General features: G+C 67.1%; 58 protein-coding genes (2 of these 58 only partly in view). 37 read left to right on the plus strand and 21 right to left on the minus strand.

What is annotated here, in order from left to right; genetic code table 11:
• Nucleotides 1–589, minus strand: the beginning of a protein-coding gene (locus EGY25_RS06885) for an NAD-glutamate dehydrogenase (protein ID WP_135194286.1). Its footprint begins 4,271 nt before the window's first position; only the first 589 of its 4,860 coding nucleotides appear in the window; the start codon lies at nucleotides 587–589; its stop codon lies beyond the left edge, outside the window.
• 438 nt (nucleotides 590–1,027) lie between these two features.
• Between EGY25_RS06885 and EGY25_RS06890 the strand changes: the two genes are divergently transcribed.
• Nucleotides 1,028–1,948, plus strand: a complete 921-nt coding sequence (locus tag EGY25_RS06890; RefSeq protein ID WP_135194287.1) for a hypothetical protein — start codon at nucleotides 1,028–1,030, stop codon at nucleotides 1,946–1,948.
• Here EGY25_RS06890 and EGY25_RS06895 read toward each other — a convergent pair whose 3' ends face one another.
• Both EGY25_RS06895 and secA read right to left on the minus strand, forming a co-directional pair.
• Nucleotides 1,949–3,109 (minus strand): aminotransferase class V-fold PLP-dependent enzyme, encoded by a 1,161-nt coding sequence (locus EGY25_RS06895; RefSeq protein WP_135194288.1) that lies wholly within the window; start codon nucleotides 3,107–3,109, stop codon nucleotides 1,949–1,951.
• 92 nt (nucleotides 3,110–3,201) lie between these two features.
• The gene (gene secA, locus EGY25_RS06900; RefSeq protein ID WP_135194289.1) at nucleotides 3,202–6,051 is read right to left on the minus strand and encodes a preprotein translocase subunit SecA; all 2,850 of its coding nucleotides are present in this window, start codon (nucleotides 6,049–6,051) and stop codon (nucleotides 3,202–3,204) included.
• A 286-nt stretch (nucleotides 6,052–6,337) separates the two neighbouring features.
• On the opposite strand from secA, the gene EGY25_RS06905 reads away from it, so the two are divergent.
• Genes EGY25_RS06905 through EGY25_RS06920 form a run of 4 tightly spaced genes read left to right on the plus strand, consistent with a single transcriptional unit; the run spans nucleotide 6,338 to nucleotide 9,236 of the window.
• A complete protein-coding gene (locus EGY25_RS06905) occupies nucleotides 6,338–7,219 on the plus strand; it encodes a peptidylprolyl isomerase (protein WP_245159383.1) in 882 nt (293 codons plus the stop codon).
• A 1-nt stretch (nucleotide 7,220) separates the two neighbouring features.
• On the plus strand, nucleotides 7,221–8,609 hold the full coding sequence (gene argJ / locus EGY25_RS06910; RefSeq protein WP_135194290.1) for a bifunctional glutamate N-acetyltransferase/amino-acid acetyltransferase ArgJ: 1,389 nt from the start codon (nucleotides 7,221–7,223) through the stop codon (nucleotides 8,607–8,609).
• Complete coding sequence (locus EGY25_RS06915; RefSeq protein WP_135194291.1) at nucleotides 8,606–9,019, plus strand: (deoxy)nucleoside triphosphate pyrophosphohydrolase; 414 nt, start codon at nucleotides 8,606–8,608, stop codon at nucleotides 9,017–9,019. Before argJ ends, EGY25_RS06915 begins: the two co-directional genes overlap by 4 nt.
• A 25-nt stretch (nucleotides 9,020–9,044) precedes the next feature.
• Entirely contained in the window at nucleotides 9,045–9,236 is a 192-nt protein-coding gene (locus EGY25_RS06920; RefSeq protein WP_135194292.1) for a Flp family type IVb pilin, read from the plus strand.
• On the opposite strand, the gene EGY25_RS06925 is transcribed toward EGY25_RS06920, so the two are convergent.
• On the minus strand, nucleotides 9,233–10,135 hold the full coding sequence (locus tag EGY25_RS06925) for a methyltransferase domain-containing protein (RefSeq protein WP_135194293.1): 903 nt from the start codon (nucleotides 10,133–10,135) through the stop codon (nucleotides 9,233–9,235). The two genes, EGY25_RS06920 and EGY25_RS06925, sit on opposite strands and share 4 nt — an antisense overlap.
• On the opposite strand from EGY25_RS06925, the gene EGY25_RS06930 reads away from it, so the two are divergent.
• The 7 genes from EGY25_RS06930 to EGY25_RS06960 all read left to right on the plus strand — a co-directional run bounded on the left by EGY25_RS06930 (nucleotide 10,134) and on the right by EGY25_RS06960 (nucleotide 14,355).
• Entirely contained in the window at nucleotides 10,134–10,928 is a 795-nt protein-coding gene (locus EGY25_RS06930; protein ID WP_135194294.1) for a ComF family protein, read from the plus strand. The genes EGY25_RS06925 and EGY25_RS06930 overlap by 2 nt on opposite strands.
• 62 nt (nucleotides 10,929–10,990) lie before the next feature.
• Nucleotides 10,991–11,248 (plus strand): glutaredoxin 3, encoded by a 258-nt coding sequence (gene grxC / locus EGY25_RS06935; RefSeq protein WP_135194295.1) that lies wholly within the window; start codon nucleotides 10,991–10,993, stop codon nucleotides 11,246–11,248.
• A 4-nt stretch (nucleotides 11,249–11,252) separates the two neighbouring features.
• Nucleotides 11,253–12,092: a carbon-nitrogen hydrolase family protein gene (locus tag EGY25_RS06940; protein WP_135194296.1), complete on the plus strand. Its 840-nt coding sequence runs from the start codon at nucleotides 11,253–11,255 to the stop codon at nucleotides 12,090–12,092.
• 7 nt (nucleotides 12,093–12,099) lie between these two features.
• Nucleotides 12,100–12,534, plus strand: a complete 435-nt coding sequence (locus tag EGY25_RS06945) for a DUF1178 family protein (RefSeq protein ID WP_135194297.1) — start codon at nucleotides 12,100–12,102, stop codon at nucleotides 12,532–12,534.
• A 1-nt stretch (nucleotide 12,535) separates the two neighbouring features.
• The gene (locus EGY25_RS06950) at nucleotides 12,536–13,357 is read left to right on the plus strand and encodes a helix-turn-helix domain-containing protein (RefSeq protein WP_135194298.1); all 822 of its coding nucleotides are present in this window, start codon (nucleotides 12,536–12,538) and stop codon (nucleotides 13,355–13,357) included.
• A gap of 33 nt (nucleotides 13,358–13,390) precedes the next feature.
• On the plus strand, nucleotides 13,391–13,867 hold the full coding sequence (locus EGY25_RS06955) for a DUF6265 family protein (protein WP_135195556.1): 477 nt from the start codon (nucleotides 13,391–13,393) through the stop codon (nucleotides 13,865–13,867).
• Nucleotides 13,822–14,355, plus strand: coding sequence for a GNAT family N-acetyltransferase (locus EGY25_RS06960; protein ID WP_135194299.1), 534 nt, complete (start codon nucleotides 13,822–13,824; stop codon nucleotides 14,353–14,355). Before EGY25_RS06955 ends, EGY25_RS06960 begins: the two co-directional genes overlap by 46 nt.
• On the opposite strand, the gene EGY25_RS06965 is transcribed toward EGY25_RS06960, so the two are convergent.
• Nucleotides 14,352–14,648, minus strand: a complete 297-nt coding sequence (locus EGY25_RS06965; RefSeq protein WP_135194300.1) for a hypothetical protein — start codon at nucleotides 14,646–14,648, stop codon at nucleotides 14,352–14,354. The two genes, EGY25_RS06960 and EGY25_RS06965, sit on opposite strands and share 4 nt — an antisense overlap.
• Nucleotides 14,649–14,882: 234 nt before the next feature.
• Between EGY25_RS06965 and typA the strand changes: the two genes are divergently transcribed.
• The 5 genes from typA (at nucleotide 14,883) to EGY25_RS06990 (ending at nucleotide 22,730) form a co-directional block, all read left to right on the plus strand.
• Entirely contained in the window at nucleotides 14,883–16,715 is a 1,833-nt protein-coding gene (typA, locus tag EGY25_RS06970; protein ID WP_135194301.1) for a translational GTPase TypA, read from the plus strand.
• 46 nt (nucleotides 16,716–16,761) lie between these two features.
• Nucleotides 16,762–19,464: a [protein-PII] uridylyltransferase gene (gene glnD, locus EGY25_RS06975; RefSeq protein ID WP_135194302.1), complete on the plus strand. Its 2,703-nt coding sequence runs from the start codon at nucleotides 16,762–16,764 to the stop codon at nucleotides 19,462–19,464.
• Nucleotides 19,465–19,501: 37 nt separating this feature from the next.
• Nucleotides 19,502–21,097 carry a murein biosynthesis integral membrane protein MurJ gene (murJ, locus tag EGY25_RS06980; RefSeq protein WP_135194303.1) on the plus strand — a complete coding sequence of 532 codons (1,596 nt, stop codon included), beginning with the start codon at nucleotides 19,502–19,504 and terminating at the stop codon, nucleotides 21,095–21,097.
• Nucleotides 21,098–21,222: 125 nt separating this feature from the next.
• Nucleotides 21,223–22,266, plus strand: coding sequence for a tryptophan--tRNA ligase (trpS, locus tag EGY25_RS06985; protein ID WP_135194304.1), 1,044 nt, complete (start codon nucleotides 21,223–21,225; stop codon nucleotides 22,264–22,266).
• Nucleotides 22,266–22,730, plus strand: a complete 465-nt coding sequence (locus tag EGY25_RS06990; protein WP_135194305.1) for an OsmC family protein — start codon at nucleotides 22,266–22,268, stop codon at nucleotides 22,728–22,730. The genes trpS and EGY25_RS06990 overlap by 1 nt, the downstream gene beginning before the upstream one ends.
• On the opposite strand, the gene EGY25_RS06995 is transcribed toward EGY25_RS06990, so the two are convergent.
• The 3 genes from EGY25_RS06995 to EGY25_RS07005 are packed head-to-tail and all read right to left on the minus strand — an operon-like array spanning nucleotide 22,727 to nucleotide 24,890.
• A complete protein-coding gene (locus EGY25_RS06995; protein WP_245159384.1) occupies nucleotides 22,727–23,668 on the minus strand; it encodes an NAD(P)/FAD-dependent oxidoreductase in 942 nt (313 codons plus the stop codon). The two genes, EGY25_RS06990 and EGY25_RS06995, sit on opposite strands and share 4 nt — an antisense overlap.
• Complete coding sequence (locus EGY25_RS07000) at nucleotides 23,646–24,125, minus strand: Rrf2 family transcriptional regulator (protein ID WP_135194306.1); 480 nt, start codon at nucleotides 24,123–24,125, stop codon at nucleotides 23,646–23,648. Before EGY25_RS07000 ends, EGY25_RS06995 begins: the two co-directional genes overlap by 23 nt.
• A 57-nt stretch (nucleotides 24,126–24,182) precedes the next feature.
• Complete coding sequence (locus EGY25_RS07005; RefSeq protein ID WP_245159385.1) at nucleotides 24,183–24,890, minus strand: dienelactone hydrolase family protein; 708 nt, start codon at nucleotides 24,888–24,890, stop codon at nucleotides 24,183–24,185.
• 151 nt (nucleotides 24,891–25,041) lie between these two features.
• Between EGY25_RS07005 and EGY25_RS07010 the strand changes: the two genes are divergently transcribed.
• Nucleotides 25,042–25,677: a PadR family transcriptional regulator gene (locus EGY25_RS07010; RefSeq protein WP_135194308.1), complete on the plus strand. Its 636-nt coding sequence runs from the start codon at nucleotides 25,042–25,044 to the stop codon at nucleotides 25,675–25,677.
• Entirely contained in the window at nucleotides 25,674–26,474 is an 801-nt protein-coding gene (locus tag EGY25_RS07015) for a siderophore-interacting protein (RefSeq protein WP_135194309.1), read from the plus strand. The genes EGY25_RS07010 and EGY25_RS07015 overlap by 4 nt, the downstream gene beginning before the upstream one ends.
• Nucleotides 26,475–26,477: 3 nt before the next feature.
• Here EGY25_RS07015 and EGY25_RS07020 read toward each other — a convergent pair whose 3' ends face one another.
• Both EGY25_RS07020 and EGY25_RS07025 read right to left on the minus strand, forming a co-directional pair.
• Nucleotides 26,478–27,119, minus strand: coding sequence for an alpha-ketoglutarate-dependent dioxygenase AlkB (locus EGY25_RS07020; RefSeq protein WP_135194310.1), 642 nt, complete (start codon nucleotides 27,117–27,119; stop codon nucleotides 26,478–26,480).
• Nucleotides 27,082–27,453 (minus strand): hypothetical protein, encoded by a 372-nt coding sequence (locus tag EGY25_RS07025; RefSeq protein WP_135194311.1) that lies wholly within the window; start codon nucleotides 27,451–27,453, stop codon nucleotides 27,082–27,084. The genes EGY25_RS07020 and EGY25_RS07025 overlap by 38 nt, the downstream gene beginning before the upstream one ends.
• A gap of 291 nt (nucleotides 27,454–27,744) precedes the next feature.
• Between EGY25_RS07025 and dnaK the strand changes: the two genes are divergently transcribed.
• The 3 genes from dnaK to dapB all read left to right on the plus strand — a co-directional run bounded on the left by dnaK (nucleotide 27,745) and on the right by dapB (nucleotide 31,774).
• The gene (gene dnaK / locus EGY25_RS07030; RefSeq protein ID WP_135194312.1) at nucleotides 27,745–29,652 is read left to right on the plus strand and encodes a molecular chaperone DnaK; all 1,908 of its coding nucleotides are present in this window, start codon (nucleotides 27,745–27,747) and stop codon (nucleotides 29,650–29,652) included.
• 173 nt (nucleotides 29,653–29,825) lie between these two features.
• A complete protein-coding gene (gene dnaJ / locus EGY25_RS07035; protein WP_135194313.1) occupies nucleotides 29,826–31,028 on the plus strand; it encodes a molecular chaperone DnaJ in 1,203 nt (400 codons plus the stop codon).
• Nucleotides 31,025–31,774, plus strand: a complete 750-nt coding sequence (gene dapB / locus EGY25_RS07040) for a 4-hydroxy-tetrahydrodipicolinate reductase (RefSeq protein ID WP_135194314.1) — start codon at nucleotides 31,025–31,027, stop codon at nucleotides 31,772–31,774. The genes dnaJ and dapB overlap by 4 nt, the downstream gene beginning before the upstream one ends.
• Before the next feature lie 117 nt (nucleotides 31,775–31,891).
• Here dapB and dnaQ read toward each other — a convergent pair whose 3' ends face one another.
• From dnaQ to EGY25_RS07065, 5 genes are read right to left on the minus strand one after another with little or no spacing between them, the layout of a single operon-like run.
• Nucleotides 31,892–32,614 carry a DNA polymerase III subunit epsilon gene (gene dnaQ / locus EGY25_RS07045; RefSeq protein ID WP_135194315.1) on the minus strand — a complete coding sequence of 241 codons (723 nt, stop codon included), beginning with the start codon at nucleotides 32,612–32,614 and terminating at the stop codon, nucleotides 31,892–31,894.
• Nucleotides 32,615–32,638: 24 nt separating this feature from the next.
• A complete protein-coding gene (coaE, locus tag EGY25_RS07050; RefSeq protein ID WP_135194316.1) occupies nucleotides 32,639–33,271 on the minus strand; it encodes a dephospho-CoA kinase in 633 nt (210 codons plus the stop codon).
• Nucleotides 33,268–34,098 carry a shikimate dehydrogenase family protein gene (locus tag EGY25_RS07055; protein WP_135194317.1) on the minus strand — a complete coding sequence of 277 codons (831 nt, stop codon included), beginning with the start codon at nucleotides 34,096–34,098 and terminating at the stop codon, nucleotides 33,268–33,270. Before EGY25_RS07055 ends, coaE begins: the two co-directional genes overlap by 4 nt.
• A complete protein-coding gene (locus EGY25_RS07060; protein WP_280643927.1) occupies nucleotides 34,095–34,691 on the minus strand; it encodes a Maf family protein in 597 nt (198 codons plus the stop codon). The genes EGY25_RS07055 and EGY25_RS07060 overlap by 4 nt, the downstream gene beginning before the upstream one ends.
• On the minus strand, nucleotides 34,688–35,557 hold the full coding sequence (locus EGY25_RS07065; RefSeq protein ID WP_135195559.1) for a pyruvate, water dikinase regulatory protein: 870 nt from the start codon (nucleotides 35,555–35,557) through the stop codon (nucleotides 34,688–34,690). Before EGY25_RS07065 ends, EGY25_RS07060 begins: the two co-directional genes overlap by 4 nt.
• 450 nt (nucleotides 35,558–36,007) lie before the next feature.
• On the opposite strand from EGY25_RS07065, the gene hemE reads away from it, so the two are divergent.
• The 11 genes from hemE (at nucleotide 36,008) to EGY25_RS07120 (ending at nucleotide 46,366) form a co-directional block, all read left to right on the plus strand.
• Entirely contained in the window at nucleotides 36,008–37,066 is a 1,059-nt protein-coding gene (gene hemE, locus EGY25_RS07070) for a uroporphyrinogen decarboxylase (protein WP_135194318.1), read from the plus strand.
• Nucleotides 37,063–38,124, plus strand: a complete 1,062-nt coding sequence (gene hemH / locus EGY25_RS07075; protein WP_135194319.1) for a ferrochelatase — start codon at nucleotides 37,063–37,065, stop codon at nucleotides 38,122–38,124. Before hemE ends, hemH begins: the two co-directional genes overlap by 4 nt.
• Nucleotides 38,121–38,588, plus strand: coding sequence for a CopD family protein (locus EGY25_RS07080; protein ID WP_135194320.1), 468 nt, complete (start codon nucleotides 38,121–38,123; stop codon nucleotides 38,586–38,588). Before hemH ends, EGY25_RS07080 begins: the two co-directional genes overlap by 4 nt.
• Nucleotides 38,589–38,791: 203 nt before the next feature.
• Nucleotides 38,792–40,225 (plus strand): transcription termination factor Rho, encoded by a 1,434-nt coding sequence (gene rho, locus EGY25_RS07085; RefSeq protein WP_135194321.1) that lies wholly within the window; start codon nucleotides 38,792–38,794, stop codon nucleotides 40,223–40,225.
• 40 nt (nucleotides 40,226–40,265) lie between these two features.
• Nucleotides 40,266–40,493 carry a DUF6489 family protein gene (locus tag EGY25_RS07090; protein WP_135194322.1) on the plus strand — a complete coding sequence of 76 codons (228 nt, stop codon included), beginning with the start codon at nucleotides 40,266–40,268 and terminating at the stop codon, nucleotides 40,491–40,493.
• A gap of 43 nt (nucleotides 40,494–40,536) precedes the next feature.
• Entirely contained in the window at nucleotides 40,537–41,844 is a 1,308-nt protein-coding gene (mnmE, locus tag EGY25_RS07095; protein WP_135194323.1) for a tRNA uridine-5-carboxymethylaminomethyl(34) synthesis GTPase MnmE, read from the plus strand.
• Nucleotides 41,845–41,926: 82 nt separating this feature from the next.
• Nucleotides 41,927–43,807: a tRNA uridine-5-carboxymethylaminomethyl(34) synthesis enzyme MnmG gene (gene mnmG, locus EGY25_RS07100; protein WP_135194324.1), complete on the plus strand. Its 1,881-nt coding sequence runs from the start codon at nucleotides 41,927–41,929 to the stop codon at nucleotides 43,805–43,807.
• On the plus strand, nucleotides 43,807–44,439 hold the full coding sequence (gene rsmG, locus EGY25_RS07105; RefSeq protein WP_167762508.1) for a 16S rRNA (guanine(527)-N(7))-methyltransferase RsmG: 633 nt from the start codon (nucleotides 43,807–43,809) through the stop codon (nucleotides 44,437–44,439). Before mnmG ends, rsmG begins: the two co-directional genes overlap by 1 nt.
• Nucleotides 44,420–45,241, plus strand: coding sequence for a ParA family protein (locus EGY25_RS07110; RefSeq protein WP_135194325.1), 822 nt, complete (start codon nucleotides 44,420–44,422; stop codon nucleotides 45,239–45,241). The genes rsmG and EGY25_RS07110 overlap by 20 nt, the downstream gene beginning before the upstream one ends.
• A gap of 25 nt (nucleotides 45,242–45,266) precedes the next feature.
• On the plus strand, nucleotides 45,267–46,157 hold the full coding sequence (locus tag EGY25_RS07115; protein ID WP_135194326.1) for a ParB/RepB/Spo0J family partition protein: 891 nt from the start codon (nucleotides 45,267–45,269) through the stop codon (nucleotides 46,155–46,157).
• A 26-nt stretch (nucleotides 46,158–46,183) separates the two neighbouring features.
• Nucleotides 46,184–46,366 (plus strand): hypothetical protein, encoded by a 183-nt coding sequence (locus tag EGY25_RS07120; RefSeq protein ID WP_135194327.1) that lies wholly within the window; start codon nucleotides 46,184–46,186, stop codon nucleotides 46,364–46,366.
• 39 nt (nucleotides 46,367–46,405) lie between these two features.
• On the opposite strand, the gene holA is transcribed toward EGY25_RS07120, so the two are convergent.
• The 4 genes from holA to EGY25_RS07140 form a co-directional block, all read right to left on the minus strand.
• Nucleotides 46,406–47,458: a DNA polymerase III subunit delta gene (holA, locus tag EGY25_RS07125; protein ID WP_135194328.1), complete on the minus strand. Its 1,053-nt coding sequence runs from the start codon at nucleotides 47,456–47,458 to the stop codon at nucleotides 46,406–46,408.
• The gene (lptE, locus tag EGY25_RS07130; protein WP_135194329.1) at nucleotides 47,455–47,934 is read right to left on the minus strand and encodes an LPS assembly lipoprotein LptE; all 480 of its coding nucleotides are present in this window, start codon (nucleotides 47,932–47,934) and stop codon (nucleotides 47,455–47,457) included. The genes holA and lptE overlap by 4 nt, the downstream gene beginning before the upstream one ends.
• A complete protein-coding gene (leuS, locus tag EGY25_RS07135) occupies nucleotides 47,934–50,483 on the minus strand; it encodes a leucine--tRNA ligase (protein WP_135194330.1) in 2,550 nt (849 codons plus the stop codon). Before leuS ends, lptE begins: the two co-directional genes overlap by 1 nt.
• Nucleotides 50,484–50,642: 159 nt before the next feature.
• Entirely contained in the window at nucleotides 50,643–51,107 is a 465-nt protein-coding gene (locus EGY25_RS07140; RefSeq protein WP_135194331.1) for a DUF3576 domain-containing protein, read from the minus strand.
• A 340-nt stretch (nucleotides 51,108–51,447) separates the two neighbouring features.
• Between EGY25_RS07140 and EGY25_RS07145 the strand changes: the two genes are divergently transcribed.
• Nucleotides 51,448–51,852, plus strand: a complete 405-nt coding sequence (locus tag EGY25_RS07145; protein ID WP_245159386.1) for an NtrZ family periplasmic regulatory protein — start codon at nucleotides 51,448–51,450, stop codon at nucleotides 51,850–51,852.
• Between the two features lie 15 nt (nucleotides 51,853–51,867).
• Here the strand turns inward: EGY25_RS07145 and EGY25_RS07150 are convergent, their stop codons facing one another.
• Nucleotides 51,868–52,512 (minus strand): thiamine phosphate synthase, encoded by a 645-nt coding sequence (locus EGY25_RS07150; protein ID WP_135194332.1) that lies wholly within the window; start codon nucleotides 52,510–52,512, stop codon nucleotides 51,868–51,870.
• Between EGY25_RS07150 and EGY25_RS07155 the strand changes: the two genes are divergently transcribed.
• Together EGY25_RS07155 and EGY25_RS07160 are read left to right on the plus strand one after the other, a co-directional pair.
• Nucleotides 52,511–53,209, plus strand: a complete 699-nt coding sequence (locus EGY25_RS07155; RefSeq protein WP_135194333.1) for a YggS family pyridoxal phosphate-dependent enzyme — start codon at nucleotides 52,511–52,513, stop codon at nucleotides 53,207–53,209. The two genes, EGY25_RS07150 and EGY25_RS07155, sit on opposite strands and share 2 nt — an antisense overlap.
• A gap of 80 nt (nucleotides 53,210–53,289) precedes the next feature.
• Nucleotides 53,290–53,976 carry a response regulator transcription factor gene (locus tag EGY25_RS07160; RefSeq protein WP_135194334.1) on the plus strand — a complete coding sequence of 229 codons (687 nt, stop codon included), beginning with the start codon at nucleotides 53,290–53,292 and terminating at the stop codon, nucleotides 53,974–53,976.
• Between the two features lie 3 nt (nucleotides 53,977–53,979).
• Here EGY25_RS07160 and EGY25_RS07165 read toward each other — a convergent pair whose 3' ends face one another.
• Complete coding sequence (locus tag EGY25_RS07165) at nucleotides 53,980–54,579, minus strand: YczE/YyaS/YitT family protein (protein ID WP_135194335.1); 600 nt, start codon at nucleotides 54,577–54,579, stop codon at nucleotides 53,980–53,982.
• 62 nt (nucleotides 54,580–54,641) lie between these two features.
• Between EGY25_RS07165 and EGY25_RS07170 the strand changes: the two genes are divergently transcribed.
• On the plus strand, nucleotides 54,642–54,678 hold the 5' portion of the coding sequence (locus tag EGY25_RS07170; RefSeq protein ID WP_135194336.1) for a PLP-dependent aminotransferase family protein. The gene runs 1,418 nt beyond the window's last position; the window shows 37 of its 1,455 coding nt (coding positions 1–37); its start codon is at nucleotides 54,642–54,644; its stop codon lies off the right edge, out of view.

A 54,678-nucleotide genomic window follows, 5' to 3' on the forward strand; every position in this document is an offset into this window, starting at 1 on the left:
CCGACGGAGGGGTCGCCTCCAGCCGCTCCACGGCCTGGCGCATCAGGGCCGTCATGGCCTCGTGGTCGGCGACGGCGGCGTGAACGTCCGACAAGCTCTGGGCCAGACCCTCGCCCAGCACGTCGCGACGCTCCTGCGGCACGCTGTCGATGACCAGCATGATGATCGACAGGCGACGGCCGTCCAGCTCGACCACCGGGTGGAACAGGGCGCGCACCGAAACACCGGCCTCAGCCAGGGCGCCCATGACGCTGTCGACCAGGAAAGGGGCGTCCTTCTGGACGATGCGAACCAGGTCGTAATCCAGCGCCTTGCCGTCCGCGCCCTGCATCGGGCCGACGGTGATGGCGGGCGCGGCGGCGTCCGCGGGGTAGGTCTTGGCGGCGGTCCAGGAGGCGGCGAGCAGGGCGGCCAAATCCTCGCCGCCCAGCTCGGGCGTCTCGTCCGCGGCATAGTCCTCGTGCGCCTGGGACAGATAGGCCTGCTCCGCTGCGCCCGGTCCGGTTCCCACGATCCGGGCGAAGGCCGCCTCCAGCGCGGCCTTGGTGATCGGCTGAACGGAGGATTGGCGCAGATCGGGGACGGTCATGGACGAGCAGTCTCGAACGACGCGGCAGGGCCGCAAGGAATGCGGCGCGACGCGGCGCCACCTCCGCTGACTAGGCCAGGTCCGGTCGCTCGGGAAGCCCCTGGCGACCGATCGTTGTGATGATCAGTGATAAGGTTGGAATTATTGTGCAGCGCCACAAAGCAGAAAGCCGCCGGACTGGGGGAGTCCGGCGGCCTGCGCGAGCGGCGCCTGGAGGGGAGGGGAGGGCGCCGGTCTCGCTTCGCTGCGGTTCGGAGGGGGGAGTGTCCCGCAGCGTCGAAAACAGAAATGGGAAGCGGCTTTCTGCGTTCAAGAGCGCGCGCCGGGGATTCTTCGCGACATTTTGGTCGCTGTCCGGCGCCGACCGCTGGCGCGGTCAACGGATTTCGATGCTATGCGTTGTGTGGGGTCAAAGGTGAAGCTGGAGCACCCGATCATATGCGTCGCTTTCTACTAGGATCGATCGTGGCGGCCGTGGTCGGCCTGTTGCTCGCGGGTGCGGGATACTGGGCCTATTGGAACTTCTATTCGCGGTTCCAGCCGGTCACGATCAGCCGCAATCAGGCCGAGGTCCAACAACTGCTGGACGAGGCGTCGTGGGTGTCGGACGGCAGCGGCGGGCAGGCCCTCTATATCGTCACCTATCGCGACAGCGCTTCGGCCCATCGCTACCAACGCGACGAGGTGGCCAAGCTGAAGGCCGCAGGGATCGAGACCCGGTTCATCCTGTTCGCCCGCCCCGATCTGGAAGGCGCGCCGCAATCGACGGCGGCGGAACGCGCCACGGTCGCCGAACTGTGGCTGACGCGGGACTGGCCACTTTACGAACGCTGGATGGCCACCCCGGCGAACAGCTGGACCGCCGCCGGCGTCCCCCAGGCGGACGGCAATCTGGCGCGGACGGCCGTGGTCGAGGCCGGGCGCCGGTTCGACGAACGGCTGAGCCAACTGCTGAAGGAGTCCGGGGTCGAGATCAGCTATCCGCTGATCCTATGGCGCGACCAGAACGGCTTCCTGAAAGCCTGCGGCTGCGCCGACCGTCGCGCCTGGGCCTTCATCCGCGACGATGTCGGCGCGCCGGATCGGCTGGGAGCGTCCGAGGATGCGCCGATTGCGCCCGATGCCGAGGCGCCGGTGCAGAACGGTCAACCCTCAGCCATGCCCTATCCGGCCTTGCCGACGATCCCGCCGGTCGATGCGCCGAACACAGGCATGACGCCAACGCCGGGCGCGCCCCAGACTGGGGCCCAGACCGGGGGCCAGACCAGACCCACGACACCGCCCGCGTCGAACCGGCCGACCACCCCGCCCCGCGCGGCGCCGGCCCCGACCAAGCAGGACGACACGACCTTCTATTGATCAGAGGGAGCGGCAGGCGGCGATGAGGCGATCGACGTCCTCGGCGTCCTGATACAGGCCGAAGCCGAAGCGGATCACGTCGTCGCGCACATCGGTGACCACGTCCGCCTGACGAAGACCCGTGCACCAGGCCTGGGCGTCAGGATGGCGCAGGGCCAGGAAACGGGCGCGCGGCGCGTCGCCGATCACCGGGTTGAGGAATTCCGCCTGGTCCAGCACGCCGGCGCGACCGTCCTGAACCGCCGCCTGGAAGCGGCCTGCCAGAACACGACAGTGGGCGGCGACGGCGGCGGTGCTTAGCCCATGATCGTCCAGCATCCGGCGCGCCGCGTTGAAACGATACAGCGCCGAGCAATCGAAGGTCGCCCCCCAGAACCGGCCGCCGTCGCTGCGGTACTGAACCCCGCCGGGCGGGCCGGACAGGTCGCCGAACTCCGCGAACCAACCGGTGATCACCGGGCGGGGACAGAAGCCGGGCGGGGCGTGCAGGAAACAGGCGCCCTCGCCCGCCATGGCGTATTTGTAGCCGCCGGAGACATAGAAGATCCGATCCGCCACCGCCGACAGGTCCGTCGGCGTCGCCATGAAGCCGTGATAGCCGTCGATCAGCACCCAAGGGCCTTCGGGCCGGGCCAGGGCGGCGAGGTCCTCGATCCGATCGAACAGACCGCCGGTGCGGAAGAAGACCTGGCTGACCACGATCCAGTCGTAGCCGCCCTTCTCGGCCTCGGCGACGAAGCGATCAGCGAAGGTGTCGAAGGGGGCGAGGGGAATGCGGGTGACCACCGCAGCCCCGATTTCCTCCCACCGCTCGGCCTGACGGCGGAAGGAGTGGAACTCGCCGTCCGTCGCCAGGATGCGGACCGGCGTCCGCTCCACGCCCGAGAACAGGCGCAGCAGGAAGTCATGGGTGTTGGACGAGAAGACGACGCTGTCGGGCGAAGGCAGACCAAGCTCGGCCGCGACATGGGCCTGAGCCTCGGGGATCACCTGGCCGAAGACGAGGTCCCACTTGTGATCGGCATGAAGATTGGCGTCCAGCCAGGTCTGCTGCTGCGCTTCGAAACTGGCGTCGGGCCACAGGTGGTGGCTGTGCGCCGCGAAATGCAGCCGCTCGGGGGCCGCAGACAGGGCGCGGGAGAAGAGGGACTTGTAAGTCATCCCTTTTCTTACCGGCCTAACCGCCGTCGCGCCAAGCGCTCAAGCAGCGAGCCGCCGCGCGGCGAGCGATAGCGCCGCGCGTAGCGCGCCTCTTAAACGAGCGCCCCGTGGCAGTGTTTGAACTTGCGGCCCGAGCCGCAGGGGCAGGGGGAGTTGCGGCCGGTCATTTCCCAGCCGGGGGGCAGCATCTCGATCGGCAGTTTGGAGCGATCGTCGCCGATCAGCGTGCCTTCCGGGTTCTGGGCCGACGGATTGGCCATCTCGTTCTCGCCGGTGCCGGGGTTCAGGTGGATTTCCTGGAACTCGGGCAGTTCGGGCGGGGCCTGGAAGCGGAACTCGACCGTCATCAGCCAGCGGGTGACGTTGTGGCGCAGGTCGTAGAGCAGGCTTTCGAACAGAGAGAAGGCCTCGGTCTTGTATTCATTCAGCGGGTCGCGCTGGCCGTAGCCGCGCAGGCCGATGACGCCGCGCAGGTGGTCCAGGTGGACCAGGTGCTCGCGCCACTGCATGTCGATCATCTGCAGCATGAACTGCTTTTCCAGACCGCGCGTCTGGTCGGCGCCGATCTGTTCCAGGCGCTCGGCGGCGCGGGCGTCGGCGGCGGCCAGAAGCCGGTCCTCGATCTCCTCGTTCGACACGCCTTCTTCGGCGGCCCAGTCGTGCAGCGGCAGCTCCAGACCCAAGGTCGAGCGGACCTTTTCGTCCAGGCCGTCGATGTCCCACTGTTCGGCGTAGGCCTTGGGCGGCATATAGCGTTCGACCAGGTCGGACACCACGTCGCGGCGGAAGTCGCCGACCAGTTCGGACAGGTCCTCGGAGTCCATGAACTCCTGGCGCTGCTCGAACACGGCCTTGCGCTGGTCGTTCACGACGTCGTCGTATTTCAGCAGGTTCTTGCGGATGTCGTAGTTGCGGGTCTCGACGCGCTTCTGGGCGGTCTCGATGGCGCGGTTCAGCCAGGGGTGGGTGATGGCCTCGCCCTCGGCCACGCCGAAGGTCTTCATGATCGAGTCCAGACGGTCGCCGGCGAAGATGCGCAGCAGGTCGTCCTCGCACGACAGGTAGAATTTCGAGGTGCCGGGGTCGCCCTGACGACCTGTGCGGCCGCGCAGCTGGTTGTCGATCCGGCGGCTCTCGTGGCGTTCGGTGCCCAGGACGAACAGGCCGCCGGCGTCCAGGGCGATCTTCTTCTGGACGGCGATGTCGGCTTTGAACTGGGCCTCCTGGGCCACTTCCATCTCGTGGGTGACCTCGACAGCCATGTTGCGCTGTTCCAGCATCCACTTCTGCATCTTCATTTCGAGGTTGCCCCCGAGCTGAATATCGGTGCCGCGGCCGGCCATGTTGGTGGCGATGGTCACCACGCCCGGCAGACCGGCGTCGGCGACGATATAGGCCTCCTGCTCGTGCTGGCGCGCGTTCAGGACGCTGTGCGGGATGCCGCGCAGCTTGGTCTCGTAGGTAATGTCATAGGCGGCGTCGCCGATCTTCTCGGCTTCCTTGGCCTTGCCCGCATATTCTGGCTTCAGCGCGCGCGAGACCTCGACCTTGTATTCGAACTTGCTCAGCAGGTCCGACAGCTGTTCCGAACGCTCGATCGACACGGTGCCGACCAGGATGGGCTGACCCGCCAGGTGGCATTCGGCGATCTGTTTGGCGATGGCCTGGTTCTTCTCGGCGTGGGTCCGATAGACCTCGTCGTCATAGTCCTTGCGCTGGATCGGCCGGTTGGTCGGCACCTCCAGCACGTCCATCTTGTAGATGTCGCCGAACTCTTGCGCTTCCGTCGCCGCCGTTCCGGTCATGCCCGACAGCTTCTCGTACAGGCGGAAATAGTTCTGGATCGTGACCGAGGCCAGGGTCTGGTTCTCGGGCTGGATCTTGACGTCCTCCTTGGCCTCGATGGCCTGGTGCAGACCTTCGGACAGGCGGCGGCCGGTCATCATGCGGCCGGTGAATTCGTCGATCAGGACGATCTCGCCGCCCTTGATGATATAGTCCTTGTCGCGCTGATACAGGGTGTTGGCGCGCAGGGCCTGGTTGGCGTGGTGTACCAGGCTGATGTTGGCGGCGTCGTAAAGGCCGGTGGTGTCGGCGGCGAAGTGACCGCCCGCCTCCAGCGCCTCTTCGATCCGTTCCGAACCCAGCTCGGTCAGCAGGACCTGCTTCTGCTTCTCGTCGAGCTCGTAGGCGTCCTTGTCCTTGATCAGTTCCTTGATCAGGCCGTCGAGGATTTTATAGAGGTCCGAACGGTCCTCGGTCGGGCCGGAGATGATCAGAGGCGTGCGCGCCTCATCGATTAGGATGGAGTCGACCTCGTCGACGATGGCGAAGTTGTGCGGGCGCTGCACCATCTCGCGCCGGTCATAGACCAGGTTGTCGCGCAGATAGTCGAAGCCGAACTCGTTGTTGGTGCCGTAGGTGACGTCGGCGTTGTAGGCCGCCTGGCGCTGGCCCTGAGACAGGCCGTTGACGATGACGCCGACCTCAAGACCCAGGAAGCGATAGACCTTGCCCATCGTCTCGGCGTCACGGCGGGCCAGGTAGTCGTTCACGGTGATGACGTGCACGCCCTTGCCGGGCAGGGCGTTCAGATAGACGGGCGCCACGGCGACCAGGGTCTTGCCCTCGCCGGTCCGCATCTCGGCGATGCCGCCTTCGTGCAGGATCATGCCGCCGGCCAGCTGGACGTCATACTGACGTTGGCCCAGCACCCGCTTGGACGCCTCGCGCACCACGGCGAAGGCCTCGGGCAGGATCTTGTCCAGGGTCTCGCCATTGGCCACCCGGTCGCGGAAGGTGTCGGTCATCATCCGCAGTTCGTCGTCGGACAGGGCCGCGAACTTGGGCTCCAGCGCATTGATGCGCTGGGCGTGGTCCTGGAAGGCCTTGACCTTGCGGTCGTTGGAAGAGCCGAAAAGTTTCTTGGCGAAGCCGAGCATGTCAGATCCGGTAAAGGTCGAGCGTCAATAAGGAGCGGCTCTGAAATCCCGTGAGGGGCGGCGATACGGACGCCGCGAGAGAGGCCCTGAACGATCACGGCCCCGGAGCGCCGCATCAGGCGCGCGCGAAGGGCCGCGCAGACGATCAAAACCCCTCGACTTGGGCGCAGGCGGGACTTAAGCACCGGCCTAACCCCTGTCAACGCGAGGGGCTTTCGGCCGCCTTCGACGGAGCGCCCCCTTGACCCCCTTCCGCCGACCTTCGAACCTCCTGACAACGGCGCTTTTGGCCGCTGTCCTTTCGACGGCCGCCTGTTCGCGATCCGGCGACGACCGGCCGCCTGAGCAGGGCGACCAGGCCGTGGCGACGGTGCAGGACGAGACCATCTGGGCGTCGGACGTGAAGCGCGAGGCGGTGGCGCAGGGGTTGATCGGCGAGGGCGAGGCGCTGGATGCGACATCGGATCTTTTCCGCCGCGTGCTGGACGAGGTGATCGATCAGAAGCTGCTGGCGGGCGAGGCCGAAAGGCGACGACTGGATTCTTCGCCTCTGGCACAGCGGCGGCTGGAGGCGACCCGCGAGCGTATTCTGGGCGACATGCTGGTCGAGAGCGTGGTCAACAAGGCCGTATCCGACCAGGCCGTGCAGACCCTTTATAATGAGCAGCTTCGGCTGGCGAAGACGTCGGAAGAGATCCGGGTGCGCCTGATCCTGTCGCGCACCAAGCCCGAGGCCGACGCCGTGATCGGCATCCTGGGCCAGGGCGCCGGGTTCGAGGCGGTGGCGGCGGAGCGGTCCGTGGACGAGGCGACGCGATTCTCGGGCGGCGACCTGGGCTATTCGACGCTGGACGTCATGCCGCAAGCCTATGCCGACGCCCTGCGCGACAAGCCGGCCGGATCGACCGTCGGCCCCTTCCAGACCGAGGGCGGCTGGGCCGTGCTGCGGGTCGAGGATCGGCGCAAGGAGAACCCGCCGACGCTGGAGCAGGCGCGTCCCCAGATCGTGCGCTATCTGACCTATGAGGGCGTGCGCCAGTTGCTGGAACAGTTGCGCGGCAAGGCAAAGGTCGATGTGCGCCTGCCGGCACAGTCGCCGCCCGCCGCATCCGCGCCGGCCCCGTCGTCCACCACGTCGTCCACCCCGTCTCCCGCACCGGCCGCCTGACATGACCAAGCCCCCCTCCACGACCGGCCAGAAGATCGAGCATGCGTTCGAAAAGGCGCTGGACCCGTTCGCCACGGCCCTGAAGCGCGCGACGCGCACGCCGGGATCGGACCCGGCGGCCACGACGCCCGCGCCCGCCGCCGGCAAACCAGGCCTGAAGATTTCGCCCCTGGCCGTGCCCTTCCCGACCATTCCGCCCATCGGCGGGGTCGAAATCGCCACCGCCCGCGCCGGTTTCTACAAGCACGAGCGCGATGATCTGGTGGTGTTCCGCTTCGCGCGCGGCACCAGCTGCGCCGGGGTCTTCACACGCCACAAGATCGGCTCGGCGCCCGTGGACTGGTGCAAGAAACATCTGACGGGAACGGACGGCGGCAAGGACGTGCGCGCCCTGGTGGTCAACGCCGGTTGCGCCAACGCCTTCACCGGCAAGGCCGGCGCCGACGCCGCGCGCCGCACCGCATCCGAAGTCGCCAAACGGTTCGGCTGTCGCCAGCGCGACGTCATGCTGGCCTCGACCGGGGTGATCGGCGTGGTGCTGGACGAAAAGAAGATCGTCGCCAAACTGCCCGAGATCGAAAACGGGCTGGACGCCGACGCCTGGGCCAGGGCCGGTCGCGGCATCATGACCACCGACACCTTCCCCAAGGGGTCCTACGCCGAGGCCGAGATCGAGGGCTACAAGGTCCGTATCTCCGGCATCGCCAAGGGGTCTGGCATGATCGCGCCGGACATGGCGACCATGCTGGCGTTCATCGTCACCGACGCCGACATCCACCCCAATGTGCTGCAGGCTCTGCTGGGTCTGCACGTCCGCACCACCTTCAACAGCGTGACGGTGGACGGCGACACCTCGACCAATGACACGGCCCTGCTGTTCGCCACGGGAACCAGCGGCGCGCCGCGCATCGGCCGCGTCGGCGACCGCCGCCTCAAGAGCTTCTCGGCCGCCCTGGACAAGGTGATGCTGGACCTGGCGCACCAGCTGGTGCGCGATGGCGAAGGGGCGACCAAGTTCGTCAAGGTGACGGTGGACGGCGCCGCCTCGCCCGCCTCGGCCCGCAAGCTCGCCAAATCCATCGCCGACAGCCCCCTGGTCAAGACCGCCATCGCCGGCGAGGACGCCAACTGGGGCCGGGTCGTCATGGCCGTGGGCAAGACCGAGGAGCCGGTGGATCGCGACCGGCTGGGCATCCGGTTCGGTCCGAACGTCGCGGCCGTCGAGGGCGCCCCGTCCGCCACCTACGACGAGGCGAAGATGAGCGCCTATATGAAGAACCCCGAGATCGACATTACGGTGGACGTGGGCGCCGGCCGGGCCTCGGCGACCGTCTGGACCTGCGACCTGACCAAGGGCTACATCGAGATCAACGGCGATTATCGTTCGTGACTGACGCTCCGCTTCCCACCGTCCTGGTCGTTGCTGTCGCCCTGATCGACGTGGACGGGCGGGTGCTGATCGCCAAGCGGCCGCAGGGCAAGAAGCTGGCCGGGCTGTGGGAGTTTCCGGGCGGCAAGGTCGAGGCGGGCGAACGGCCGGAACAGGCCCTGATCCGCGAGCTGAAGGAAGAACTGGGCATCGACGTCAGCGAAAACTGTCTGTCGCCGTTCGTTTTCGCCAGCCACGCTTACGATTCGTTTCACCTGTTGATGCCATTGTACCTGTGCCGACGGTGGGACGGCGTGGTCACGGCGCGTGAGCACGACGGCCTGGCCTGGGTGAAACCGATCAAGCTTTCGGACTATCCCATGCCCCCGGCGGACGAACCCCTGGTCGCCTGGTTGCGCGACCTGCTCTGATCACCGCCGACCAGGGAGGCCGGCCATGAAACGTCTTATCGGCCGGTTCCTGCGTGACGACGGCGGGGCCACCGCCATCGAATACGGCCTGATCTGCGCCCTGATCTTTCTGGCGATCGTCAGCGCGATCAGCGCGCTGGGCAACAGCAACACGGGCGGCTTCGCCGTGACGGTGAACAAGCTGAGCGCTGCGATGCAGGCCGCGATCGGCGGCTAGTCCGGCTCTTCGCCGGTCATTTCCTTGACGCCCAGCACATCGGCCAGCCGCGTCTTGGCCGATCCGCGCGGCAGGGGCTTCTGCTGGCTCTCGTGCGGTTTCCAGCCGGCCAAGTGAATGATCTCGAATGTCGCAGGGATACGACCGTCCGGCTGGGCATGACGTTCGGCATAGAGGGCGGCCGCGCGGGCGACGATGCGGCGGCTTAGCGGCCGGACGGAACCATGCAGCACATTGGTCTCGCCCATGGCGCGCAGGTCTCGGATTAGGGCGAACAGATCGGCATAGCGGACGGTGAACCGGTCCACGTCGGAGACGGGCAGGGCGAACCCTGCCCGCTGCAACAAGGCCGCGCCGTCATAGCCGTCGGCGAAGGGCGAGACGCGCGCCTGGGCGCCCCCGCGTTCCTCCAGTTCGACCTCGGTCAGGATCGCCCGTAGTTCCTTCAGCGTGCCCGCGCCGAACAAGGTGCCGATGAACAGGCCGTCGGGCTTCAGGGCGCGCCGGATCTGGGCCAGGGCGCCGGGCAGGTCGTTGGCCCAGTGCAGGGTCAGCAGCGAGACGATCAGATCGGTCGATCCATCCGTCAGCGGCAGGGGCCCGGCCCCCGGCGCCGCGCGCTGGGCCAGGGAGGCGGGCGTCAGTATGGGGCCGACGCGGCCGGCGGCGTCGCTGGACCTGACCGCACGCTCAAACACCCCTGGATGGGCGGACAGATCGACCGCAACGGGAAAATCGCGCAGTATGGCTTCCAGGCTCTCGGCGGCGTTGGCGGCGGCGCGGACGTGCAGGAAGTCGGCCTGGTCGAAACGGGCGGCGGACCGCGCCAGCCGCGCCAGACGCCGGGCGGCGTCGAAGATGCGCGGAGGGCCTTCGGAAGGGGATTGGGGGGCAGTCATGGACGAACAGGATGGGGGCTGGCGACGCGCCTGGGAAGGGGCGGGGCGACAGTTGCGTGGGGCGGGACGCGGGTTGGCGGATCTGATCCTGCCGCCGATGGCGCACGACAGTCGTGAGGCGACGGCCGCCGCAGGCCTGACGCCCGACGCCTGGAGCCGGATCGTGTTTTTGGAGGCTCCGGTCTGCGACGGGTGCGGGGCGGCGTTCGAGTATGACGGCGGCGCCTTCGCCGAGGACCGCTGCACCGCCTGCATCGCCCAGCCCTATGTTTTTCAGCGGGCGCGGGCGGCCTGTCTGTATGACGAGGCGTCGCGAGGGCTGATCCTGAGATTCAAACACGGGGATCAGCAGCAGTTCGCGCCCCTGTTCGCTCGCTGGATCGGCCGGTCAGCCGCCGATCTGGTCGAAGAGGCAGATGCGGTCGTGCCCGTACCGCTGCATCCCTTTCGCCTGCTGTCGCGCCGCTTCAATCAGGCAGCCGAGATCGCCCGACCGCTGGCCCGCGACGCAGGCCGCGACTATCTGCCTGACGCCCTGGTTCGCACGACCCATACGACCAGCCAGGGCGGCAAGAGCCAGCGCGGGCGGCGTCTGAACGTCAGGAAGGCCTTCGCCGTGACCGAAGTCGTGAGGCGTCGGATCCGGGGACGGCGCATCCTTCTGATCGACGACGTGTTGACCACGGGCGCGACCGGAGAGGCCTGCGCGCGCGCCCTGCTCGACGCCGGAGCGCGCGGCGTGGACCTGGCGGTCATCGCACGGGTGCGAAACGCCCGTGAACTGACTATGTAACCCCTATCGCTCCCCGCGCGGCGGCTCGCTGCTTGAGGGACATACTGTTCTGGAGACCTGATTTGGCCGACGTCGTCATCTACACCAAGCCCGGCTGCCCCTATTGCTACAGCGCCATGGCGCTGCTGAAGAAGAAGGGCGTCGACTACACCGAGATCGTCGCCTCGAACGATCCCGCCAAGAAGGCCGAGATGGTCGAGAAGTCCGGCGGTCGCATGACCTTCCCGCAGGTCTTCATCGGCGGCCGGCACGTCGGCGGCTCCGACGACGTCCACGCCCTGGATCGCGACGGCAAGCTCGACGCGCTTCTGGCGGCCTGATCCCATGAGCGGCGGGCTCGACATCGCCCTGATCCAGACCCGCACGCCGGCGACGGCGGACGCGGCGCTGGCCCATGTCGAGCCCCTGATCCGCGAGGCGGCGGCGGGCGGGGCCAAGTTCGTCCTGACGCCCGAAGGGACCAATGTCCTGGAACAACGTCGCGACCGTCGCGACGCCGCGATCACGACAGAGGACGCCGATGTCGCCGTGCTGGGTCTGCGCCATCTGGCGGCGGAACTGGGCGTCTGGCTGCTGATCGGTTCGGCCATCGTGCGGTCCGGCCATGCCGGAGACAGCCGCGCCGCCAATCGGTCGCTGCTGATCGACGCAGCCGGCGGGATCGTCGCCCGTTACGACAAGCTGCATGTCTTCGACGTGCACCTGCCGAACGGCGAGACCTATCGCGAGAGCGCGACGGTGCGGCCGGGCGACGGGGCGGCGGTCGCGGACACGCCCTGGGGTCGGCTGGGCCTGACCATCTGCTACGACATCCGCTTTCCCCATCTGCATCGCCAGCTGGCCAAGGCGGGGGCCGCGATGATCGCCGTGCCCGCCGCCTTCACGGCCCCGACCGGCGAGGCGCACTGGGAGACCTTGTTGCGCGCTCGCGCCATCGAGACGGGCGCCTTCGTCCTGGCGCCGGCGCAAGGCGGGCTGCACGAGGACGGTCGCCGCACCTGGGGGCGATCCACCGTCGTCGGACCCTGGGGCGAGATCATCGCCAAGGCGGATCACGACGACCCTTGCATCGTGAAGGCGAAGCTGGACATGGAGGCGGTGGCCCGCGCGCGTGCGGCGGTGCCCGCCCTGACCCACGATCGCGATTTCCTGCCCGCCGTTTGATTGTCCCATGATCCGCTACGCCCTGAAATGCGACCAGGCCCACGACTTCGAGGCCTGGTTCGGCTCCTCGTCCGACTTTGACGACCAGGCGGGACGCGGCTTGGTGGAGTGCCCGTTCTGCGGCTCGCATTCGGTTCAGAAGGCGATCATGGCTCCGGCCGTCAGCGGGGCGCGCAAGGCCGATCCCGCATCCGACATCGCCGCTAAGATGCAGACCGTGATGATGGCCGCGGCCCGCGAGGTGCGCGCCCATGTCGAGGCGAACTTCGACTATGTCGGCGATGCTTTCGCCCGCGAGGCTCGCGACATTCACGAGGGCAGGTCCGAGAAGCGCGAGATCTATGGCGAGGCCACGCCGGCCGAGGTCAGGAAGCTGAAGGACGACGGCGTGCCGGTCTCGGCCCTGCCCGACGCCCCGCCGGACCCGTCCAAGGTCAACTGAAGTGGCCTCGGGGGAGGAACGGTATCAGGAGTTCGCGCCGCCGCCGGCCTTGCGGCCCTTCGTCCGCGTGATCTGGACCTATGCCGCACCCGATCCCTCGCCGACCATCCAACGCATTGCGCCGGACGGCTGTCCCGAACTGATCTTCGACCTGGGCGCCCCCTATGCGGAACAGGGCGACGATGGCGAATTCCGCCTGCAGCCCTCGGCCCTGTTCGCGGGGCAAATGACCCGGCCCCTGGTCATGCGGCCGACCGGCCCGACCGAACTGGTCGCCGTTCGGTTCGAGCCTGACGGGGCACGCGGCTTTCTGGGGCGGCCGCTGAGCGAGGCGACCGACCGGCGGTTGGACATGGTCGCGTGCCTGGCCGGGTTCGTCGCTCCGGCCGGGGATCCGACGGGGCAGGTCGCGGCCATCGCCCGCTGGCTGGACGCGCAGAGGCGTGGCGCGGACTGGACCATCGATCCGGCGATCCGCGCCGAGATCGAAGACGCTGCAGCCGAGCGCCCGGCGCCTGCCCGATCACCGTCCGAGCAACGCGCCCTTCAGCGCCGGTTCGCGGATCGGGTTGGGGTGTCGCCGCGCCTACTGCGTTCGATCTTTCGGTTTCGCCGGGTGTTCGATCATGCCGCGGACCCGGACAGGGCCGAAAGCTGGCTCGCGGCCGGGCTGGAGGCGGGCTATTTCGACCAGCCGCAGATGGCGCGCGACTTCCGACGCTTCCTGGGTTGCACCGCCACCGACTGGGCGCGCGAACAGCATGAGCTGGCCCGCGCCATCGCGTCGCAAACCTACAAGCCGCCACCGCCGCATCCGGTCTAGCTTACGCGCCTCGACTGGAGAGGGATGACGACCATGCTGACCCCGCTGCTTCTCGCCGCCGCCCTGCAGGCGGACCCCACAACGAACCTGCGCCCCGACTTGGGCTGGATGTCCGGCTATTGGCTGTCGTGCGAACCGGGCCGTGAAGTGTCCGAGACCTGGACCGATCCGCGCCTGAACCTGATGCTGGGAACATCCCTGACGGTGCGCGGCGGGCGGGCGGGGTGGGAGCTGTCACGCATCGCGCCGGTCGATCCGACCCCGGCGGCCCCTCTGGCCTATTTCGCGCATCCCGAGGGACAGGCTGCGACCACGTTTCCGGTCATCGCCTCCGGCCCGACCCGCGTCGTTTTCGAACAGGCGGCCGACGACGACTTTCCCAAGCGCGTCGTCTATGAACGCGAGGGCGATGTCCTGAACGCCCGGATCGAAGGCGTGATGGACGGTCAGGAAAGGATCATCCGATGGCGCTTCCAGAAGGCGGAACTGAACGCGCGCTGCCCCAGCTAACCTGGCGGCCCATGCGGCCGAACGACATCGACGCCGTAGTCGAGGTGGCGCGGTTGTCCTTTCCGGATCATTTCGAGGATCGCGCCTGTTTCCAGAACCGGCTGGCGCTGTATCCGCGCGGCTGTTTCGTGTTGGCGGAGAACGACGCTGCGCCCAAAGGCTATTTGATCGCCTATCCGTGGCGGGCCGAGAGCGCGCCGCCGCTGAACACGGTGATCGAGGGCCTGCCGGCCGAACCGGCCCTGATCTATCTGCACGACCTGGCCCTGCATCCCGAGGCGCGAGGCGGCGGGGTCACCGGCGCCATCGTCGAACGGCTGGCGGAACAGGCGGCCGAGGACGGCTGGTCCGCCATCGCCCTGGTCGCGGTCAACGACGCGGTCCGCTTCTGGGCCCGGCACGGTTTCGTGGAGCAGGCGGCCGAAGGGATGGCGGCGAAACTGGCCAGCTACGGGTCCGACGCCCGCTATATGACGAGACTGCTCTAGGGCCGGTTGAGGGCGGTCTGACCGCCCGCTCTCACGAAGTGGGTGCGGTGGGGCTGCGGCAGGGCGTTGTAGGCCCGGCGTCTCATCTCGCGTTCGCAGACCAGCGGATCGCCCACGGCATCAGGCGTCAGGACGGCGCGATGCGCAGCGCACCATTCATGGCTGGCGACCCGTATACGCCCCGCAAGGATCAAGGCTTCGCCCGGTCGAGCCATGTGCAGACCCTGAGCATCGACGCGCATGTCCGGCGCGTCGCCAGCGAGCAGCGCAGCCGCAAGCATAGGTCCCAACATCATCATCTCCGCTTTGAAACCGAGCCTGGATCAGGCTTTTCATGCAGAAGAGACGATGTAGGATGTCATCGGATGCGGCTGAGCAGATGAAATATCGGTAAGCTGGCAATCACTGCTGTGAACGCCCGCTCTGGTGTTTCTGTCCACATGCCTGTAAGAGGCGCGCGCCTCCCGCATGCCTTTTCATGACCAGCGGCCGCCCGTATGCCGGCCGCGCCTTTTCGCGATTATCAAATGAACCTGCGCAACGTCGCCATCATCGCCCACGTCGACCACGGTAAGACGACCCTGGTTGACCAACTGCTCGCCCAGTCCGGCGTCTTCCGAGCCAACGAGGCGCAGACCGAGCGCGCGATGGACTCCAACGACCAGGAAAAAGAGCGCGGCATCACCATTCTGGCCAAGTGCACCTCGGTGCTCTGGAACGGCAAGGCCGGTGAAACCCGCATCAACATCATCGACACCCCCGGCCACGCCGACTTCGGGGGCGAGGTCGAACGCATCCTGGGCATGGTGGACGGCTGCGTCATCCTGGTCGACGCCGAAGAGGGCGTCATGCCCCAGACCAAGTTCGTGCTGACCAAGGCGCTGAAGATGGGTCTGAAGCCCATCCTGTGCATCAACAAGGTCGACCGCGCCCACGCCGATCCCGACCGGGTCCACAACGAGGCCTTCGACCTGTTCGCCGCCATCGGCGCGACGGACGAACAACTGGACTTCCCCCACATCTACGCCTCGGGCCGCAACGGCTGGGCGACGATGGATCTGAACGTCCCGAACGACAACCTGGCCCCGCTGTTCGACCTGATCGTCGACCACGTCCCTGCGCCCAAGGTGCAGGACAACCGCGACAAGCCGTTCCAGATGCTGAACGTGCTGATCGAGTCCGACCCCTTCCTGGGCCGGATCCTGACCGGCCGGATTGAGAGCGGCAAGGCCGTTCCCGGCATGGCGATCCACGCCCTGGACCGTGAAGGCAAGGAAATCGAGCGCGGCCGCATCACCAAGGTTCTGGCCTTCCGCGGCCTGAAGCGTCAGGCCCTGGACGAAGGTTCGGAAGCGGGCGACATCGTCGCCATCGCCGGCATGTCCAAGGCGACCGTGGCCGACACTCTGTGCGCCATGGAAGTGACCGACGCGCTTCCCGCCCAGCCGATCGATCCGCCGACCATCTCCATGACCGTCTCGGTCAACGACAGCCCGCTCGCCGGTCGCGAAGGCGACAAGGTCCAGTCGCGCGTCATCCGCGACCGCCTGCTGAAGGAAGCCGAAGCCAACGTCGCCATCCGCGTCACCACGACCGAAGGCGGCGACGCCTACGAAGTGGCCGGCCGTGGCGAACTGCAGCTGGGCGTTCTGATCGAAAACATGCGCCGCGAAGGCTTCGAGGTCTCGATCTCGCGTCCGCGCGTGGTCTTCCAGGAAGGCCCCAACGGCGAGAAGATGGAGCCCATCGAAGACGTCATGATCGACGTGGACGACGAATTCTCGGGCATCGTCATCGAGAAGCTGTCGGCCCGTAAGGCCGAGATGACCGACATGGGCCCGTCGGGCGCCGGCAAGACCCGCATCAGCCTGAAATGCCCCTCGCGCTCGCTGATCGGCTATCAGGGCGAGTTCCTGACCGATACGCGCGGTTCGGGCGTGCTGAACCGGGTCTTCAGCCACTACGAAGAATACAAGGGCGCGATCGCCGGCCGTCTGAAGGGCGTGTTGATCTCGAACTCGGACGGCGACACCGCCGCCTTCGCCCTGTGGAACCTGGAAGATCGCGGCGTCATGTTCGTCGGCGCCGGCGAGAAGACCTATCAGGGCATGATCATCGGCGAGAACGCACGCTGGGACGACCTGGACGTCAACCCGATCAAGGGCAAGCAACTGACCAACGTCCGCGCCTCCGGCAAGGACGAGGCCGTTCGCCTGACCCCGCCGCGCCAGATGTCGCTGGAACAGGCCATCGCCTATATCGACGACGACGAGCTGGTCGAGGTCACGCCGAAGTCCATCCGCCTGCGCAAGCAGACGCTGAACCCGTCGTTCCGCAAGAAGCGCGTTCGCCCCGAGTAATATCCTCCACTGACGCGAAGGGGGATGCGGCCTATAGGTGGCTGACATGACCGTTTCGCCCAGTCTGGATGACCGCCTTGACGAGGCCGCCCGCGCGGGAGATCCGCGCGCGGCGGTCTCTGTCGTTTTGCGCGAGACCTATGACGCCGCCCGCGCCCGCGCCGAGCGCAAGCTGGACGGCGGCATGAAGGGGCGCGATGTCGCCCGCCTCTACGCCACAGCCGCCGACGACATGCTGGCGAGCCTGTGGCGGGTCGCCACCCAGGTTCTGTTTCCCGTCTCCGCCGTCGAGAGCGAACGGCTGTCCCTGGTGGCGGTCGGGGGTTACGGCCGGGGCGTGCTCGGGCCCTATTCCGATCTGGACCTGCTGTTCCTGCGCCCGGCCAAGGCCACGCCGCGCGGGGAGAGCGTCATCCAGTTCGTCCTCTATGTGCTGTGGGACCTGGGCATCAAGGTCGGGCCGGCGGTGCGGTCGGTCGAGGAATGCCTGACCCTGTCGCGCACCGACATGACGGTGCGGACCACCCTGCTGGAGGCCCGGCATCTGGCGGGCGACGAGCGGCTGTCGGACCTGATGATCGGCCGGTTCCGCGAAATGGTCTCCAAGTCCGACCCGCGACCCTTCATCGCCGCCAAGCTCGAAGAGCGGGCCGTCCGGCATCAGAAGGCGGGCGTGACCCGCTACAAGGTCGAACCCAACGTCAAGGACGGCAAGGGCGGGCTTCGCGACCTGAACACCCTGTACTGGATCGCGCGCTCCCTGGCGCCCGACAGCCGGCTGGGTGCGACGGTGATGGACGAGATGTTCACCTCTCGCGAACGTCGCGCCTCCGACGACGCTTTCGACTTCCTGTGGCGTGTTCGGATCCATCTGCACCTGATCGCGGGACGGGCCGAGGAGAAGCTGACGTTCGACATGCAGCCCGAGGTGGCCCGTCGCATGGGCTGGCAGGGGCGGGGCGACGAGCCGGCGGTCGAACGGTTCATGCGCCGATACTTCCTGGTCGCGCGCGACGTCGGCGCCCTGACCCGCGCCATGTCGGCCAAGCTGGAGGCACGCCACCAGAAGACGGCGCAGGGGCTGTCGCGGCTGATGACTCCGTTCCGGCCCGCCCGTCGCAAGATGGAGGTCGAGGGGTTCTGGGTTGATCAGGGGCGGCTGTCCGTCGAAGGACCGGAGGTGTTCGCCGCCGATCCGGTCAAGCTGCTGACGCTGTTCGTCTGTGCGGATCGTCACGACCTGGACCTGCACCCCGACGCCTTTTCGGCCGTCACCCGGTCGCTGTCGCTGGTGACGCCCCGGCTGCGGCGCGATCCGGCGGCGACGCGGGCCTTTCTGGACATTCTGGCGCATGGCCAGCGGCCCTATCGCGTCCTGACCATCATGAACGAGACGGGCCTGCTGGGTCGGTTCCTGCCCGAATGGGGGCGGATCGTGGGCCAGACCCAGTTCAACATGTACCACGCCTATACGGTGGACGAGCACACGCTGCAGGCCATCGGCATCATCAACGACATCGCACGCGGCAAGCTGAAGGACGACCACCCGCTGGCCACCGAGATCGTCCAGCTGATCTCGGACATGGAAGCCCTGATGCTGGGCATGCTGCTGCACGACGTCGGCAAGGGCGGAGAGCGGGGACAGCTGGAGGACGGCGCCATCGCCGCGCGCCGGGCCTGCGAACGGCTGGGCGTCGATCCGCGCCGTATCGAGCTGGTCGTCTGGCTGGTGCGCAGCCATCTGGCGCTGAGCGACTATGCCCAGAAGCGCGACCTGTCGGACCCCGCCACCATCCGCGCCTTCGCCGAGCTGGTGGGCGATCCCGAACGGCTGCGGATGCTGCTGGTGCTGACCGTCGCCGACATCCGGGCGGTGGGCCCGGGGGTGTGGAACGGCTGGAAGGGGCAGTTGATGCGCACCCTCTACAACCAGGTCGCCGGCCTTTTCCGGGGCGAGGACGTGGCGCGCGAAGACCCGCTGGCGGAGCACCCGGCCTTGGTCGAGCGTGCGCGTCAGACGGGCGCCGCCGCCGAGGCCGCGCCGACCGCCCCCGTCGCAGGGCTGGCGGTCCAGACCACCGAAATCTCCATCGCCGCCGCCGACCGGCCGGGCCTGTTCGCGGACCTGGCCCAGACCATGGCGGCCTTGGGCGCCGACGTGACCGACGCGCGGGTGGCGACGCTGGACGGCGTGGTGCTGGACGTGTTTCGCGTTCAGGATGGGGCGGGTCTGCCCTATGGCCAGGCCGAACCGCGTCGGCTCAAGACCCTGGTCGAGGCGCTGGAGAAGGCGGCGCGCGGCGACGGCCGTATCGGCCAGGCGCCCGATCCGACCGGCAACGCCAGAAAGGCCGCCTTCGAGGTTCGGCCCGTGGTCATGGTCGATCACCACGCCAGCGAGGTCGCCACCGTGGTCGAAGTGTCCTGCGCGGACCGGCCCGGCCTGCTGGCGGCCCTGTCGCGCGTGTTCAACGACGAAGGCCTGAACATCCGCTCCGCCCACGTCGCCAGCTATGGCGAGCGGGCGGTGGACAGCTTCTATGTGGTCGATGGCAAAGGCCGCAAGATTGCGTCCGAACAGAGGATCGCCGAACTGCGCACGGCCCTGGAGGCCGTGCTGGACAGCCGCGCCCCGGCCCCCGCAGGCCGCAAGGTGGCCTCGGCCCGGGCCAGCGCCCGCGACGTCTCCGACCTGGGCCGCCGCAGCCCGCGCGCGAAGCCCGTATCGCCCGGCGAGCAAGCGCGCTAAGCGAAACCCTTCTTTCCGCGCCCTGTCGAATGTCCGCATGAGCCTCGCCCGCAATACCCTGGTGCAGTCGACCCTGACGCTGGGCAGCCGCCTGCTGGGCTTCGGCCGCGATCTGGCCCTGTCGGCCAACTTCGGCCAGGGGGCGCTGATGGACGTTTGGTCCACGGCGCTGATGCTGCCCAACATGTTCCGTCGCCTGTTCGCCGAGGGCGCCTTCGCCCAGGCCTTCGTGCCGGTCTATGGCGGGGTCAAGACGCGCGAGGGCGACGAGGCCGCAGCCGTCACGGCCTCGGAGGCCATGTCCTTCATGTTCGCCGTGGTCGCGGCCTTCTGCATCCTGCTGCAGGTCGCCATGCCGTGGATCGTGCCCCTGCTGCTGTCGGCCTGGAAGGACGACGCCGAGGTCATGCGCGTCGGGGTGATCGCCACCCAGCTGGCCATGCCCTATCTGGCCTGCATGACCATCGCCTCCCTGCTGTCGGGGGTGTTGAACACCGGCGGTCGGTTCGCCCTGTCGGCGGCGGTGCCGGTCTTTCTGAATCTCTGCACCCTGGCGCCGCTGTTGGGCGGCTTCTTGTTGCCGGTCTCGCCCGCCATGGTCTTGCTGGCCACCAGTGCGGCGGTCACCGTCTCGGGGGTGATCCAGGCCGGCCTCCTGTGGTGGGGCGTGCGGCGTCTGGGCGTGAAGCTGAAGCTGGGCCTGCCGCGCCTAACCCCGAACGTGAAACGCGCCCTGGCCCTGGCCGTGCCCGGCGCCATGGCCGGCGGGGCCATGCAGGTCAACTCGGTCGTGTCCCAGGTTCTGGCCGGCTCGGACGCCGGCGCTCGCTCGGTCCTCTACAACGCCGACCGCCTTTACCAACTGCCGCTGGGCCTGGTCGGGGTCGCCATCGGTCTGGCCCTGGTGCCGCGCCTGACCCGCGCCTTCGTTTCCGGCGATCACGAGGGCGGTCAGAAGACGCTGGACGACGGCATCAACCTGGCCATGGCCTTCACCCTGCCCGCCGCCGTGGCCCTGTTCGTCATCCCCTTCTTCATCATCGACGCGACGGTGACGCGCGGCGCCTTCACCAGCGCCGACGCCGCCCGAACCGCCGACGTGTTGCGGCAGTTCGCCTGGGGCGTGCCGGCCTTCGTGCTGGCCAAGGTCCTGACCCCGCCCTTCTTCGCCCGAGAGGACACGCGCCGGCCGATGTATTTCGCGGTCACCGCCGTGATCATCACCGTGGTCCTGGGGTCCGGCCTGTTCTTCTGGTTCCGCGCCCAGGGCTGGGACGGCGTGCTGGGCCTGGCCATCGCCACCAGCGTCTCGGCCTGGGTCAATGTCGGCCTGCTGGCCGGCGTCCTGATCCACGAGAACGCCTGGCGACCCTCCCCCGCCTTCGTCTCGCGCATCGCCCGTGTCCTGGCGGCAAGCGCGGTCATGGCCGGCCTGCTGCTGTTGGCCAGCATAAACTATGGCCTGCTGAGCCGGATTTTGCTGGCCAAAGAGATCGCTGTCCTCGTCGTCTGCGGCCTGGGCGCCGCGGCCTATGGCGTCTGCCTCTTTGCCTTCCGCGCCGTCACCCTGTCTGAGCTGAAGGCGACGCTGCGACGCGAGCCAGGCGGCGGCGCGGTCTCCGGTCTGGACTGACAGACGGGGAACCGATAAGCGCGAGGCCATGACGACCTCGGGCCTGATTTCCGACCGGCGATGGCGCGGCTGAACCGCCGCCGCCTTCACCACGCCTGCCTTTCGACCTTCCGAGACCCGACCCCATGACCGACCAGACCCCAGCCGTTGCGACATACGACGGCCCGCGCCGCATCCTGTCCGGCATCCAGGCTTCCGGCGCGCTTCACCTGGGCAACTATCTCGGCGCCCTGAAGCGGTTCGTCGAACTGCAGGACCAAGGCGCGCCCGTCTTCGTCTTCGTCGCCGACATGCACGCCATCACAGTCTGGCAGGATCCGGCCAAGCTGGCCGCCCAGACGCGCGAGATCGCCGCCGCCTATCTGGCCTCGGGCCTGGACCCGGCGAAATCGATCATCTTCCCGCAATCCGCCGTGCGCGCCCACGCTGAACTGGCCTGGATCTTCAACTGCGTCGCCCGCCTGGGCTGGCTGGACCGGATGACCCAGTTCAAGGAGAAGTCGGGCAAGCACAAGGAGCGGGCCTCGGTCGGCCTCTACACCTATCCCGTGCTCCAGGCGGCCGACATCCTGCTGTACAAGGCGACCGAGGTGCCGGTCGGCGAGGATCAGAAACAGCATCTGGAACTGACCCGCGATATCGCCGCCAAGTTCAACAACGACTTTGGCGTCCCCGGCTATTTCCCCGTGCCCGAGCCCATCATCCAGGGGCCGGCGACGCGCGTCATGTCCCTGCGCGACGGGGCGGCCAAGATGTCCAAGTCGGACCCGTCCGACAACAGCCGCATCAACCTGACCGACGACGCGGACGCCATCGCGTCAAAGATCAAGCGCGCCAAGACCGATCCCGAACCGCTGCCGGAAACCCTGGACGGTCTGAACGACCGGCCCGAGGCCAAGAACCTGGTCGCCATCTACGCCGCCCTGGCCGGCCTGACCCGCGAACAGGTGATCGAACAGTTCGGCGGCCAGGGCTTCGGCGCCTTCAAGCCGGCGCTGGCGGACCTGGCGGTGTCGTCGCTGGCGCCCGTGACGGCCGAGATGCGCCGCCTGATGGACGATCCGGCCGAGATCGACCGCGTGCTGAAGGACGGGGCCGAACGCGCCGCCGCCGTCGCCGATCCGGTGGTGGACGAGGTCAAGAAGATCGTCGGCTTCTGGAGGGCGTAGTGGGCGTTTACGAAGCCAAGATTGCGTGGAGCCGGGGCGACCAGCCCTTCCTGGACAAGCGCTACAGTCGCGCCCATTCCTGGACCTTCGATGGCGGCGCGGTGGTGCCGGGGTCATCGGCGCCGTCCAGCGTGCCCTTGCCGATGTCCGACGCCTCGGCGGTCGATCCGGAGGAGGCGATGATCGCCTCCCTATCCAGCTGTCACATGCTGTGGTTCCTGGCCTTCGCCGCCAACGCCGGCCTAGTGGTCGACAGCTATGTGGACGAGGCCTCGGGCAAGATGGGCAAGAACGAGAACGGCAAGCGCTACCTCGCCGAGGTGACGCTGCGCCCCTTCACCAGCTTCTCCGGTCGCGAACCGGACCAGACCGAGATCGACGCCCTGCACCACCAGGCCCACGACCACTGCGAAATGGCCCATTCGGTCCGCGCAACCATCACGGTCGAGGCGACCATTGGCTAGGCGGCGACCGCCGTCTCCTCCTCGATCAGGGAGCGGAACAGGCCGTGGGCGGCGATCATGCCGTCCGATGTGGCCAGGGTGATGTTGGACGCGGCTCGCGCCAGGTCGCCGGCGGCGAAGACGCCCGGCTGGGTCGTCGCCTGCATGGCGTCCACCTTGATCACCCGGCCCATCGGCGTGTCGGTCATCTCGCAGCCCAGATGTTCGGCGAACGGACTGGCGACGCGGACGCTGGCCCCGACGAAGATGGCCTTCAGCTCCACGAACCGCCCGTCGGTCAGCCGCGCGCCGGTCAGGGTCGGGGCCTCGCCCTCCAGCCGGGCGATGGGGGTGGTCTCGATAGTCACGCCGCGCCGGTACAGCAGATGGGCGTCCTCGGGTGACAGGCCGACGTCCAGATCCATAAACAGGGTCACCTGGCCCCATTCCGCGACGATGGCGGCGTACTGGACCGCATGGTCGCCCCGGCCAAGCACGCCGATGGGACCGCCCCCGATCTCGTAGCCGTGGCACCAGGGGCAGTGCAGGGCGGTGCGACCCCAGCGTTCCTTCACGCCCGGAATATCGGGCAGCACGTCCTCGACCCCATGCGACAGCAGAAGCCGGCGACCCTGAGTCCGCGTACCGTCGGCGAAGGCGACCGAGAATCCGCCGTCGATCCGCTCGACCGCGACCGCCTCGGCCATGCGGAAGGCGGCGGTGGGATAGGCCGCGACCTGGGACCGCGCCGTCGCCGTGATCTCCGCACCCGGTCGGCCGTCGTTGGCCAGGACGCCATGGGCGCGGGCGGCGAAGCGGTTGCGCGGCCTTCCGTCGTCGATGACCAACACACGGCGACGGGCGCGGACCAGCTGCTGGGCGGCGGACAGGCCGGCATAGGAGCCGCCGATGATCAGGGCGTCGTGCGGCATGGGTTCAGCCTTCGTGGCGATGGGCATGGAACAGGTCTCTCTTTGGATGGGCGGCCAATCGGCGCGAAAAGTCCGCCGCCAGATCCGCCAGGGTGATGTCGTTCAACCGCGCGACCAGCAGGGCGCGGGCGGCGGCGTAGGTCTCGCCCAGCGCGTCGTTGACCGCCGCCTCGACCAGGCAGCCGTCGGCCTCGACCGGCGGGGTTTCGGGAAACAGGCCGGGCTCGCCCAAGGCCGTGTTGACCTGGCCCAGGGTCACTTGATCCAGCGGCCGGGCCAGCCGCCAGCCGCCGCCATGGCCTTTTTCCGAGGCCACCAGCCCCTGTTCGCGCAGGCCCGCCATGGTCCGGCGCACCACGACCGGATTGGTCGCCAGGCAGACGGCAAGCTGGTCCGAGGTCATGGGCGCCCCGGTCCGCGTCTCGTGCTCGGCCATGTGGAGCAGGGCGTGCAGGATGTTGGAGAGGCGGGAATCTCTTTTCATGTAACTTCAATTGTTACGTGAGGGGCCGCACGTCAAGACAGGCTTTCGAGATTCTTTTCAGACGTGAGGGGCGACGTCGGTCAGGAAGGCGCGGAAGCGGCGCAGGGCTTCTTCGGTCAAGTCCGGGTCGTGGCGCATCGGGCCGTTGTTGGTCGGCTCGTCGAAGGCGTGGGTGCCGACGGCGACCCAGCTCTCGACCTCGGCTCCGCAGTTGCGGATCATGGCGTTGACCTGTTCGGCGTTGCGCTGCGTCGTCAGGTGATCGCGCTTGCAGGTGACGGCCAGCACCCTGGGGCAATGCCGCCAGGGCTTCATCCGGTTGAAGGCGAACGGGCCGATATAGGGATACATCAGCCAGACGGCGCGGACTCCCGAAAGGTCGGCGTCGCCAGGGTTCGTGACGCCCATGGTGTTGGGCAGCGGCTCTGCGCTCATCATTTCCATGATCGACCAACCGCCATGGCTCCAGCCGCCGAGGGTCACTTGCGTTTCGTCCACATCCGGCCGGGCCGAGATCCCCTGGATCGCCGCCAGCACGTCACCGGCCCGCTCGTAGCCCCGGAATGAGAGGCCGGTGCAGACCGCCGTCAGGGTGAAGGCCCGCCCCCAGCCGCGGGGAGCATAGGAATCGACGATGAAGGCCCGCCAACCTGCGGCCTTGGCCGCCGCGGCGTAGCGGGGCAGGTGGTCGCGCAGGCCGCCGCAGCCGTGGAACAGCAGCACCGCCGGCCGGGGCCTGTCGTCGTCAGGGCCCACGACGGTCATGTGGGGTTCGAGGCGGGCCCAACGGCGCTTGAGGTCGTCCATCCCCGATTTACGCCGCAGCTTGCGCCCGAACGCCAGCCCCCTCTTGCAGATTTCGTCATTCAGATATATCTAATCGCTCATGAATAGATATATCGAAAAGGAATCGATCATGAGGTCCAAGGGGATCTTTCAAGGACGCCGCGACGGATGCGGCGAAAAACACGGTCATCATGGCGGCTTCGGCCATGCTTTCGGCAGAGACATGCGAGGCGGACGCGGCGCGGACTTCGGTCCCGGCTGGGAAGGGGGCGAGGCGCGGGGACGCGGTCACGGCCATGGCCGGCGCGGCGGTGGTCGCCTGTTCGATCACGGCACGCTTCGCTGGGTGCTGCTGTCTCTGATCGCTGAGAAGCCCAGCCACGGCTACGAACTGATCAAGGCGGTCGAGACGAGACTGGGCGGCGCCTATTCGCCCAGCCCCGGCGTCATCTACCCCAGCCTGACCCTGCTTGAGGAAATGGGCGCGCTGGAATCCGAGGCGCAGGGCGGCAAGAAACTGTATTCAATCACAGGCCCCGGCCGCGCCCTGCTGGCCGAGAACGAGGACATCCTGCGCGCCGCCGAGGCGACCATGGACAAGTTCGCCGCACGCGCCCTGCGTCCGACCGCCATTCAGGACGCCATCGGTCGCCTGCGCCACACGATCCACGGCCGTCTGACGGGCGAGACCGCCCTGACCGAGGCCCAGGTCCAGGCCATCGCCGGCATCCTGGCCGAGGCCGCCGACAGGGTCGAAAAGGCATGAGCGTACGTGAAGCCCGCCGCGTTCGGCACGAACTGAAGTTTCGCACCCTGTCGGTGGTCGAGGTCGAGCCCCTGACTCCGACGCTGAAACGGATCGTGCTGGGCGGCGACGACCTGACCGGCTTCGTCAGCGCCGGGTTCGACGACCACGTGAAGATCTTTCCCGTGCGGGACGGAGAGGCCGCGGTTCTGCCGACGCCAGGGCCGGACGGGCCGGTCTTTCCCGAGCCCCGGCCGGTCGCGCGCGACTATACGCCCCGCGCCTATGATCCCGCGACCAACCGACTGACGATCGACTTCGTCATCGGTCATGGCGGACCGGCGACGGAGTGGGCCGAGGCGGCGACGGTAGGAAGCGTCATGGGTGTCGGCGGGCCGCGCGGCTCCTTCGTCGTGCCGACCGACTATGCCGATCATGTGCTGATCGGCGACGAGACGGCGCTGCCGGCCATAGCGCGTCGGCTGGAGGAGCTGCCTGCCGGTGTGCGCGTCCTGACGGTGGTCGAGGTCGAAGACGCGGCCTCGCGTCTGGCCTTCACGACCCGCGCGGACCTGACCCAGATCTGGGTCGAGCGGACAGGCGCTCGCGGACAGGCCGATACCCTGATCGAGGCCGCGTCTGCAGCGGCGGCCGAGGTCTCACGCGACGACGCCTATGTGTGGATCGCGGCGGAATCCCAAGTCGCCAAGGCCTTGCGTGTGGCCCTGATCGCTATGGGCTTCGATCCGAAGGCGATGAAGGCGGCGGGCTACTGGCGTCTGGGCGATGTCGGCGCCCATGAGGTGATCGACGGCTGAGGCTCAAGCCCCCGCGCAGCGCAGGGTCAGATTCAGACGCCCGCCATCGGGGATCAGGCGCGACGAGCCCTCCAGCACGCGGTCGATCCCGTGCCGGGCCAGTCGCGCCGGGCCGGTCAGGGCGCAGACGTCGCCGCTTTCCAGCTTCAAGGTCGTGGTGCGCCCGCCCTCCGCCGCGCCGATGCGGAACATGGCCGTATCGCCCAGCGACACCGAAAGCACCGGCGCGCCGAGATCGGCCTCGTCGCGATCCTGATGCAGGCCCATCTTCGCCCCCTCGCGATACAGGTTGACCAGACAGGCGTCCGGCGGCGCGGGCCAGCCCACAGTGGCGGCCCACAAATCCAGCAGAACCTGCGGGATCTGTGGCCAAGGCCTTTTTGTTTCGGGATGGGTCGCCTGATAGCGATAGCCGCCATGATCCGAGACCCAGCCCAGCGGCCCGAAATTGCTCATTCGCACCGAAAAGGGCCGGCCGCCCGGCGTGGTCGGTCGATAGAGCGGGGCCTGATCCAGCCGCGCGAACACCTCGGCGACCAGATCGGCCTGCGCCGCCGCATCGAACGCTCCCGGCCACAGCCGAAAGCCCTCGACAGCGGTCTTCACCTCAGCGGGTGTAGCTGTATTCGCCGATTTCGCAGACATTGATGCGTGAACGGGTCAGTTCCTCGCCGTTGGTGAACTCGGCCTTGAAGTCATAGATGCAGGCGCCCGAGCCGTCATCGATATTGATGCGCACATTCTGCCCGTTTTCCAGCACGTCGTCGCCCAGGATGTCCTCTTCCCAGTCGTCCTTGCGCGAGTCCGACGCATAGAAGCGCAGCATGGTCCAGCCGGTGCGGTTCTTGATGGTGACGTGGCGGTCGTAACCGTCGCGCGACTGAACCGTCGGCGCCGTCGCGGGCGGCGGTGCGGCCGCCGCGCCTGCTCCGATCAGAACGGCCATGGCGACCGCTGCCTTGAGCATGGTCTTGATCATTGTTTCCTCTCCCTTCCTTGATCGCGATCCCCTGAGCGCGACGAAAATTCTTATGCCGCACAATCGCGGGCCTCGCATCTTCGAATTTCGTCGTTCTGCGAAAGGGGTTGAATCGCAGAACGCCCTTGCAGGCGGGGGGGATTTTCCCATATCGGGGCCAGCTTCGGAGAAACCCCGCGAAACTTGGGGCTATCCAGCCTGATCCACGCCAACCCAACCGGGGGCGGTCACGCGCGGCGCTTCTTCGAAGGCCGCCGCATCGCCCGCTGAACGAGAGAGACTGAAGAGCACATGGCCAAGATTATCGGCATCGACCTCGGCACCACCAACTCCTGCGTGGCGGCCATGGACGGCAAGACCCCCAAGGTCATCGAGAACGCCGAGGGCAACCGCACGACCCCGTCGGTCGTGGCGATGCAGGACGGCGCAGAAGTGCTGGTGGGTCAGCCCGCCAAGCGCCAGGCCGTCACCAACCCGTCCAACACCTTCTTCGCGATCAAGCGCTTGATCGGCCGCAGCTTCGATGATCCGGTGGTCGCCAAGGACAAGGGCATGGTGCCCTATGAGATCGTCAAGGGCCCGAACGGCGACGCCTGGGTGCGCGCCTTCGGCAAGGACTATTCCCCCCAGCAGATTTCCGCCTTCATCCTGCAGAAGATGAAGGAATCGGCCGAGGCCTTCCTGGGCGACAAGGTCACCCAGGCGGTCATCACCGTGCCGGCCTATTTCAACGACAGCCAGCGTCAGGCCACCAAGGACGCCGGCAAGATCGCCGGCCTGGAAGTGCTGCGCATCATCAACGAGCCGACTGCGGCGGCCCTGGCCTATGGCCTTGAAAAGAACGACGGTCAGAAGATCGCTGTCTATGACCTGGGCGGCGGCACCTTCGACGTCTCGGTCCTGGAAATCGGCGACGGCGTCTTCGAGGTGAAATCCACCAACGGCGACACATTCCTGGGCGGCGAGGACTTCGACCTGCGCCTGGTCGATTATCTGGCCGACGAGTTCAAGAAGGAGCAGAGCGTCGATCTGCGCCAGGACAAGCTGGCCCTGCAGCGCCTGAAGGAAGAGGCCGAAAAGGCCAAGAAGGAGCTGTCGACCACGACCCAGTACGAGGTCAACCTGCCGTTCATCACCATGAACGCGTCCGGTCCGCTGCACCTGAACATCAAGCTGACGCGCGCCAAGCTGGAATCCCTGGTCGACGACCTGGTCCAGCGCACGATCGAGCCGTGCCGCAAGGCGCTGGCCGATGCCGGCCTGAAGGCGTCGGACATCGACGAAGTCGTGCTGGTCGGCGGCATGACCCGCATGCCCAAGGTCGTGGAAGCCGTGAAGGCCTTCTTCGGCAAGGAGCCGCACAAGGGCGTGAACCCTGACGAGGTCGTGGCCCTGGGCGCCGCCGTTCAGGCCGGCGTGCTGCAAGGCGACGTCAAGGACGTGCTGCTGCTGGACGTGACGCCTCTGACCTTGGGCATCGAGACCCTGGGCGGCGTCTTCACGCCCCTGATCGAGCGCAACACCACGATCCCGACCAAGAAGAGCCAGACCTTCTCGACCGCCGACGACAACCAGTCGGCCGTGACCATCCGGGTCTTCCAGGGCGAGCGTCCGATGGCGTCGGACAACAAGATGCTGGGTCAGTTCGACCTGATGGGCATCCCACCGTCGCCGCGCGGCATGCCGCAGATCGAGGTCGCCTTCGACATCGACGCCAACGGCATCGTCAACGTCTCGGCCAAGGACAAGGCCACCAACAAGGAACAGTCGATCCGCATCCAGGCGAACGGCGGCCTGTCGGACGCCGACATCGACAAGATGGTCAAGGAAGCCGAGGCCAACGCCGCCTCCGACAAGATCCGCAAGGATCTGGTCGAGGCCCAGAACGCCGCCGACAGCCTGATCAACTCGACCGAGAAGGCTCTGGCCGAACACGGCGACAAGGTGGGCGCGGAAGAGAAGACGGCCATCGAGACCGGCCTGGCCGAGCTGAAGACCGCACGCGAAGGCACGGACGCCGAAGACATCCGCGCCAAGACCAACACCCTGGTCCAGGCCTCGATGAAACTGGGCGAGGCCATGTACGCCCAGCAACAGGGCGCAGGCGAAGGTGACGCCGCCCCCGCCGACGACGGCGTGGTCGACGCCGAGTTCGAGGAAGTCTCGGACACGGACGGCGACGACAAGAAGAGCGCTTGATCCGCCACAGTGCGCTGAAATGATACGGCCCCGCTTGTCTTGCGATAGGCGGGGCCTTTTTCTGAAACTTGCATCGTTCGTCCCGGCCCCCATGTCAGCCGGGACACCGTTTTCCTCCGGGGTCTGCAGAGATCCGAGGCGAACGGCAGGGGAAGTATGAGGACGGACGCCCGATGGCGCGTGATTATTACGAGGTTCTTGGCGTCGAACGCACGATCGACGCCCCTGGCCTGAAGGCCGCCTACCGCAAGCTGGCGATGATCCATCACCCCGACCGCAACGGCGGTTCGGAAGAGTCGATGGCCCAGTTCAAGGAAATCTCCGAGGCCTATACGGTCCTGTCGGACGAGCAGAAGCGGGCCGCCTACGACCGGTTCGGCCATGCGGGCGTGAACGGCGGCGCAGGTGGCGGCTTCGGCCAGGGCCAGCAGGGCTTTTCGGACATCAACGACATCTTCTCGCAGGTGTTCGGCGATGCGTTCGGGGACGCGTTCGGCGGCCGTCAGCAGGGCCGGGGACAACAGGGCGGACCGCGTCGCGGCTCGGACCTGCGCTACGATCTGGAGATCACCCTGGAGCAGGCCTACAAGGGCGAGGACGTCGAGATCGACATTCCCTCGACCATGACGTGCGACACCTGCGAGGGATCCGGCGCCAAGCCGGGCACCAAGCCCGTCACCTGCACCACCTGCCAGGGCGCCGGTCGCGTGCGCCAGGCCAACGGCTTCTTCCAGGTCGAGCGCACCTGCCCCCGCTGCCACGGCCAGGGCCAGATGATCGCCGATCCCTGCACGACCTGCCACGGTCACGGCCAGGTCCGCAAGAACCGCACCCTGAACCTCAAGATCCCGGCCGGCGTCGACGACGGCTCGCGCATCCGCCTGTCGGGCGAGGGCGACGCCGGTCAGCGCGGCGGACCGCGCGGGGACCTGTATGTCTTCATCTCCGTGACGCCGCACGACCTGTTCGAACGCGACAATCTGGACCTGCTGGTCACCGTGCCCGTGCCGATGACGGTGGCGGCCCTGGGTGGCGAGATCGATGCGCCCTGCCTGGTGTCGGCCGCCTGCGACGGCAAGTGCAGGGCCGCCGTCACCGTTCCAGCCGGCGCCCAGACCGGCAAGACCGTCCGCATCAAGGGCAAGGGCATGCCCCATCTGAACGGCCGAAACCGGGGCGACCTGGTGGTCGAGCTGTTCGTCGAGACGCCCACCGATCTGACCGCGCGCCAGCGTGAGTTGCTGGAAGAGCTTGCCCTGTCGTTCGGCGAGGGGCAGAACCCTCGCAACTCCAGCTTCGCCGGAAAGGCGAAGCGCTTCTGGGCAGACATCCTGGGCAATCAGGATGCGGACGGATCGAAAGAGAACGCGGTTTGAGCGCAATCTTCCACGCCGGCATTTCCGGCTATCGCGGCCGGATGGGTCGCGCGGTTTCCCAAGTGCTGGATGCACGCGAGGACGTGGTCGTCGCCGCCCGTTTCGACTGGGGCGAGACGGCCGACATCTCGCTGTGCGACGTGATCATCGACTTCTCGACCCCCGACGCCTCGGTCGCGCTGGCGCAGGCGGCGGCGGAACGCGGCGGTCCGGCCCTGGTCATCGGCTCGACCGGCTTCACGGCCGAGCAGGAGGCCGAGCTGATGAAGGCCGCCGAGAAGATCGCCATCGTGAAGAGCGGAAACTTCTCCTTGGGCGTGAACATCCTGATCGGCCTGGTCCAGCACGCCGCCCAGCGTCTGGACGCCCAGGACTGGGACATCGAGATCACCGAGGCCCACCACCGGCGCAAGGTGGATTCGCCGTCAGGCACCGCGCTGATGTTAGGCGAGGCGGCCGCCGAGGGCCGGTTCTCGGACCTGGCGGACCTTCAGTCCAAACCCTATGACGGGGTTCAGGGCGAGCGCGAGAGCGGCAAGATCGGTTTCTCCTCCATCCGCGCCGGGGGCATCATCGGCGAACATACGGTGCTGTTCGCCTCCGAGGACGAGGTCCTGACCCTCAGCCACTCGGCCATTGATCGCAGCCTGTTCGCCAAGGGCGCCGTCGCCGCCGCCGCCTGGGTGCGAACACGCAAGACCGGCCTCTATGACATGCAGGACGTGCTGGGCTTCCGTCAGGCATGATGCCTGGGGCGCTGACGCGCCGCGCTATGTTCGCCCCCGGGTCCGATCTTGATCGGCCCGAGGACAGGCTCTGCGGTCGCTCTCGACTTGAGCGCGAGGAGTTTAGCCTCGTAGAAATCAGGCCGCGTCTTCCTGCGCCGGCAGGCCGTAGGCCTCCCACAGCGAGCGATCCTTCAGCGCCTTGGCCAGGAAGGCGACATGGGCCGCCTGTTCCTCGGGCGTGGAGCGCAGCGCCAACGGGCGCGGACGCTGGCCATAGGCGGCGGTTTCCAGCGCGCCGCCGGGCCCGCGACCGACCGGGCCGGACGACAGGTCCAGCACCCGCTCCTTGCCGCCACGCAGTTCCAGATAGACTTCCGCCAGCAGACGGGCGTCGATCAGGGCGCCGTGCAGCGTGCGCTCGACAAGCGACACCTTGTAGCGTTTGCACAGGGCGTCCAGCGAGTTGGGCATGCCCGGAAACCGGGTCTGGGCCAGTTTCAGCGTGTCGATCCAGCGCGCCTCGCCCGTGATCGGCCGGCCGCACAGCTTGTACTCATGGTCGATGAAGTTGCGGTCAAAGGCCGCGTTGTGCGCGATCATCTGCGCGTCGCCGATGAATTCGATCAGATCGTCGGCGATCTCGGCGAACTTCGGCGCATCCTTGACCTTGTCGTCCGTGATGCCGTGGACCCGGATCGCATCGGGCGGGATCAGCCGCTCGGGATTGACGAAGCGGTGGAAGGTGCGGCCGGTCGGCAGCAGATCCTGAATCTCGATACAGCCGACCTCGATCAGTCGATCGCCCGTCTTGGGGTCGAAGCCGGTGGTCTCGGTATCCAGAACGATTTCGCGCGCCATGTCCCCTTAATGGAGACATTCGCCTCAGTGCGAAAGGCCAGCCGCGCCTTGCCGGGGAGATATCCACGACGGGTCCAGGACGGTTGCGACGATCGCCTCCACATCCGCTCGCGCCGCGTGGAGGCCACGGCCCGTGTCGATCACAAAATCTGCGCGGGCGCGCTTTTCGGCGTCTGGAATCTGACGCGCGAGGATGGCGTCGAACCGTTCGCGCGTCATGCCGGGACGGGCCAGGACGCGCTCGGCCTGGATGGCGGGATCGGCGGTGACGACGACCACGGCGTCGACGGCCTTGTCGCCCCCCGTCTCGAACAGCAGGGGGATGTCGAGGACCGCCAACCCGGTTCCCGCAGCGCGCGCCGCCTCAAGATCCTCCGCCCGGCCTTGGGCGACCAGCGGATGGACGATGGTTTCCAGCCGACGAAAAGCGGTCTCGTCGCGGCCCAGCGCCTCGGCCAGGCGGGTTCTGTCCACGGCGCCATTGACGACCACGCCGGGGAAGGCCTCGCCCACCGGCTCGACCGCCGCGCCGCCAGGGGCATAGAGGCTGTGGACCGCGTCGTCGGCGTTCCAGACGACCGCGCCCAGTTCGGCGAACATGGCCGTCGTCGTCGACTTGCCCATGCCGATGGAGCCGGTGAGACCGAGCAGGATCATGCCGTCTCGCCCAGATGCGCCATCAACAGGGCGCGCAAGTCCAGCGGCGGAGGAGGGCGACGAAACAGGGCCTGGAACGACGGCGCCGCCTGGCCGATCAGCATGGCCAGACCATCCACCGTCGGCAATCCACGCGCCCGCGCCGCTGTCAGGAAGGGGGTGGCCAGCGGCTTGTAGGTCATGTCCATCACCACCGTGCCCGGCGCGATCAATGCGAAGTCGATTTCCGGCGAGACGCTGAGCGCATTGATGATCAGGGCCGCGCCGTCAAACGCCTCCGCCGCCGCCATGACCCGCACGGACGGTCCAAGGTCGTCAGCCAGGGCCTGGGCCCGTTCCGGCGACCGATTGACGATGCGAACCTCCGCCCCGGCCTCGACCAAGGCGCCCGACCCCGCGCGCGCCGCGCCGCCGGCGCCCAGCATGACCACCGGGCGGCCGGCGACGTCCAGATCCGGCGCCTGCTCCTTCAGACCCCGCATCAGTCCGACGCCGTCGGAGCTGTCGGCGGATACGCGGCCGTCGTCGAAGGTCAGGATGTTGGCCGAGGACGTCAGCCGCGCCGCCGCCGTCGCCGTGTCGGCAAGGGCGAAGGCCTGTTCCTTGAAGGGCGCGGTGACGTTCAGGCCCATGATCAGCCCGGCGCGTCCCGCCGCGACCAAGGCCTCGAACCCGGCTGAATCGGCGGGGGCGAAGGGGACATAGGCGCCGTCGATGTCGCCGGCCGCCAGCCAGGCGTTGTGGATCACGGGGCTGAGCGAATGGGCCACCGGATTGCCGGCGATCCCGGCGACCATGGCCGCGCCCGTTATGCGGTGCGTGCTCATGCCGCGATCACTCCCGCCCTCCTAAGCTCCGCCAGCACAGGCCAAAGGGGCAGGCCCAGGACGGTGAAATAGTCCCCGTCCACGGCCTCGAACAACTGCGACCCCAGACCCTCCAGCCGGTAGGAACCGACGCAGGACAGCAGGGCCTGACCCTCCGCCGCCAGATAGGCGTCGAGGAAGGCGTCGGAGAAATCGCGCATCCGCATCTCGACCGTATCGACGCCGGACCAGACGATCTGGCCCTTGGTCGCCAGGGCGGCGCCGGAATGGAGCTGGTGCGACTTGCCGCGCATGGCTTTCAGCCGCTCGCGTACGGCATTCAGCGATTTCGCCTTCGACACCAGGCCGCCATCGAAGGCCAGGGTCTGGTCCGAGCCCAGCACCCAGGCGCTTTCGTCATCGCGCGAGACGGCCAGGGCCTTGGCCTCGGCCAGGCGCACCGCCAGGGCCGCCGCATCCAGATCGCCGGACACGGCCTTGATCGCGTCTTCGTCCACGTTGGCGACCCGCACCTCGAAGGCGACGCCGGCGTTTTCCAGCATGGCGCGACGGGCGGCGCTCTTGGATGCGAGGATGAGACTTTCCGTTTTCACCAGGTCGTCCCGATTTTGTGGTTGCGATGTTCGCTGAGCAGGTTGGTGATCGCGGCCGCCGTCTCTTCGACAGAGCGGCGGGTCACGTCGATGGTGGGCCAGCCGCGCCGTTCGAAGGCGCGCCGCGCCTTGATCGTCTCGTCGCGGACGGCGTCCTGGTCGGTGTAGTTGGACGACTGGTTGGCGTTCAGATTGTCGATGCGGTTGCGGCGGATCTGCACCAATCGGTCCGGCGACACCGTCAGGCCGATCACCAGCGGCTTCTTCAGCTTCGTCAGCCGCTCGCCGTCTTCCTGACCCGGCACCAGGGGCACGTTCGCCGCCCGGATGCCGCGGTGCGCCAGATAGATGCAGGTCGGGGTCTTGGATGTGCGGCTGACGCCGCACAGGACGACATCGGCGCCCTCCAGCTGCTCCAGCGACCCCTGGCCGTCGTCATAGGCCATGGCGAAGTCCAGCGCCGCGATCCGGTTGAAATAGTCGTGGTCAAGCGCGTGCTGAGCGCCGACACGGGTGGACAAGGCGGCGCCGAGATAGCGCGACATGGCGCCGACCAGGGGATCCAAGGCTCCGATCTGAGGCATGTCCAGCCGGCGGCACCCTTCCTCCAGCTGTTCGCGCAGCTCTCGATCCACCAGGGTGTGCAGAACGACGCCCGGCGCGGCCTCCACCTCCTGCAGCACCCGGTCCATCTGCTTGGCCGAGCGGACCAGGGCGTAGATGTGCTCGATGGGGATGACGCCGTCGAAGCGGGCCGTCACCGCCTTGGCCATGGCGTTCAGCGTCTCGCCGGTGGAATCCGACACCAGATGCACATGGAAATAGGTGGCCAGACGGGCCGGTCCCGAAGGTCTCGCTGGGCTCATGGGACTGTCGGTCTCCCTGTTGAAAGTTAGGGGACGGCGTTGGACCGTCGGGGCGCCGTTTTCCTTAGCCCCTCCTCGCCCGGCCCGCGAGCGGGGATGACGGTGGATGGCGGTCCCCATCCGAGGGCGGATCATCCCAAGGCGGAAAACCGGTTTCTCCATCGCTGTGGAAAATCCTAACGAAGGGTTAACGACGCTTAACCGTGCTCACAGGCGCAAGTCCCCGTAAACCCTTGCCTGTTAAGGTTTCGTTAGGGATTGTCCACCGGCGGGATTGTCGCCCATGGCGTCCCCGTTAAGGATGCGCGGGGCGTGGATATCCGCTTTTGTTCCGCCGGCTGTCCAGAAGTCATCCCCGCCATTCCACCGCCCTACCTGCCACTTCGAATCTTTTAATTCTTAATCTGATTAGGGATTGAGAGCGGGGGGCTGTGACCTTAATCGTCCAGCATGACCGATCCGACCCAGAACGCCGATCAGACGCCCTTGATGATCCGGGCTCTCCGAGGAGAGACGTTGGAGCGTCCGCCGGTCTGGTTCATGCGCCAGGCAGGGCGGTATCTGCCCGAATATCGCCGACTGCGGGCCGAAGCGCCCGACTTCATCGCCTTCTGCCTGAACCCCGAGATGGCGGCCGAGGCGACGCTTCAACCGATGCGGCGGTTCGGCTTCGATGCGGCCATCGTCTTCGCCGATATCCTGCTGATCCCTCGCGCCCTGGGCCAGAACGTCTGGTTCGAGACGGGGGAAGGGCCGCGTCTGGGCGAGATGCCCATTCCCGGTCGGATGGCCGAACTGGCTGCGGGAGCGGGCGAACATCTTTCGGCCGTGGGCGAGACCCTGTCGATCGTGCGCGCGGCGCTGGAGCCCGAACGGGCCTTGATCGGGTTCGCCGGCGCGCCCTGGACCGTGGCGACCTATATGCTGGACGGCGAACACCGCACCATCGGCAAGGGCGAACGCGCCCAGGCCCGCACCTATGCTTATGCCGATCCCAAGCGGGTGGACGAGACGCTTGAGGTGCTGGTCGAGGCCACGGCGCGGTATCTGAAGATGCAGGCGGACGCCGGCGCCCAGGTTCTGAAGATCTTCGAGAGCTGGGCGGAGGGCCTGCCGGACGACCTGTTCGAAAGACTGGTCCTGAAGCCCCACCAGGCGCTTGTGAAGCGCACGCGGGAGCTAGGCGTCACCGTGCCCCTGATCGGCTTCCCACGGGGCTCTGCGGCGCTTGCCGAGCGGTATGCGCACGAGGTCGAGGTCGATGCCGTCGCCCTGGACACCGCCTGCCCGCTGGAGGTCGGAAAACGGGTGCAGCAGATCAAGCCGATTCAGGGCGCGCTGGACCCGCTGTTGTTGCGCGCCGGCGGCGACCTGCTGGACCGCCGCGTGGATCAGCTGATGGAGGCCTGGGGGCAGGGGCCGTGGATCTTCAACCTGGGCCATGGCATCCTGCCGGACGTGCCGATCGATCACGTCGAACAGGTTCTGAAACGGATCGGCGCCCAATGACCGAAGCGACCCAAGGCCGCCGCATCGCGGTGGTGCTGTTCAATCTGGGCGGGCCGGACGATCAGGCCTCGGTCAAGCCGTTCCTGTTCAACCTGTTCAACGATCCGGCCATCATCGGCCTGCCGGGGATCGTGCGCACGCCGCTGGCCAAGCTGATTTCAAGCCGACGCGAGACCAGCGCCCAGGCCAACTATGCCCTGATGGGCGGGGGGTCGCCCCTGCTGCCGGAAACCCGCCGTCAGGCCGGGGCGCTGGAGACGGTGCTGAACGCCCGGCTGTCGGGCGACACGGTGCGGGTCTTCATCGCCATGCGCTACTGGAACCCGCTGACCGAGGAGACGGCCGCCGAGGTCGCCGCCTTCGGGCCGGACGAGGTGGTGCTGTTGCCGCTATACCCGCAGTTCTCGACCACGACGACGCAGTCTTCGCTCAAGGCTTGGAACGCCGCCTACAGCGGCTCGGGCGTCAGCCGCGCCGTTTGCTGCTATCCGGCCGCGGCGGGTTGGGTCGAGGCCCAGGCCCAGGCCATAGGCGAGAAGCTGGACGAGGCGGTGGGCCAGCCGGTGCGCGTGCTGTTCTCCGCCCACGGCATCCCCGAGAAGCTCGTGACCGGCAAGGGCGACCCCTATCAGGAGCAGATCGAGACGACGGTCGCCGCCGTGGTCGCGGCAATTGAGGCGCGTCGCGGACCGATCGACCACGCCATCTGCTATCAGAGCCGCGTGGGTCCGATGAAATGGTTGGGCCCCTCGACGCCCGAGGCCATCGAAAAGGCGGCCAGGGACGGGGTGGGCGTGGTCATAACCCCCATCGCCTTCGTCTCCGAACATATCGAGACCCTGGTCGAGCTGGATATCGAATACGGCGAATTGGCCCATGAAAAAGGGTCCAGTCCCTATTTGAGGGCGCCTGCGGTCGGGATCGAACCCCTGTTCATCGACGCCTTGGCCGAGGCGGCGGTCAGCGCACTGTCGCGCACCGGGGTCGCGCCCTTCGGTCAAGGCTGCAAGGCGGACTGGAAGGCCTGTCCGTATCGCAATGGGAGACAGGCGGCATGAATACCTACGACCTGGCGCGCGGCCTGCACATCCTAGCCGTCATCGCCTGGATGGCGGGGTTGCTGTTCCTGCCGCGCCTCTATGCCTATGACGCCGAACAGCAGTCCAAGTCTGAGCCGTTGAAAAGCGAGATGCAGGGCCTGTTGCGTCTGTGGCAGACGCGTGTGCTGCGCATTATCCTAAACCCGGCGATGATCCTGGCCTGGGTGTTCGGCCTGTGGCTGATTCACATTGATGTTTCCGCGCGCGGCCCGGGCTTCCTGGCAGAGCCGTGGATGATCGCCAAACTGTCCGGCGTCTTCCTGCTCAGCGGCTGGCATGGTTTCCTTTCGGCGCAGAGGAAGAAGATCGCGGCGGGCACCTCGAAATATTCCAGCAAGTTCTGGCGCATGACCAATGAGGTTCCCTTCGTCCTGGCCATCATCATGGTGCTGTCGGTGACGACCGAGTGGACGTTCGGTTAAGCGGCTCCGCTTGACCTGACCCGCCGCCTGTGGTTCCGCTGGTGTCGAACCGTTTGGCGTCTGCGTCGGCGGTCCCTCTCTTTTCGCGACGCCCGCCGGTTTGATCAGCGGGAGCCCGTCGCGCCTCCCTCCGGCCTCACGGCCAGACATTTCCAGAGACCTGACGCCGTGCGGTTCCGTGCGCGCGTCCGCGAGCCTGCACCATGACCGACGTCCGCGACACCAATCCTGACACCCCCGAGACCGAAGCCGTCGAGGCGCAAGCCCCGACCCATCACGGCGCCGAGCATGAAGCCGGTGAAGTCGCAGGCGCCGACTCCGGCGTGGACACCACGGCCGACGACGATGACGACGGCGAACCCGTCGTCGCCAACGGCCGCATCACCCTGGCCGAGTTGAACGAGAAGACGCCGGCCGACCTGGTCGCCTTCGCCGAACAGCTGGAGGTCGAGAACGCCTCCAACCTGCGCAAACAGGACCTGCTGTTCGCCATCCTGAAGGCCCTGGCCGACGAGGAAGTCGAGATCATCGCCGACGGGGTGCTGGAAATCCTGCCCGATGGCTTCGGCTTCCTGCGCAGCTCGGACGCCAACTATCTGCCGGGACCGGACGACGTCTATGTGTCGCCGTCGCAGATCCGCCGCTTCGGCCTGCGCTCGGGCGACACCGTCCACGGCGCCGTGCGGGCGCCGCGCGAAGGCGAGCGGTATTTCGCCCTGCTGAAGGTCGATACGATCAATCTCGAAGACCCCGAGATGGTCAAGACCAAGGTCCTGTTCGATAACCTGACGCCCCTCTATCCCGAGGAGCGGCTGAACATGGAGATCCAGGATCCGACGCTGAAGGATCGCTCGGGCCGGGTGATCGACATCGTCGCCCCCCTGGGCAAGGGCCAGCGCTGCCTGATTGTGGCGCCGCCGCGCGTCGGCAAGACGGTGATGTTGCAGAACATCGCCAAGTCGATCGAGAAGAACCATCCCGAGGTCATCCTGATCGTCCTGCTGATCGACGAACGGCCGGAAGAAGTCACCGACATGCAGCGCACCGTGAAGGGCGAGGTCGTGGCCTCGACCTTCGACGAACCGGCGACCCGCCACGTCGCCGTCGCCGAAATGGTGATCGAAAAGGCCAAGCGCCTGGTCGAGCACAAGAAGGACGTGGTGATCCTGCTGGACTCCATCACCCGCCTGGGCCGCGCCTATAACGCCACCGTCCCCTCGTCGGGCAAGGTGCTGACCGGGGGCGTGGACGCCAACGCCCTGCAACGGCCCAAACGCTTCTTCGGCGCCGCGCGCAATGTGGAGCAGGGCGGGTCGCTGACCATCATCGCCACGGCCCTGATCGACACCGGCAGCCGCATGGACGAGGTGATCTTCGAAGAGTTCAAGGGCACCGGCAACTCGGAAATCGTCCTGGACCGCAAGGTCGCCGACAAGCGCATCTTCCCCGCCATCGACGTTCTGAAGTCCGGCACCCGCAAGGAAGACCTGATCACGCCGAAGGATCAGCTGGCCAAGACCTATGTGCTGCGCCGTATCCTGAACCCCATGGGGCCGCAAGACGCGATCGAATTCCTGCTCGACAAGCTGCGTCAATCGAAGAACAACTCGGACTTCTTCCAGTCGATGAACACCTGATCCGTCTTCGGACGTTTCACGTGAAACAGGAGACGGTGCGATGAAGGTCAATGTCGAAGTGGAGTGCACCCCGGCGGAGGCTCGCGCTTTCCTGGGGTTGCCTGACGTGACCCCGCTGAACGAGGCCATGGTCGCCGAGATGCTGAAGCGGATGGAGACCAATGTCGCCGCCATGCAGCCCGAAGAGCTGATGAAGACCTGGACCAGTTTCGGTCTTCAGGCTCAGGACCAGTTTCGCCGTCTGATGGAAGCGGCCGTCAAATCATGACCCGCCTGTCTCCTCCCCCCATCGGGGGAGGGGGAGGATCCCGATGACCGACACCATCTTCGCCCTCGCGACGCCGCCTGGCCGAGGGGCCATCGCCGTCATCCGTCTGTCGGGCCCGGCGGTCGAATCGGCCCTGACGGCGCTTGGCGCGACGAAGCTGAAGCCCCGCGTGGCGGCGGTGCGCGATCTGACCTACGCCGGCGATCACATCGACCAGGCCCTGGTCCTGCGCTTCGTTGCCCCGAGCTCCTACACCGGTGAAGACTCCGCCGAACTGCATCTGCACGGTGGGCGCGCCGTGGTCGAGGCGGCCAGCCGTGCCTTGATCGCGCTCGGCGTTCGTCCGGCCGAACCCGGCGAGTTCACCCGCCGCGCCTTCCAGAACAGCCGCATGGACCTGGCCCAGGCCGAGGCGGTCGCTGATCTGATCGACGCTGAGACCAGCGCCCAGGCCAGGCAGGCCCTGGGACAGTTGGATGGAAAGCTCAGTGAAACCTACGCCGGTTTCCGCCGCGACCTGCTTCACGCCTTGGCTCTGGTCGAGGCGGAGATCGACTTCCCGGACGAAGAGGTGCCGGACAATCTGGCGCGCACCGCCGGGCCGGTGCTGGATCGTCTCGCCGACGATTTGCGCCGTGCCGTCGACACCGGGCGACGAGGCGAGCGGGTGCGGGACGGCTATCGCATCGTCCTGATCGGGGAGACGAACGCCGGCAAGTCGTCGCTGTTCAACGCCCTCGTCGCGCGCGAGGCGGCCATCGTGACGCCGATCGCCGGCACCACCCGTGATGTGCTCGACGCCGATCTGGTGATCGGCGGTTACGCCGTGACCCTGTCCGACACGGCGGGCCTGAGAGAAAGCGACGATCCGGTCGAGGCCGAAGGCGTTCGCCGCGCGCGTCTTCGGGCGGAACAAGCGGACCTTCGCCTGTGGGTTCGCGCACCCGGGGATCCTGACGGGGTGGCGGCTGACTATGCTCGACCGGAGGATTTGGTGGTCGCCAACAAGTCCGATCTTGGAAGCATTCACACCGCAAGCTGTTTGGAGGTTCTGTCGGTCAGCACCGAAAGCGGGCAGGGCTTGCCAGAGCTTCACGACTGGATCGCCGCACGGTTGTCGGCCGATCTGGCGGGGGCTGATTTTCCGGCGGTCACGCGTGAGCGTCACCGGCTTCGGTTGAGCGAGGCGCTGTCGGCGGTAACCGCAGCACGCGTCGCCCTGGATGTTGCGCCGGAAATGGCTGGCGACGATTTGCGGCGGGCGGCAGATGCCTTGGCGCGGGTGACCGGCGCCATCGGGGTAGAAGATATATTGGGTCAGGTCTTTTCGACCTTCTGCATCGGAAAATAGGACGGGCGTTCCACGTGAAACATCGACGGTTCCTCCAAGCCTGAAGGTGGCGAAGTGGAGCCAATTGGACTATGTGCGCGGCATGAGTTCTCCCACCGATCTTCACTTCGACGTCGTCATCATCGGCGGCGGCCACGCCGGCTGTGAGGCCGCAGCCGCGTCTGCACGTGCTGGCGCGCGCACCATCCTGCTGACCCAGAAACTGGAAACCATCGGCGAGATGTCCTGCAACCCGGCCATCGGCGGTCTGGGTAAGGGACATCTGGTGCGCGAGATCGACGCCATGGATGGGATCATGGGGCGTCTTGCCGACGTGTCGGGCATTCAGTTCCGCCTGCTGAACCGGTCGAAGGGCGCGGCCGTGCGTGGCCCTCGCAGCCAGATCGACCGGCGTCTGTATCGCGAAGCCATGCAGGCCGAACTGAAGGCGACGCCAAACCTGACCCTGATGGCGGGCACGGCCGAGAGCCTGATCCTCGACGGAGACCGTGTGGTCGGGGTGACGACGGGAGCCGGAGAGACAGTGCGGGCCGGGGCCGTTGTCCTGACGACGGGCACCTTCCTGAACGGCGTTATTCATCGTGGCGACGAGAGGATTCCTGCCGGTCGCCACGGCGAGGACCCGTCCACCGGTCTGGCTGCCGATCTGCATGCCGCGGATCTGATGATGGGACGGTTGAAAACCGGAACGCCCGCACGGCTGGATGGTCGAACCATCGCCTGGGATCGGTTGGAGATGCAGCAGGCGGACGAGAGCCCGTCGGCCTTCTCCTTCCTGACCGACAAGATCACTGTTCCCCAGATCGCCTGCGGCGTGACCCACACCACCGAAGAGACCCATCGGATCATCGCCGAGAACCTCGGCGAGAGCGCCGTCTATGGTGGCAAGCTGTCGGGGAGGGGGCCGCGCTATTGCCCGTCGATCGAGGACAAGGTGGTGCGGTTCGCCGACAAGACCAGCCACCAGATCTTTCTCGAACCCGAGGGCCTGGATGATCCGACCGTCTATCCGAACGGGATCTCGACATCGGTCTCCGAACCGACCCAGCTGGCCTTCCTGCGCACCATCCCCGGTCTCGAAACCGTTGAGGTGTTCCGCTACGGCTATGCCATAGAATACGACTATGTCGATCCGCGCGAGCTGAGCCCGGCTCTGGAGGTCAAGAAGCGGCCAGGTCTCTATCTGGCCGGCCAGATTAACGGCACGACCGGATATGAGGAGGCCGCCGCCCAGGGGCTGATGGCGGGGCTGAACGCGGCCCGTGCTGTGGCTGGACAAGAGGCGGTCGTCCTGGGAAGGGACCAGGCCTATATCGGCGTGATGATCGATGATCTGGTGACACGAGGCGTGACCGAGCCCTATCGCATGTTCACCAGTCGGGCGGAGTATCGTCTGACCTTGCGCTCGGACAACGCCGATCAGCGCCTGACTCCGTTGGCCGTGGAGCTGGGAATCGTAGGCGACAGGCGTCGGATGCGGTTCGAAGCCAAGGCGGCGGAGCAGGCCAAGGCAAGCGCCGTTTCACGTGAAACACTGTTCACACCCAACGAAGCGAGAGCCCTGGGCATCGCCGTGAATGCGGATGGGCGTCGTCGGTCGATGCGTGAACTTCTGGCCTTCCCCGATGTCACACTGGATCACTTCATTGCCGCTTGTCCGTCCATCGCGGACTGGAGCGCCGAAGTTCGCGAGCAGGTGGAGATCGACGCGGGATACGCCAACTACCTTGACCGGCAAGCACTGGACGCTGAGGCCTTGCGGACGGAGGAGGGGATGATCCTGCCCCCCGATCTCGACTATGCGGCCATCGGGGGGTTGTCGAACGAGGTGAAGGAGAAGCTGGCGCGGGTCCAGCCTCGCACCCTGGGTCAGGCCGGACGGATCGAGGGTATGACGCCCGGCGGCCTGACGGCCCTTCTGGCCCATGCGAAGAAGTCGCCCAAAGCCTCGGTCGCCGCCTGATGCTCGAAACGGAGAAGGCAGCGTTTCAGGTCAAGGCCGGGGTGACGCCGCAGCAGATGGCGGACCTTGAGGCTTTTCGTATTCGTCTCGGCGACGCCAATTTAGTGATGAACTTGGTCGGTCCCGACAGCCTGCCGGACTTCTGGAACCGACATGTCTGGGACAGTGCGCAGTTGCTGAACCATGCACCCGAGGCGCGGACTTGGGCCGATCTGGGGGCCGGCGCCGGGTTTCCGGGCGTGGTGTTGGCGATCCTGATGAAGGGGCGGGAAGGCGCGCATGTTTGGCTGATCGACAGTCTGGGCAAGCGGTGCCGCTTCCTGCAGGAGATAGTGGATGCGCTCGATCTGCCGGCGACCGTCATCATCGGCCGGGCTGAGGAGCAGGAGGTCACGTGCGACATCGTCACCGCGCGAGCCGTGGCGCCGATGGAGAAACTGTTGGGTTATGCACAGCCCTACTTCCAAAGGGGTGCACAAGGTCTGTTCCTCAAGGGGGAGAGGGCCGAATCCGAGTTGATCGAGGCGCGTAAATCCTGGCATTTCGAAGCTGAACTGGCCCCGTCGCAAAGCGACGTGCGCGGCCGTATCGTGACAATCCGGAGTCTCCGACGTGCCCGCACAAAGCGCTAGAAAGAGACCTGCCCGCGTCCTCGCGGTGTCGAACCAGAAGGGCGGGGTGGGCAAGACCACGACGGCCATCAACCTGGGCACCGCCCTGGCCGCCATTGGCGAGCGCGTGCTGATCGTGGACATGGATCCGCAGGGGAATGCCTCCACCGGCCTGGGTGTTCCACGTGAAACACGCCGGGTCACCATCTATGATGTGGTCGTGGATCAGCGCTCCGTCGACGATGCAGCGGTCCAGACGACGGTTCCCGGTCTTTGGATCGTGCCGGCCGACGCCGACATGTCGGGGGTGGAGATCGAGCTAAGCCAGGCCGACCGCCGGTCCTATCGGCTGCGCGACGCCTTGCGGGCGCATGACGACGGCCCTACCGCGTATGACTACGTCCTGATCGACTGCCCGCCGTCCCTGAACCTGCTGACGTTGAATGCGATGGCGGCGGCGGATGCGGTGCTGGTGCCCCTGCAGTGCGAGTTCTTCGCGCTGGAGGGCCTTAGCCAGTTGATGCGGACCATCGACATGGTCAAGCACAGCCTCAATCCGTCGCTGGAAATCCAGGGTCTGGTTCTGACCATGTATGATCGCCGCAGCGCCCTGTCGGGGCAGGTGGCCAATGACGTGCGCGCCCACTTCGGCGACAAGGTCTATGAGAGCGTCATCCCCCGCAACGTCCGCGTCGCCGAGGCGCCGTCGTTCGGCAAGCCGGCCTTGATCTATGATCTGAAATGCGCCGGCAGCCAGGCCTATCTGCGTCTGGCCAAGGAAGTGGTGAAGCGCGAACGCCAGCGCCTGAAGCTGGCCGCCTGAGTTTTATTGGAAACGGAACAGTATCTTGGCTGAACGACAAAGAGGTCTGGGCCGCGGCCTGTCGGCATTGATGGGGCAGGACGCCGAGGCGCCGGTGGCGTCTGACGCGCCGGCGCCCGCCGGCGTGCAGCGCGTGCCGATCGAGAGCCTGAAGCCTAACCCCGATCAGCCGCGCAAGACCTTCCGCCAGGAGGATCTGGAGGAACTGACCGCCTCGATCCGCGACAAGGGCGTGCTGCAGCCGATCCTGGTGCGGACCCATCCGGGCGAGGACGGCGTCTGGCAGATCATCGCCGGCGAACGCCGCTGGCGCGCCTCCCAGGCCGCGCGCCTGACCGAGGTGCCGATCGTCATCCACGAAATGGACGACGTGGAGGTGTTCGAGGTCGCCATCGTCGAGAACGTGCAGCGCGCCGACCTGAACCCGCTGGAGGAGGCGGAGGCTTACCGCGTCCTGATGGAGCGGTTCGGCCGGACCCAGGATGCGGTGGCGGGCGTCGTCGGCAAGAGCCGCAGTCACGTGGCCAACACCATGCGCCTGCTGCAACTACCCGAGCGGGTGCTGTTCTATGTGCGCGAGGGCAAGCTGTCGGCCGGTCATGCGCGGGCTCTGATCAATACGCCGGATCCAGGCCAGCTGGCGGACATCGCCTTCGTCGATGGCCTGAGCGTGCGCGAGACCGAGGCCTTGGCCCGTCGCGCGGTCGAGGGCCCAAAGCCGGTCAAGGCCAGGTCTGCATCCGCGTCTTCGGGCGGAGAGGGGGCGGCCGATGTCGTCGCGCTTCAACAGGATCTGGCCGACGCCCTGGGCCTGAAGGTCCAGTTGGCGGACAAGGGCGGCAAGGGCGACCTGACCATCCGCTACGGCTCGCTGGAGCAGCTGGACGATCTGTGTCGTCGTTTGATGCGGGGTTGAACGGCCGGATGTGCTAGGATTGGCGCATGACCGAAGACAACACACCGACCGCCGCCGAAAAGCTGAAACAGGCGCTCGCCGCCAAGAAGGCCAAGGCGGGCCACGGCTTCAACGCCCAGGCCGGCGCCAAGGCTGAAGAGAAGAGCGTTTCCGCGCGCAACGTCGCCATGGCGCAGCCGGCGTTCCGCAAAGCGTCGAAGCGAGGGTGATGATTTCTCCTCCCCACTCGTGGGGAGGAGAAAACGGGTTCAGAGCCCGAGCCGTCGCGCTCGTCCGGCGATTTCCAGAAGCAGGCGTTCGGCGATCAGTTGATCGGGCATGCCCGTGGTCTTGGTGGCCACGTCGGCGGTGTTGATGCTGTCCAGCACCTCGTCCAGCGCTTCGAGCCGCCAAGACCGCGCTTGGCGCAGCATTTCAGCCTCCTGTTTCCAGAAGACGCCGGCGGCCTTTGCCGCTTCCTTGGCGTTTGCGCCGTTGGCTTGCAAGATATTGATCCGGCGCAGTTTTCCCAGATGCATCGCGGCCGAGCGGACGGCCAGAACCGAGGATTCGCCCTCGGCGAAGGCGCGTCTCAGACCCGCTTGCGCCGGGCCAGGCCGGGCGCCGAAGGCTTGTAGCGCGGCGTCGGACAGGGAAGCGTCCGGCTCGACACCTAGATGATGCTCCAGCGCGTCCATATCCAGCGTCTTGCCGGAGCCTGGGCCGATGAACAGGGCCAGACGCTCGATCTCCTGACGCATCAAACCCCGCTCGCGCGGCAGTCGGGCGACGAAACGGTCCAGGGCGTCGGAGGTCAGGCCGACCTTGTCGGCGGCCAGGGCCTCGCGGACCATGCGGGCGACATCGCCGGTCTCGTCCTCGTAGCAGACGATGCCGACGGCGCCGTTTTCCTTCTCGGCCGCCTTTCGCAGGGCGGACTCGCGACCCAGCTGATCGGCCTCGACAACCATCATGGCGTCGGGGTTGTAGCCGCCCTCGGCATGAATCTTGAGCGCGGCGGCGACGGCCTTGTCGACGCCGGGCTTCAGCGTGGACAGACGGATCCGCACCAGGCGACGGCCGCCCATCAGGGACATGGCCGTCAGGGCCTCTTCCAGCTTCGTCTCATCGCCGTCGATGTCGCTGTCGGTCAGGACGGTGACGTTGAAGGGGTCGTTCAGGTCGGGTGTGACCGTCCGGCACAGCACCTCGGCCCGCTCGGCGACGCCGGATCTGTCCTTGCCGTGGATCACCGCCGCCCGGATCGCCGGATCGGGCGCCTTCAGAAAGCGATCGATCTCGGGGCGTTTGGCCAGGATCACGGGTTCGACAGCGCCTGCATGAGGTCGAGGCGGATCAGCCGGGCCAGTTCGGAAGCGGCGCGCTCCTCGCCGTCCTGCTGGGCGGCGATCGCGGCATAGGGCTGGTCGGCGGCGGCGTAGGTTGTCGTGACCGTCTCGGTCCCACTGACGGGCGTTCCGCCGGCGGCGGGGGTCAGGGTCCAGGTCGCCTTGACCGTCAGTTCGTAGCGGGTGGCGGTGTCGTCGATCCGGCGGCCCAGCGAGCGGCGGTTCTGCTCGACCTGGGTCGTCAGGCGATAAAGGGGCGTGGAGGACCGATCCCAGGCCAGGGCGTCCTCCAGCTGTTCGCGCAGGCGATAGCCCAGCCTGTCATCCTGTGTCGTGACGGCGATGCGACGTAGGGACGATCCCACGGCCGGTTCGGCGTACATGGGAGTGAAGCCGCAGGCGGACACCGCCAGGGCGGACAGGACCGCGAAGGTCGCCGCGATACGCATCAGCCGGCCACCAGATTGACGATGCGGTCCTTGACCACGACGATCTTCTTCACGCTCAGACCCTCCAGCCGCGCCTGCACGGTCTCGTCGGCCAGAACGATGGCCTCGACCTCGGCGGGCTCCATGCCGCGCGGCACGCGGATTTCCGCGCGACGTTTGCCGTTGATCTGGATGGGCAGGACCACCTCGTCGTCGGCCGCTAGCGCAGCGTCCCACACGGGCCACGGCGCGTCCAGAACCATCCCGTCTTCACCCAGCCGCGTCCAGGCTTCCTCGGCCAGGTGCGGGGTGAAGGGGGCGATCAGGCGGGCCAGGGCCGACAGGGCCTGACGCTTGGCGTCGCCGCCGGCCTGGGCGTTGTCGCGGATGGTGGCGACGAAGGCGTAGAGCTTTGCAATGGCCGAGTTGAAGCGGAAGCCCTCGACCCCTTCGGACACGGCCTTGATGGCCTTGTGCGTCTCGCGCAGCAGGTCGGCGTTGGCCTTGTCCTCACCGGGGAAGGCGGGATCGTACGCATCAAACAGGGTCCAGGCGCGCTGGACGAAGCGGCTGGCGCCCTCGACGCCGCCGGGGGTCCATTGCACGTCGCGCTCAGGCGGGCTGTCGGACAGGACGAATAGGCGACCGGCGTCCACGCCGTGCGATTCCAGGATTTCGGCCGGGGCGACAACGTTCTTCTTGGACTTGGACATCTTCTCGATGTCGCCAATGATCAGGGTCTCGCCGGTCGACAGCTGGCGCGCCGAACGGACGCCATTGTCATTGCTCAGGTCCACGTCGGTCGGCTCGACCCAGGCGCCGTCGGCGCGGCGATAGGTCTCGTGGACCACCATCCCTTGGGTGAACAGGCCGGCGAACGGCTCCTTCACCGACAACATGCCGGCGTCGGACAGTGCGCGCGTGATGAAGCGGGCGTAGAGCAGGTGCAGGACCGCGTGTTCGACGCCGCCGATATACTGATCCACCGCCAGCCAGCGGTCGGCGGCCGCCTTGTCAATCGGCGCCTCGGCCGTCGGATCGGTGAAACGCGCGAAATACCAGCTGGAGTCGACGAAGGTGTCGAGCGTGTCGGTCTCGCGCGTGGCGTCCGCGCCGCACGACGGGCATTTGACGTGTTTCCAGGTCGCGTGGCGATCCAGCGGATTGCCAGGCACGTCGAAGGTCACGTCGTCGGGCAGGACGACCGGCAGCTGATCGGCGGGAACCTCCACTGGCCCACAGGACGGGCAGTGGATGATCGGGATCGGGCAACCCCAATAGCGCTGGCGCGAAACGCCCCAGTCGCGCAGGCGATAGATGGTCGCGCCCTGGCCCGCACCCGCCGCCTCGACGCGGCGGATGGCCTCGGCCTTGGCGGTTTCGATGTCCAGGCCGTTCAGGAAGTCGGAATGGAAGATGGAGCCGGGACCGGTATAGGCCTCGTCGCCAACCGCGAAGTCATCGCCGGCGCCTTCGGGACGGACCACCGGGATCACCGGCAGGTCGTATTTACGGGCGAAGTCCAGGTCGCGCTGGTCATGGGCCGGGCAGGCGAAGATGGCGCCCGTGCCGTATTCCGACAGGATGAAGTTGGCGATCCAGACCGGAACCTCGGCGCCGGTGAAGGGATGGACGGCCTTCAAGCCTGTGTCCCAGCCGATCTTCTCGGCCTGGTCGATATCGGCCTGGGACGTGCCGCCCGCGCGGCATTTGGCGACGAAGTCGGCGACCGCCGGATCGGCCTCAGCCAGCAGTTTCGAGATCGGGTGGTCGGGCGCCAGGCCCAGGAAGCTGGCGCCGAACAGGGTGTCGGGCCGGGTGGTGTAGATTTCGACGCCGGATTCGTAACCAGCGGGAGCCTGGCCGGCGAAGGCCCAGGTCATCTGCAGACCCTTGGACCGACCGATCCAGTTCTCCTGCATCAGCCGGACCTTCTCGGGCCAGCGGTCCAGGGTCTTCAGACCATCGATCAGATCATCTGCATAGTCGGTGATGCGCAGGAACCACTGGTTCAGCTTGCGCTTCTCGACCACCGCGCCCGAGCGCCAGCCCCGTCCGTCGATGACCTGTTCATTGGCCAGGACGGTGTTGTCGACCGGATCCCAGTTGACGACCCCGTCCTTGCGATAGACCAGACCGCGCCGATACAGCTCCAGGAACCAGGCCTGCTGCTTGCCGTAGTATTCCGGGTCGCAGGTGGCGAACTCGCGCGACCAGTCCAGCGACAGGCCCAGCAGCTTCAGCTGTTCGCGCATCGTCGCGATGTTGGAATAGGTCCAGCCCTTCGGGTGGATGCCGCGCTCCATGGCCGCGTTCTCGGCCGGCATGCCGAAGGCGTCCCAGCCCATCGGGTGCAGAACGTCGTACCCTTGCGCGCGCTTTGACCGCGCCACCACGTCGCCCATCACATAGTTTCGGGCGTGACCCATGTGGATGGCGCCCGACGGATAGGGGAACATCTCTAGCACATAGTATTTCGGACGGCCGGTATCCTTCGTCACGAAGGCGGAGGCCTCGGCCCAGCGGGCCTGTTGGCGAGGTTCGGCGGTCTTGGGTTCGTAACGGGCCACGGTCGTCCTGAAAGTCAGAAGGGCGCTGACGCCCTCCAGACTGAACTAGCCCGAAGGACGACAGCGCCCAAGAAGTAATGCGTCCCACAAACTCTTGGGCGCGTCGCGCTCAAGTAGCCCGAAGGGCGATAGCGCCTACAAAGAACCTAATGCGGGCGATCAGCCAGCATTAGACAGGTTCAGCTGGCGCGCCTTGGTCAGGATGGCGTTTTCCAGATCGGCCTCGGTCTGGGCGGCGACCGGGGCGGCGGTCCATTGCCCATCGGCGCCCTTTACTTCCTTGGTCACCGTGACGTTCAGCGCGTCGGCGCGCAGACGGGTGTCCAGGATGAAGACGGTCGCCTTGAAGCGCTCGTTCGGCGTCTGGGGGTTGATGTACCAGTCGTAGTTGATGACGCCGCCCCACGGATCGGCGGTCAGCAGCGGCATGAAGCTGAGGGTGTCGAGCGAGGCGCGCCACAGGAAGGCGTTGACGCCGATGCCCTGTTGCACGTTCGTCTTGGGCGCAGACTTCTCGCCGCCGACGAAGGGAATGCTTGAGCAGGCCGACAGCGACGCGCCAAGGGCCACGCCCGAGACCAGGACGACCGCGACGTTCCGAACCAGGGCCTTGTTGAGGCTCATCAAGAGAAGTCTCCGTAAACTCAGGGACGCGCGGGCCTCGCCCACACGCGCGCACGGCCAAGGAAGAATGCCGACTGCGGGGTTCTATAACACGGTGAAAAGGGGCGATGACAAGGCGAAGTCTGCGGCGGTCGCATCCGGCGTCGCGCTGTTTTGCGACAGGACCATGTCATCCAGCGGGATTCCGTCCAAATCCCGTGACGCTTGAGACACATGCATCGACAACAATGCGCGGGAACCTTGTTATCGAGCGGTCATTCCGTTGACCGCGAGGACACCCGGTGTCTAATCGCCTCGCTCACGACCATATAAGGTCGGTTCAGGGTTGAAACGCCGCGTCATGGCGGGGTTCGAAGGATTTGGTATGCGGTTCGGTGGTTTTCTGGCTGTGATGATGGCGACGACGGCGATGGCCGCGTCGACGTCGGCGCTTGCCCAGAGCACGTCCACAGTCTCGCTGTCGGAGGCCCAGGCCGCCCAGCGCAACGCCCCCGCTCCCCAACGTCGGGGTCTGCGCCTGAACGACAACGGTCGCTGGGGCCTGGACTTCAATCTGAACCAGCCCGTCGGTCGCGAGACCGATTGGGGCGATGTCGAAGCGGGCGCCTATTACCGTCTGAACGACCGCCTGCGCGTCGGCGCCGCCGCCGCCGTGGGCGCACCCGAGGCCGATCCGGCCCGTGCGCCAGAAACCAATGGCCGCGCCCAGCCGCGCGTGCGCCTGGAAACGATCTTCAAGTTCTGATTTCGACCCGGTCTGTCAGCGGAACGCCGACTGGATCGCGTCGATCGCCGCCAGACCGCAGGCCCCTGTGGCTTGGAGGCGTGCTGCGTTGGCGGCCTTGATCCCGCCCAAGGCATAGACGGGCAGGGGAACGCTCTGCGCTCTTTCCTGAAACGCCACGAGACCCAACGATGGCTTGTCGGCCGAGGCGCCGCCGGCGGGGAAGACCGGTGACAGGATCAGGGCGTCGAGCGCCTGGATCGATGTGGGCCCGCCATGCCAGGCTGCGGTAATCATCCAGCGAGGGTGCGCCGCCCGGATCGCGGGCGCGCTGTGGGCCTCGCGCTCAGGCAAGTGGACGCCGTCGGCGACGAGGGTCTGAGCCAGATCCGCGTCCAGCCCAACCAGCAGGGTCACGCCGCGATCTGTCGTCGCCTCGCGCAGACGACGGCCGGTTTCGACCGCGTCGGTCGCGCCGAACGCCCGATAGACCACCGCCGATCCGGTCGGCAGGCGGAACGCCGTCTCCCATGGGCGGGGCGTGCGATCCGGGTCGGTGAAGAACAGCAGCGGCGGCAGGCCGGCGACCTGCGGGCTGACAGCGGCGGCGGCGCGGTTTAGAGCGGTGGCCGCATCCCAGAGCGCGCGTGCATCGTCGCTGTAACCGGCCGGCAGGATCATGACCCCTTCTTCCTCCGCTTTACCTCCGTCGTCCATCGCCGAAAGGGTCACCGCCGTCCGCGCCCGCATCGACGCCGCCTGCCGCGCGGCCGGTCGCGATCCGGGCGACGTGACGCTGACAGCCGTATCAAAGACCCAGCCGCCCGAGGCCATCGACGCGATCCTGGGAACAGGCCAGCGAATCTTTGGCGAGAATCGGGTGCAGGAGGCTCAGGGGCGATGGACGGAACGCCGCGCGACGTCGCCGGACCTGGAACTTCGGTTGATCGGGCCGTTGCAAACGAATAAGGGCGAGGACGCCGTCGACCTGTTCGACGTGATCGAGACGCTGGATCGGGAGAAGCTGGCCCGCGCCCTGGCGCAGGCGGCCGAGAAACGCGGCCGATCGCCGCGCGTGCTGGTTCAGGTCAATACCGGCGCGGAGCCTCAGAAGGCCGGCGTCTTGCCCGATGCGGCCGACTCCCTGATCGTGGCCGCGCGCGAGACCTATGGGCTGACGGTCGACGGTTTGATGTGCATTCCCCCGGCGGATCAGGACGCAGAGCCGCATTTCAAGATGTTGCGCCATCTGGCTGATCGGAATGGCCTGTCGGTCCTGTCGATGGGGATGAGCGGCGACTATGAGACCGCGATCCGGTGCGGCGCGACCCATGTGCGGGTCGGAACCGCGTTGTTCGGGGAACGAAATCGACCTTAAAGCCCCTCTAGCTCGTAACCCGATGTGAATTCGCACCCCCAAGCCTTGGCGCGGGGGCCAAGCCTCGCCATTGTCTGTTCATGCCCACGCCCAAGACCATTCTGATCATCGACGACGACGACGACCTGCGCGAGGCGTTGGCCGAGCAGTTGAACCTGCACGAAGAGTTCAAGACCCAGCAGGCTGCGACCGCGACCGACGGGGTGCGAATGGGGCGCGAGATCCGCGCCGACCTGATCCTGCTGGACGTGGACCTGCCTGACATGGACGGTCGCGAAGCCTGTCGCCTGTTGCGCAAGGACGGGGTCTCGACCCCGGTCATCATGCTGACGGCGCAGTCGGCCGATGCTGACGCCATCCTGGGTCTGGACGCCGGCGCCAACGACTATGTCACCAAGCCCTTCCGGTTCGCGGTGCTGCTGGCCCGCATCCGCGCCCATCTGCGCAGCCACGAACAGTCCGAGGATGCGGTCTTCTCCATCGGCCCCTACGAGTTTCGTCCTGCCGCCAAGGTGCTGATGGACGCCAAGGGCAAGAAGGTGCGGTTGACCGAGAAGGAAACCAATATCCTGAAGTATCTCTATCGCGCCGGGGCCAAGCCCGTGTCGCGCGAGGAGCTGCTGACCGAGGTTTGGGGCTACAACGCCGGGGTCACGACCCACACGCTGGAAACCCACATCTATCGCCTGCGCCAGAAGATCGAGCCGGAGCCGGGCCACGCACGCCTTCTGCTGACCGACGCGGGCGGATACCGGCTGCAGCCGTAGGGCTCAGTCGGTCGTCATCGTGCGGATCGTGAACATCGGCAGGAAGACGTGCACCAGGGGACCGATGGTCACGGCGTAAAGCACCGTGCCCAGCCCGACCGAGCCGCCCAGCAGCCAGCCGACGGCGATGACGGCCAGCTCGATACTGGTCCGCACCCATTTGACCGGCCAGCCGGTGCGGGCGACGATGCCGGTCATCAGGCCGTCGCGCGGGCCGGGGCCAAGGCCGGCGCCGATATAGGCCCCGCTGGCGACGCCGTTCAGAACGATCCCGCCGATCAGCAGGCCTGCTTGCAGCGGTAGTCCTAGGTCCGACGGGATCCAGTCCAGGCCAAGGTTGGCGACCGTGCCGATGACCAGAACATTGGCGACCGTGCCGATTCCCGGCTTCTGGCGCAGGGGAATCCACAGCAGCAACACGGCCATACCGATCAGATTGACGACCAGACCGAAGCTGATTCCGGCAGGTCCTGCGAACCGCTCGAATACGCCCTGGTTCAACACGTCCCAAGGATCCAGCCCCAGATCGGCGCGCACGATCAGGGCGATGGACAGGCCATAGAGAACGAGGCCGGCGAAGAGCTGGATCAGGCGACGGGTCATAAACGACCCAAATGCGCCAAACCGGCTATGGAAAAAAGGTCCAGTCATGCCATTCTGGCCTGATGTCACCCCGGTCCATCGGTCTTGTCTCCCTGACCC

This window comes from Brevundimonas intermedia (genome assembly GCF_004614235.1).
GTDB lineage: Bacteria > Pseudomonadota > Alphaproteobacteria > Caulobacterales > Caulobacteraceae > Brevundimonas > Brevundimonas intermedia_A.

Excerpts from the sequence above, each read along its gene's own strand:
- EGY25_RS06890 (WP_135194287.1), top strand. The coding sequence starts at position 1,028 with ATGCGTCGCTTTCTACTAGGATCGATCGTGGCGGCCGTGGTCGGCCTG.
- EGY25_RS06895 (WP_135194288.1), bottom strand. The coding sequence starts at position 3,109 with ATGACTTACAAGTCCCTCTTCTCCCGCGCCCTGTCTGCGGCCCCCGAG.
- secA (WP_135194289.1), bottom strand. The coding sequence starts at position 6,051 with ATGCTCGGCTTCGCCAAGAAACTTTTCGGCTCTTCCAACGACCGCAAG.
- argJ (WP_135194290.1), top strand. The coding sequence starts at position 7,221 with ATGACCAAGCCCCCCTCCACGACCGGCCAGAAGATCGAGCATGCGTTC.
- EGY25_RS06920 (WP_135194292.1), top strand. The coding sequence starts at position 9,045 with ATGAAACGTCTTATCGGCCGGTTCCTGCGTGACGACGGCGGGGCCACC.
- EGY25_RS06930 (WP_135194294.1), top strand. The coding sequence starts at position 10,134 with ATGGACGAACAGGATGGGGGCTGGCGACGCGCCTGGGAAGGGGCGGGG.
- EGY25_RS06925 (WP_135194293.1), bottom strand. The coding sequence starts at position 10,135 with ATGACTGCCCCCCAATCCCCTTCCGAAGGCCCTCCGCGCATCTTCGAC.
- EGY25_RS06940 (WP_135194296.1), top strand. The coding sequence starts at position 11,253 with ATGAGCGGCGGGCTCGACATCGCCCTGATCCAGACCCGCACGCCGGCG.
- EGY25_RS06945 (WP_135194297.1), top strand. The coding sequence starts at position 12,100 with ATGATCCGCTACGCCCTGAAATGCGACCAGGCCCACGACTTCGAGGCC.
- EGY25_RS06955 (WP_135195556.1), top strand. The coding sequence starts at position 13,391 with ATGCTGACCCCGCTGCTTCTCGCCGCCGCCCTGCAGGCGGACCCCACA.
- EGY25_RS06960 (WP_135194299.1), top strand. The coding sequence starts at position 13,822 with ATGGCGCTTCCAGAAGGCGGAACTGAACGCGCGCTGCCCCAGCTAACC.
- EGY25_RS06965 (WP_135194300.1), bottom strand. The coding sequence starts at position 14,648 with ATGTTGGGACCTATGCTTGCGGCTGCGCTGCTCGCTGGCGACGCGCCG.
- typA (WP_135194301.1), top strand. The coding sequence starts at position 14,883 with ATGAACCTGCGCAACGTCGCCATCATCGCCCACGTCGACCACGGTAAG.
- glnD (WP_135194302.1), top strand. The coding sequence starts at position 16,762 with ATGACCGTTTCGCCCAGTCTGGATGACCGCCTTGACGAGGCCGCCCGC.
- murJ (WP_135194303.1), top strand. The coding sequence starts at position 19,502 with ATGAGCCTCGCCCGCAATACCCTGGTGCAGTCGACCCTGACGCTGGGC.
- trpS (WP_135194304.1), top strand. The coding sequence starts at position 21,223 with ATGACCGACCAGACCCCAGCCGTTGCGACATACGACGGCCCGCGCCGC.
- EGY25_RS06995 (WP_245159384.1), bottom strand. The coding sequence starts at position 23,668 with ATGCCCATCGCCACGAAGGCTGAACCCATGCCGCACGACGCCCTGATC.
- EGY25_RS07000 (WP_135194306.1), bottom strand. The coding sequence starts at position 24,125 with ATGAAAAGAGATTCCCGCCTCTCCAACATCCTGCACGCCCTGCTCCAC.
- EGY25_RS07005 (WP_245159385.1), bottom strand. The coding sequence starts at position 24,890 with ATGACCGTCGTGGGCCCTGACGACGACAGGCCCCGGCCGGCGGTGCTG.
- EGY25_RS07010 (WP_135194308.1), top strand. The coding sequence starts at position 25,042 with ATGAGGTCCAAGGGGATCTTTCAAGGACGCCGCGACGGATGCGGCGAA.
- EGY25_RS07015 (WP_135194309.1), top strand. The coding sequence starts at position 25,674 with ATGAGCGTACGTGAAGCCCGCCGCGTTCGGCACGAACTGAAGTTTCGC.
- EGY25_RS07020 (WP_135194310.1), bottom strand. The coding sequence starts at position 27,119 with ATGTCTGCGAAATCGGCGAATACAGCTACACCCGCTGAGGTGAAGACC.
- EGY25_RS07025 (WP_135194311.1), bottom strand. The coding sequence starts at position 27,453 with ATGATCAAGACCATGCTCAAGGCAGCGGTCGCCATGGCCGTTCTGATC.
- dnaK (WP_135194312.1), top strand. The coding sequence starts at position 27,745 with ATGGCCAAGATTATCGGCATCGACCTCGGCACCACCAACTCCTGCGTG.
- dnaJ (WP_135194313.1), top strand. The coding sequence starts at position 29,826 with ATGGCGCGTGATTATTACGAGGTTCTTGGCGTCGAACGCACGATCGAC.
- dnaQ (WP_135194315.1), bottom strand. The coding sequence starts at position 32,614 with ATGGCGCGCGAAATCGTTCTGGATACCGAGACCACCGGCTTCGACCCC.
- coaE (WP_135194316.1), bottom strand. The coding sequence starts at position 33,271 with ATGATCCTGCTCGGTCTCACCGGCTCCATCGGCATGGGCAAGTCGACG.
- EGY25_RS07055 (WP_135194317.1), bottom strand. The coding sequence starts at position 34,098 with ATGAGCACGCACCGCATAACGGGCGCGGCCATGGTCGCCGGGATCGCC.
- EGY25_RS07065 (WP_135195559.1), bottom strand. The coding sequence starts at position 35,557 with ATGAGCCCAGCGAGACCTTCGGGACCGGCCCGTCTGGCCACCTATTTC.
- hemE (WP_135194318.1), top strand. The coding sequence starts at position 36,008 with ATGACCGATCCGACCCAGAACGCCGATCAGACGCCCTTGATGATCCGG.
- hemH (WP_135194319.1), top strand. The coding sequence starts at position 37,063 with ATGACCGAAGCGACCCAAGGCCGCCGCATCGCGGTGGTGCTGTTCAAT.
- EGY25_RS07080 (WP_135194320.1), top strand. The coding sequence starts at position 38,121 with ATGAATACCTACGACCTGGCGCGCGGCCTGCACATCCTAGCCGTCATC.
- rho (WP_135194321.1), top strand. The coding sequence starts at position 38,792 with ATGACCGACGTCCGCGACACCAATCCTGACACCCCCGAGACCGAAGCC.
- EGY25_RS07090 (WP_135194322.1), top strand. The coding sequence starts at position 40,266 with ATGAAGGTCAATGTCGAAGTGGAGTGCACCCCGGCGGAGGCTCGCGCT.
- mnmE (WP_135194323.1), top strand. The coding sequence starts at position 40,537 with ATGACCGACACCATCTTCGCCCTCGCGACGCCGCCTGGCCGAGGGGCC.
- mnmG (WP_135194324.1), top strand. The coding sequence starts at position 41,927 with ATGAGTTCTCCCACCGATCTTCACTTCGACGTCGTCATCATCGGCGGC.
- rsmG (WP_167762508.1), top strand. The coding sequence starts at position 43,807 with ATGCTCGAAACGGAGAAGGCAGCGTTTCAGGTCAAGGCCGGGGTGACG.
- EGY25_RS07120 (WP_135194327.1), top strand. The coding sequence starts at position 46,184 with ATGACCGAAGACAACACACCGACCGCCGCCGAAAAGCTGAAACAGGCG.
- lptE (WP_135194329.1), bottom strand. The coding sequence starts at position 47,934 with ATGCGTATCGCGGCGACCTTCGCGGTCCTGTCCGCCCTGGCGGTGTCC.
- EGY25_RS07140 (WP_135194331.1), bottom strand. The coding sequence starts at position 51,107 with ATGAGCCTCAACAAGGCCCTGGTTCGGAACGTCGCGGTCGTCCTGGTC.
- EGY25_RS07145 (WP_245159386.1), top strand. The coding sequence starts at position 51,448 with ATGGCGGGGTTCGAAGGATTTGGTATGCGGTTCGGTGGTTTTCTGGCT.
- EGY25_RS07155 (WP_135194333.1), top strand. The coding sequence starts at position 52,511 with ATGACCCCTTCTTCCTCCGCTTTACCTCCGTCGTCCATCGCCGAAAGG.
- EGY25_RS07150 (WP_135194332.1), bottom strand. The coding sequence starts at position 52,512 with ATGATCCTGCCGGCCGGTTACAGCGACGATGCACGCGCGCTCTGGGAT.
- EGY25_RS07160 (WP_135194334.1), top strand. The coding sequence starts at position 53,290 with ATGCCCACGCCCAAGACCATTCTGATCATCGACGACGACGACGACCTG.
- EGY25_RS07165 (WP_135194335.1), bottom strand. The coding sequence starts at position 54,579 with ATGACCCGTCGCCTGATCCAGCTCTTCGCCGGCCTCGTTCTCTATGGC.